Source organism: Pseudomonas sp. FJ2-5-13 (assembly GCF_029201605.1).
GTDB classification, from domain to species: Bacteria; Pseudomonadota; Gammaproteobacteria; order Pseudomonadales; family Pseudomonadaceae; genus Aquipseudomonas; species Aquipseudomonas lactis.
This window is the reverse complement of sequence record NZ_CP104045.1, coordinates 2,355,665-2,413,335: the sequence shown is the minus strand read 5'-3', so window position 1 is coordinate 2,413,335 and position 57,671 is coordinate 2,355,665. Positions and strand designations below refer to the sequence as shown.

Annotated in this window: 27 protein-coding genes and 1 pseudogene (2 of these 28 running past the window's edge); 10 read left to right on the top strand and 18 right to left on the bottom strand. The window is 64.1% G+C overall.

The genetic code is table 11. From position 1 onward, the window contains the following. The 3 genes from N2A98_RS10725 to N2A98_RS10715 all read right to left on the bottom strand — a co-directional run. Positions 1-7,626, bottom strand: the 5' portion of a protein-coding gene (locus N2A98_RS10725; protein ID WP_275623395.1) for a non-ribosomal peptide synthetase. It extends 3,702 nt beyond the left edge of the window; only the first 7,626 of its 11,328 coding nucleotides appear in the window; its start codon is at positions 7,624-7,626; the stop codon falls past the left edge of the window. Continuing rightward, positions 7,623-20,546 (bottom strand): non-ribosomal peptide synthetase, encoded by a 12,924-nt coding sequence (locus tag N2A98_RS10720; protein WP_275623394.1) that lies wholly within the window; start codon positions 20,544-20,546, stop codon positions 7,623-7,625. Before N2A98_RS10720 ends, N2A98_RS10725 begins: the two co-directional genes overlap by 4 nt. 254 nt (positions 20,547-20,800) lie before the next feature. After that, positions 20,801-32,188, bottom strand: coding sequence for an autotransporter-associated beta strand repeat-containing protein (locus tag N2A98_RS10715; RefSeq protein WP_275623393.1), 11,388 nt, complete (start codon positions 32,186-32,188; stop codon positions 20,801-20,803). A 296-nt stretch (positions 32,189-32,484) separates the two neighbouring features. Between N2A98_RS10715 and N2A98_RS27175 the strand changes: the two are divergent. From N2A98_RS27175 to N2A98_RS10705, 3 genes and pseudogenes are all read left to right on the top strand, one after another. Then, positions 32,485-32,574 (top strand): annotated as a pseudogene (locus tag N2A98_RS27175) (outer membrane lipoprotein carrier protein LolA); the annotation flags it as partial. Between the two features lie 26 nt (positions 32,575-32,600). After that, positions 32,601-34,412 carry a monovalent cation:proton antiporter-2 (CPA2) family protein gene (locus tag N2A98_RS10710; RefSeq protein WP_275623603.1) on the top strand — a complete coding sequence of 604 codons (1,812 nt, stop codon included), beginning with the start codon at positions 32,601-32,603 and terminating at the stop codon, positions 34,410-34,412. A 72-nt stretch (positions 34,413-34,484) separates the two neighbouring features. Beyond that, entirely contained in the window at positions 34,485-35,039 is a 555-nt protein-coding gene (locus N2A98_RS10705) for a hypothetical protein (RefSeq protein ID WP_014718107.1), read from the top strand. A gap of 560 nt (positions 35,040-35,599) precedes the next feature. Here N2A98_RS10705 and N2A98_RS10700 read toward each other — a convergent pair. The 6 genes from N2A98_RS10700 to N2A98_RS10675 form a co-directional block, all read right to left on the bottom strand. Further along, positions 35,600-36,316 carry a dienelactone hydrolase family protein gene (locus N2A98_RS10700; RefSeq protein WP_044268384.1) on the bottom strand — a complete coding sequence of 239 codons (717 nt, stop codon included), beginning with the start codon at positions 36,314-36,316 and terminating at the stop codon, positions 35,600-35,602. Between the two features lie 10 nt (positions 36,317-36,326). Then, positions 36,327-37,082, bottom strand: a complete 756-nt coding sequence (gene cobF, locus N2A98_RS10695; RefSeq protein ID WP_044268387.1) for a precorrin-6A synthase (deacetylating) — start codon at positions 37,080-37,082, stop codon at positions 36,327-36,329. A gap of 45 nt (positions 37,083-37,127) precedes the next feature. Further along, complete coding sequence (locus N2A98_RS10690) at positions 37,128-37,682, bottom strand: histidine phosphatase family protein (RefSeq protein WP_044268391.1); 555 nt, start codon at positions 37,680-37,682, stop codon at positions 37,128-37,130. A 151-nt stretch (positions 37,683-37,833) separates the two neighbouring features. After that, complete coding sequence (locus N2A98_RS10685) at positions 37,834-39,153, bottom strand: MFS transporter (RefSeq protein ID WP_078467662.1); 1,320 nt, start codon at positions 39,151-39,153, stop codon at positions 37,834-37,836. Between the two features lie 33 nt (positions 39,154-39,186). Then, positions 39,187-40,716: an AMP-binding protein gene (locus tag N2A98_RS10680; RefSeq protein WP_275623392.1), complete on the bottom strand. Its 1,530-nt coding sequence runs from the start codon at positions 40,714-40,716 to the stop codon at positions 39,187-39,189. A gap of 3 nt (positions 40,717-40,719) precedes the next feature. Then, on the bottom strand, positions 40,720-41,898 hold the full coding sequence (locus tag N2A98_RS10675) for an acetyl-CoA acetyltransferase (RefSeq protein ID WP_275623391.1): 1,179 nt from the start codon (positions 41,896-41,898) through the stop codon (positions 40,720-40,722). A gap of 130 nt (positions 41,899-42,028) precedes the next feature. Between N2A98_RS10675 and N2A98_RS10670 the strand changes: the two genes are divergently transcribed. The 4 genes from N2A98_RS10670 (at position 42,029) to N2A98_RS10655 (ending at position 46,633) form a co-directional block, all read left to right on the top strand. Next, complete coding sequence (locus N2A98_RS10670) at positions 42,029-42,601, top strand: LuxR C-terminal-related transcriptional regulator (RefSeq protein ID WP_003190613.1); 573 nt, start codon at positions 42,029-42,031, stop codon at positions 42,599-42,601. Between the two features lie 835 nt (positions 42,602-43,436). Next, positions 43,437-44,333, top strand: coding sequence for a glyoxalase (locus N2A98_RS10665; RefSeq protein WP_275623390.1), 897 nt, complete (start codon positions 43,437-43,439; stop codon positions 44,331-44,333). Beyond that, the gene (locus N2A98_RS10660; protein WP_275623389.1) at positions 44,330-45,721 is read left to right on the top strand and encodes an alginate export family protein; all 1,392 of its coding nucleotides are present in this window, start codon (positions 44,330-44,332) and stop codon (positions 45,719-45,721) included. The genes N2A98_RS10665 and N2A98_RS10660 overlap by 4 nt, the downstream gene beginning before the upstream one ends. A 93-nt stretch (positions 45,722-45,814) precedes the next feature. After that, positions 45,815-46,633 (top strand): alpha/beta hydrolase, encoded by an 819-nt coding sequence (locus N2A98_RS10655; protein ID WP_275623388.1) that lies wholly within the window; start codon positions 45,815-45,817, stop codon positions 46,631-46,633. Between the two features lie 149 nt (positions 46,634-46,782). Here the strand turns inward: N2A98_RS10655 and N2A98_RS10650 are convergent, their stop codons facing one another. Beyond that, on the bottom strand, positions 46,783-47,169 hold the full coding sequence (locus N2A98_RS10650; protein ID WP_047710623.1) for a DoxX family protein: 387 nt from the start codon (positions 47,167-47,169) through the stop codon (positions 46,783-46,785). Between the two features lie 183 nt (positions 47,170-47,352). On the opposite strand from N2A98_RS10650, the gene N2A98_RS10645 reads away from it, so the two are divergent. Continuing rightward, positions 47,353-48,351, top strand: coding sequence for an NAD(P)H-quinone oxidoreductase (locus tag N2A98_RS10645; RefSeq protein ID WP_275623387.1), 999 nt, complete (start codon positions 47,353-47,355; stop codon positions 48,349-48,351). Positions 48,352-48,475: 124 nt separating this feature from the next. Here N2A98_RS10645 and N2A98_RS10640 read toward each other — a convergent pair whose 3' ends face one another. The 3 genes from N2A98_RS10640 to N2A98_RS10630 all read right to left on the bottom strand — a co-directional run bounded on the left by N2A98_RS10640 (position 48,476) and on the right by N2A98_RS10630 (position 50,985). Further along, positions 48,476-49,603 (bottom strand): alkene reductase, encoded by a 1,128-nt coding sequence (locus N2A98_RS10640; RefSeq protein WP_275623386.1) that lies wholly within the window; start codon positions 49,601-49,603, stop codon positions 48,476-48,478. Between the two features lie 78 nt (positions 49,604-49,681). Beyond that, positions 49,682-50,359 (bottom strand): type 1 glutamine amidotransferase domain-containing protein, encoded by a 678-nt coding sequence (locus N2A98_RS10635; RefSeq protein WP_044272312.1) that lies wholly within the window; start codon positions 50,357-50,359, stop codon positions 49,682-49,684. Continuing rightward, complete coding sequence (locus N2A98_RS10630) at positions 50,356-50,985, bottom strand: TetR/AcrR family transcriptional regulator (protein ID WP_044272315.1); 630 nt, start codon at positions 50,983-50,985, stop codon at positions 50,356-50,358. Before N2A98_RS10630 ends, N2A98_RS10635 begins: the two co-directional genes overlap by 4 nt. 173 nt (positions 50,986-51,158) lie before the next feature. Between N2A98_RS10630 and N2A98_RS10625 the strand changes: the two genes are divergently transcribed. Next, positions 51,159-52,097 (top strand): GlxA family transcriptional regulator, encoded by a 939-nt coding sequence (locus N2A98_RS10625; protein ID WP_044272318.1) that lies wholly within the window; start codon positions 51,159-51,161, stop codon positions 52,095-52,097. A gap of 697 nt (positions 52,098-52,794) precedes the next feature. On the opposite strand, the gene N2A98_RS10620 is transcribed toward N2A98_RS10625, so the two are convergent. Further along, positions 52,795-53,433 carry a GNAT family N-acetyltransferase gene (locus N2A98_RS10620; RefSeq protein ID WP_069559022.1) on the bottom strand — a complete coding sequence of 213 codons (639 nt, stop codon included), beginning with the start codon at positions 53,431-53,433 and terminating at the stop codon, positions 52,795-52,797. A 48-nt stretch (positions 53,434-53,481) separates the two neighbouring features. On the opposite strand from N2A98_RS10620, the gene N2A98_RS10615 reads away from it, so the two are divergent. Then, positions 53,482-54,354, top strand: coding sequence for an undecaprenyl-diphosphate phosphatase (locus N2A98_RS10615; protein WP_044272323.1), 873 nt, complete (start codon positions 53,482-53,484; stop codon positions 54,352-54,354). Positions 54,355-54,460: 106 nt separating this feature from the next. Here the strand turns inward: N2A98_RS10615 and N2A98_RS10610 are convergent, their stop codons facing one another. The 4 genes in view from N2A98_RS10610 to N2A98_RS10595 are tightly spaced (at most 50 nt apart) and all read right to left on the bottom strand, a layout consistent with a single transcriptional unit that may run on beyond the window. Next, positions 54,461-55,414, bottom strand: a complete 954-nt coding sequence (locus tag N2A98_RS10610) for a Dyp-type peroxidase (RefSeq protein ID WP_153475401.1) — start codon at positions 55,412-55,414, stop codon at positions 54,461-54,463. Positions 55,415-55,464: 50 nt separating this feature from the next. Next, on the bottom strand, positions 55,465-56,283 hold the full coding sequence (locus N2A98_RS10605) for a sugar phosphate isomerase/epimerase (RefSeq protein ID WP_275623385.1): 819 nt from the start codon (positions 56,281-56,283) through the stop codon (positions 55,465-55,467). 2 nt (positions 56,284-56,285) lie between these two features. Continuing rightward, positions 56,286-57,485: an FAD-dependent oxidoreductase gene (locus N2A98_RS10600; protein WP_275623384.1), complete on the bottom strand. Its 1,200-nt coding sequence runs from the start codon at positions 57,483-57,485 to the stop codon at positions 56,286-56,288. Then, positions 57,482-57,671 carry the 3' portion of a MocE family 2Fe-2S type ferredoxin gene (locus N2A98_RS10595; RefSeq protein WP_044272333.1) on the bottom strand. It continues 137 nt past the right edge of the window, so only the last 190 of its 327 coding nucleotides appear in the window; the start codon falls outside the window, past its right edge; it ends in the stop codon at positions 57,482-57,484. The genes N2A98_RS10600 and N2A98_RS10595 overlap by 4 nt, the downstream gene beginning before the upstream one ends.

Genomic DNA, 57,671 nt, shown 5'->3' with positions numbered 1-57,671 from the left:
CTGCCACGCCTCGGCCACACCCCCGGCCTGGGGTGCGCTGTGGCGATAGTTGAACAGCACGCTGAACAACGGCGTGGCCATCGGTACGCCGCTGCAACGCTGGGCCAGCGCCAAGGGCGCGTGTTCATGGCTGAGCAGTTGGGTCAGGCGCCCATGGGTGGCACGCAGCGCGGTCAGTACCGAGTGTTCACCCAGGACGACTCGCAGCGGCAAGGTATTGATAAATACGCCCATGGCGCGCTCGGCGCCTTCGCCACCTTGCAGGCGGCCGAGCATCACCGTGCCGAACACCACCTGTTCACGGGCGCAGACCGTGCCCAGCACATGGGCCCAGGCCAGGTGCATAAGGCTGGCGGCGCTGACGCCGGCTTGACGCGCCTGAGTGCGCAGGCGCCGACTCAACCCCAGGTCGAGACTCACCTTCACTCGCTCATCGGTGCCCAGGTGCGGTAAGTCAGTGGGTTCGTCGACCCCAGCGAGCATCTCGCGAAAAAACGTCTCGTGGTCCTCAGCGCCCAGACGGGTCTGGGCCACGTAGTTGCGGTACGGGACGGGCGCGGCCAAGGTGTCTTGCGCGCCCAACAGGAAGGCCTGCATGTCGTGTTGCAGGATGTCCAGGGCGATGTGGTCCATCACCAGATGGTGAAACAGCAACGTCGCCACTACCCGTTGTGGTTCCTCGGCATACACCAGGCGCATCAGGGGTGCCTGGCCGAGGTCCAGGCGTGGCAGCAACGGGCCGCTTTCAACCCGTAATGAGGCGGTCCGCCACACCACTTGCACCGGTTCCTCCAGCCCGTCCCAATGGAAGGATGAGCGCAGGATGTCATGGCGCTGGATCACCGCCTGCAAGGCATGGGCGAAGGCGTCCAGGCGCAGGCGGCTGTCGAAGGCAAACTGCGCCTGCAACACATAGGCGTCGTCACCTTGCACGGCGCGATGCTGATACAGGATGCCGGCCTGCAAGGGTGCCAGCGGGTAGATCTCCTGCACATTCGCCGCGCCGCCGGGGATGCTGGCGACGATGCGCTCGATGGCAGCGGGTTCCAGGGTGATCAGCGCAAGCATGTCCGGCGTGATCCGGGTGCAATCGGGCGCAATGCGATTGGCCGGCACCGCCACTTCACGCCCACCACCCAAAGCCGCAGCCAGGGCGGACAAGGTCGGTTGGCCAAACAGCACTTTCACATCCGCCGACAAGCCCAGGCGGCGCATGCGCCCGATCAGGCTGACCGCCAGCAAGGAATGGCCACCCAATTCAAAGAAATTGTCATGCCGGCCCACGCGCTCCACGTTGAGCAATTCGGCCCACAGCGCGGCCAGGGTGATTTCCGTGTCCCCCACGGGCGCTTCATAGTCGCGCACGCTCAATGCGTCCAGGCCCGGCGCCGGCAACGCCTTGCGGTCGAGCTTGCCGTTGGGGCTCAGCGGCAGCGCCTGAAGGTGCATAAAGCTCGTCGGCAGCATGAATTCCGGCAGATGTTGCAGCAGATGGGCGCGCAGGCTTTCGACCTCGCTCGGCCCCCCGGTGTAATAGGCAATCAGGCGCTGCTCGCGGGCGATCACGGCAGCTTCCTGCACCGCCGGATGCTCGCTCAGGCGCGCCTGGATTTCCCCCAGTTCGATGCGCAGGCCACGAATCTTCACCTGGTCATCATTGCGCCCCAGGTATTCGAGCGTGCCGTCGGGCAAGTAGCGGCCCACGTCACCGGTGCGGTACATGCGCCCCGGGGTGAACGGGTCGTCGAGGAAGCGTTCGGCGGTCAGCTCAGGGCGGTTGAGGTAACCCCGTGCCACCTGCACGCCCGCGATGAACAATTCACCGACCACCCCCAACGGCACCGGCTGTAGCTGCCCGTCCAGTACATACAGGCGCGTGTTGGCAATCGGCTTGCCAATGGGGGTGTTATCCGGCACTACGGCACCCGCGCAGTCCCACGCGGTGACATCCACCGCCGCTTCGGTGGGGCCATACAGGTTGTACAAGCCAACCTCCGGCAATTGCTGTTTGAAGCGCCGCACCAGGCTGCCCGGCAGGGCTTCGCCGCTGCACATCACCCGCACCAGCCCGGCGGCCTGGCTGACATCGCCGTGAGCCAGGAACACGTCGAGCATCGACGGCACAAAGTGCAGCGTTGTGACCCGCTCGGCCTCGATCACCTGGCACAGGTAGTCAGGGTCCTTATGCCCGCCAGGGCGGGCCATGACCAGCCGCGCGCCGGTGCACAGCGGCCAGAAGAACTCCCACACCGACACGTCGAAGCTGAACGGGGTTTTCTGCAAGACCGTATCGCTGGCCGTCAGCCCGTATTCGTCCTGCATCCACAGCAGGCGGTTGACCACCCCAGAGTGTTCGTTGATCACACCCTTGGGCTGGCCGGTGGAACCGGAGGTGTAGATCACATAGGCCGCCACGCTGGCCGCCTGCGGGTTATGGGTGGGCTGGTGCTGCCAGGTGGGTGAATCGAGGTTGACCACCGGCACCTCGCCCAACAACCCGAGGGTGCTGGCCTGGGCCAGCACTACCGTCGGCGCGCTGTCGTGCAGCATGTAGGCGATGCGTTCCAGCGGGTAGGCCGGGTCCAGCGGCACATAGGCGGCGCCGGCCTTGAGGATCGCGTACAGGCCAATGACCATGTCCAGGCCACGCTCCACGCAGATCGCCACCCGCGCCTGGGGCTGCACACCCAGGGCTTGCAGGTGATGGGCCAATTGGTTGGCACGCGTGTTCAGTTCGGTATAGCTCAGTTGCTGCTCGCCCGCCTTCAAGGCAATGGCATGGGGCGTGCGCAGCACCTGGGCTTCAAACAGGCCGTGCAGGGTCTGGTCGAGGTTGTACTCAATGGCAGTGGCGTTGAAATCCACCAACAGTTGCCGACGTTCGCGCGCGTCCACCAGAGGCACCTGCGCCAGCACCGCCTGGTCGTTATCGACCATGGCCTGCAACACGCGGGTGAAATAGCCGACGTAGCGCTGCATCGTCGACTCGTCAAACAGCGCCACGGCATATTCCAGCGCACCGAGGATGCTGCCCTGCACTTCCCCCAGGTTCAACGACAGGTCGAACTTGGCGAAATGGCTGTGCTCGACAATGCTCTCCAGAGCCAGGTCGCCCAGGGCCAGGGTCGGCGCGCTGCTGTCCTGCCAGCTCAGCAGGGTCTGGAACAGCGGGCTGTGGGCCAGGCTGCGCGGCGGCCGGGTAATTTCCACCACCTGTTCGAAGGGCAAGTCCTGATGGGCCTGGGCCTCCAGCGTCAGCGCCTTGACCCGCGCCAGCAACGCCTCGGTGCTCAGCTCGCCCGAGGTGTCGATACGCAGCGCCAGGGTGTTGACGAACAGGCCAATCAGCCCCTCGACTTCGGTGCGCATGCGGTTGGCCACCGGCGTGCCGATCACCAACTCGGGCTGCCCGGACAGGCGCGCCAACAGCGACGCCCAGGCACTCATCAAGGTCATGTACAAGGTGGTGCCATGGCGTTGGCTCAAGGCCTTGAGCCCGGCGGTGAGGCGTTCATCCAGGCGCACTTCGACACTGCTGCCAGCGTAGTCCTGCTGCGCCGGGCGCGGGCGGTCGGTGGGCAAGGTCAGCAACGCTGGCGCACCGGCCAACGCCTGCTGCCAGAAGCTGCTTTGGCGTTGCAGCACCTCGCCGCTCAACCACAGGCGTTGCCACACGGCAAAGTCGGCGTACTGGATCGGCAAGGGCGGCAGCGGGTCGGCGTGGCCGTGGCTGAACGCCTGGTACAGCGCCATCAGCTCGCGGGTCAGCACGCCCATGGACCAGCCGTCGGAGACGATATGGTGCAGGGTCAGCAACAGCACATGGTGATCATCGGCCATCACCACCAGGCGCCCGCGCAGCAACGGGCCGCGTTCAAGGTCGAAGGGTGCCGAGGCTTCGCCGTGGATCAGCGCGTCCAGGGCCTGTTGCGGCTGCGGGTGGCGACGCAGGTCCTGCACTTGTAGCGCCAACACCTCTTCGGCCGGCACGACCAGCACCTGGGCCTGGTCACCCTGCTGGGCGAAGCGGCTGCGCAGGGTGTCATGCCGCGCCACAATGCGCGCCAGGGCCCGTTGCAGCGCCTGTACATGCAACTGCCCGCGCAACCGCAGGCCGATGGGAATGTTGTAGGCGGTGTTGGCCCCTTCCATCAACGCCAGGAACCACAGGCGTTGCTGGGCGAAGGACAGCGGCACGTCGTCATCACGGTTGGCCGGCAAGATATCCGGCAAGGTGCTGCGACCGGCCTGGGCCAGCACCTCGGCGACCGCCGCCAGTTCGGCGTTGGCAAACAGGTCGCCCAGCGCCAATTCGACGCCCAGCCGCTGGCGCACCTGGGACACCATGCGCATGGCCAGCAGCGAATGCCCGCCCAGCTCAAAGAAATGGTCATAACGCCCCACGCGCGGCACCTGCAACACCTCAGCCCAGATCTGCGCCAGCACGGTTTCGATTTCGCCCTGGGGCACGGCGTACTCGCGGGTAAATACCGCGGCCATGTCCGGCGCTGGCAGAGCCTTGCGGTCGAGCTTGCCATTGGCGGTCAGTGGCAGTGCGTCGAGCTTCATGAACGCGACGGGCACCATGTAGTCCGGCAGATGTGCCACCAGGTGGGCGCGGATCTCGACCAGCGTCAGCGGGTCCAGTTGCGGGTTTTCAGTGAAGTAGGCCACCAGCCGCTCTTCACGCACCACCGCCACTGCTTCCAGGATGCCGGGCAATTGGTTGAGCTGGGTCTCGATTTCGCCCAGTTCGATGCGCACGCCTCGGATTTTCACCTGGTCATCGTTGCGCCCCAGGTAGTCGAGCGTGCCGTCCGGCAACCAGCGCACCAGGTCGCCGGTGCGGTACATGCGCCCTGCATTGAACGGGTCGCGCAGAAAACGCTCGGCGGTCAGCTCCGGACGGTTCAGGTAACCGCGTGCCACGCCCTTGCCGCCCACGTACAACTCCCCCGCCACCCCCAGCGGCACCGGGCGCTGGTGTGGGTCGAGCACGTAGACCTTGGCATTGGCGATGGGCTTGCCGATATGCAACGGCTGGCCCGCCTCGACCTTGCCGGAAGTGGCCACCACCGTGGCTTCGGTGGGCCCGTAGTTGTTGATCAGCTCAAAGCGCTGCGCCCGCCCGAACTGGCGTAGGCGATCGCCACCGACCAGCAAGGTGCGCAAGGTCGGGTGCTCGATGTTCTGGCTGAAGGCGTATTCCGCCACCGGCGTCGGCAGAAAGCTCACGTCCAAAGGCTGCGCGCACCACCAGGCCAGCAGTGCGTCGATATCTTCACTGCCCTCATGGGCCGGTGGCAGGTGCAAGGTGGCGCCCACACACAGCGCCGGCCACACTTCCCAGGCCATCGCGTCAAAGCCGAAACCGGCAACACTGGCGGTATGCCGCCCGGCGCGCAGGTCGAAGGCGCTGCAATGCCAGTCCACCAGGTTGGCGACAGTGTGATGTTCCACCATCACCCCTTTGGGCAAACCGGTGGAGCCGGAGGTGTAGATCACATAGGCCAGGTGCGTCGGGCCGACGGCGATTGTGGGGTTGCTCGCCGAATGGTGCTGCCAGGTGAAGCGGTCCAGATTGATCACCGGCACTTCCAGGGCCGGCAGGCGCTCCAGCAATGCGTGCTGGGTGAGTACCGCCACTGGCGCGCTGTCACTGAGCAAATAGTTCAGACGCTCAGCCGGGTGGGACGGGTCCACCGGCACATAACCGGCACCGGCCTTGAGAATCGCCAGCAACCCGGCCAGGGTATCGAGGCCGCGCCGCGCCACAATCGCCACGCGGTCGTCGGGCTTGACCCCCAGTGCCAACAGATGATGGGCCAGCAGGTTGGCTTGCTGGTTCAGTTCGGCATAGGTCAGTTGCCGGCCCTGATGCACCGCGGCGATGGCGTACGGCGTGAGCGCGGCCTGGGCTTCGACCCTGCCGTGCAGGGTGGTGCCTTGGGGGAAGACGGTCTGGGTGGTGTTGAACTGTTCCAGTAACAAACGCTGTTCGGCAGCGGGCACCACCGACAGTTGGTCAAGCGCGGTATGGGGGGCCTGTTCCAGTGCGCTCACCAGGTTTTCCAGCGCGGTGTGCAGGTAGGCGCAGACGCGTTGAGGGTCGACCAGGGTGCTGGCCAGCAAACTCAGGCCGAAGCCCTCGCCCAGGTCGTCCACGCTCAGGGTCAGCGGGTAGTTGGTGCGTTCCTCGGCGCGCAGTGCGGTGATGCCGTGCCACGCCGACACGGCCTCGGCGCTGGCGGCGGACGCGCTGTGGCGATAGTTGAGCAGCGCGCTGAACAGCGGCGTCGGCGCGAGCACGCCACTGCAACGCTGGGCCAGGGCCAACGCCGCGTGTTCATGGCGCAGCAACGTGGTCAGGCGTGCGTGGGTGGCCTTGACGGCGGTGCGCACGTCCTGGGCGTCCACGTCCACGCGAAACGGCAAGGTATTGATGAAAATGCCCAGGGCGCGGTCGGTGGCATGGCTGCCCTGCATGCGCCCCATCAACACAGTGCCGAACACCACCTGGGCTTTGCCGGCCAACACCCCCAGCACCTGGGCCCAACCCAGGTGAAACAGGCTGGCGGCGCTCACGCCCAGTTGGCGTGCCTGTCCGCGCAAACGCTGGGCCAGTGCCGGCGCCAACGGCAGGCTGACTTCAGCGATGGCGCGCGCATCGCCTTGCACATCCTGCAAACCGAACGGCAAGGTGGGCTCGCTGATATCGCCGAGCATCCGCCGGAAGAAACTTTCATGTTCTTGTTCACTGATGCCCAGCCGCGCCTGCGCCACATAGTTGCGAAACGACACGGCCTGGCCGAGGGCCGCGCCTTGGCCCAACAGGCACGCCTGCATTTCGTGGCACACCACGTCCAGGGCGCTGTGGTCGAGCGCCATGTGATGGAACAACAGGGTGGCGACGATGCGCTGGTTGGCCGGGTCTTCAGCGCGCACCAGGCGCAGCAACGGCGCCTGGGTGACGTCGAGGCGGTAGTGGCGGGCATCAAACAGGTCATGCAGTTGCGTGGCGATATCGCCGTCGCCCGGGTCCAGCATCAAGGCTTGCACCGGCAGGCGTGCCTGGCGCCACACCACTTGCGAGGGTTGCGTCAGGCCATCCCAGACCACCCCGGTACGCAGGATGTCGTGACGGTCCATCACCCGTTGCAGCGCCTGGGCAAACGCATCGAAACGCGCCAGGTTGTCAAAGGCGAACTGCGACTGCATCACATAGGGGTCACCCTGCTCGGCACTGACATGGTGGAACAGAATGCCTTCCTGCAACGGCGCCAGTGGGTAGATGTCCTGGATATTCGCCACGCCGCCCTGCACCGTGGCGACAATGCGCTCGATCTCGTCCTGGTTCAGGGTCGACAGGGTCAGCATTTCAGGAGTGATGCGCTCGGCATTGGCCGGGATACCATTGGCCGGCACCTGCACCTCACCGGCCTTGGTCGCGGCGTATTCACCGGCCTTGATCAGTTCGATCAGCGCCGGCTTGTGCTCACGCAAGGCGGCCAATATCGCCGGGTCGCTCAAGGCGTGCTTGTTGCCGTTCACCGACAACTGCTCGCCCTTGAGCGCCAGTTGCACATCCTTGGTTTTCAGGGTTGCCAGCAGCTCGAGGATGTTCACAGGACGATCTCCATTCGTTCGGTCATTGCGGCGTAGCCGGCCAGGGTCGGTTGTTCGAACAAGCCCCGCACATCGGCTTCCATGCCTTCCTGGCGCAGGCGCCCGATCAAGCTCACGGCCAGCAGCGAGTGCCCGCCCAGTTCAAAGAAGTTGTCGTGGCGCCCTACCCGCTCCACCTTGAGCAGCTCGGCCCAGAGCTGGGCCAGGAGGATTTCGATGTCGCCTTCGGGCGCCGCGTATTCACGTACCTGCAAGGCGTCCATACCCGGTGCAGGCAGAGCCTTGCGGTCGAGCTTGCCGTTGGGGCTCAGGGGCCAGGCGTCCAGGCGCATGAACAGCGCCGGCACCATAAAGTCCGGCAGGTGCTGCAACAGCTGGGCGCGCAGGCCGTCGATGTCGGTGGGTGCGCCGGTGTAATACGCGACCAGGCGCTGGTCCCGGGCGACGACCACGGCGTCCTTGACCGCCGGATGCTCGATCAAGCGCGCCTGGATTTCTCCCAGCTCGATGCGCAGGCCACGGATCTTGACCTGATCGTCGTTGCGGCCCAGGTACTCAAGCGTGCCGTCGGGCAAGTAGCGGCCCAAGTCGCCGGTGCGGTACATGCGCCCCGGGGTGAACGGGTCGTCGAGGAAGCGTTCGGCGGTCAGCTCAGGGCGGTTCAGGTAACCCCGCGCCACTTGCACGCCCGCGATGAACAGCTCACCGACCACGCCCAACGGCACCGGCTGCAACTGCCCGTCCAGAACATACAGGCGAGTATTGGCAATCGGCTTGCCGATCGGGGTGTTGTCCGGCACCTCAGGGCGGGCGCAGTTCCAGGCCGTCACGTCCACTGCCGCTTCGGTGGGGCCGTACAGGTTGTATAAACCAATCCCCGGCAACTGCTGCTTGAAACGCCGCACCAGGCTGCCCGGCAAGGCCTCGCCGCTGCACATCACCCGCACCAACCCCGCCGCCTGGCTGACATCGCCGTGGGCCAGGAACACATCGAGCATCGACGGCACAAAGTGCAGGGTCGTGATCTGCTCCGCGGCGATCACCTCACACAGGTACGCCGGGTCTTTGTGCCCTTCAGGGCGCGCCATCACCAGGCGTGCGCCGGTGAACAGCGGCCAGAAGAACTCCCACACCGACACATCGAAGCTGAACGGAGTTTTCTGCAACACCGCATCGTGGGCCTTGAGGCCATAGGCGTCCTGCATCCACAACAGGCGGTTGACCACCCCGGCATGTTCGTTGATCACGCCCTTGGGCTGGCCGGTGGAACCGGAGGTGTAGATCACATAGGCCGCGTGCCGGGCAATGAGGCCCGGTACTGGCGGGTTGGTGATGGGTTGGTGCTGCCAGGTGCTGTGGTCGAGGTCGATCACCACCGCGTCACCCAGCAAGGCGCGGGTGGCGCTTTGGGCCAGCACCACCACCGGCGCGCTGTCGTGCAGCATGTAGGCAATGCGCTCTGGCGGGTACGCCGGGTCCAGCGGCACATACGCACCGCCGGCCTTGAGGATGGCGAACAGGCCGATGACCATGTCCAGGCCGCGCTCGACGCAGATGCCCACCCGCGCATCCGGACGCACGCCGCTGGCACGCAGGTGATGGGCCAGGCGGTTGGCGCGCTCATTGAGTTGCTGGTAGCTCAAGCTGTGCTCGCCGGCATTCACCGCCACGGCCTGCGGAGTACGTACAACCTGGGCTTCAAACATGCCGTGCAGGGTCTGGTCGAGGTTGTAGTTCACCTCGGTAGCGTTGAACTGCACCAGTAGCTGTTGCCGCTCTTGCAGCCCCAGCACCGGCAGGCGATTGAGCGCCTGGTGCGGCGCCTGCTCAAGAGCCTCGACCAGCCCGCTCAACGCGTTATGCATATAGCCGCACACCCGTTGTGCATCCACCTGGGCCAGGGCGGTGAACGCGTAGCCGTCGCCCAGGTCATCCACGTTCAAGGTCAGCGGGTAATTGGTGCGCCCGTCATTGACCAGGGTCTGCATGCCTTCCCAGGCCAACTGCGCATCCGCCGAGCGGGTGGCGGCGCCGCGATGGCGATAGTTGAGCATCGAGCTGAACAACGGCGCCGGGGCCGCGACACCGCTGCAACGCTGGGCCAAGGCCAGGGAGGCGTGTTCATGGCCGAGCAATTCGGTCAGCCGCGCATGGGTGGCGCGCACGGCGGCGCGGGCGCCCTGGTCGTCGATATCCAGGCGCAGCGGCAAGGTGTTGATAAACACGCCCAGGGCGCGGTCGGCGCCCTCGCCGCCCTGCAAACGGCCCACCAGCACCGTACCGAACACCACCGTATGGCGCGCCGATACCGCGGCCAGCACCTGCGCCCAGGCCAGGTGGAACAGGCTGGCAGCGCTGACCCCCAGCAACCGCGCCTGGCTGCGCAGGCGGCGGTTGAGCGGGCTGTCCAGTTGCAGGGTATGTTCGTCGATGGCATTGCCGTCGCCACGCACGTCCTGCCAGCCGAACGGCAGCGTTGGCTCGTCGACATCGCCCAGCATCTGGCGGAAGAACTGCTCATGCGCCTGTTCGCTGACACCCAGGCGCGCCTGGGCCACATAGTTGCGATACGGCATCGGCGCGGCGGTGGGCGCGGCGTGGCCCAACAGGTGGCCCTGCATTTCGCGCAACACCACGTCGAAGGCGGTGTGGTCCAACACGATATGGTGATAGAGCAGCACCGCCACCACGCGCTGGTTGACCGGGTCCTGGGCATACATCAGGCGGATCAACGGCGCCTGGCTGATTTCCAGGCGATAACGCCGCGCATCAAAGCGCTCGTGCAGGCCGGCGAGTACGTCGCCTTGCAGGTGCAGTTCCTGTACGCACAACTGCGCCTGGCGCCACACCACTTGCAGCGGTTGTGCCAGGCCCTCCCACACCACCCCGGTGCGCAGGATGTCGTGGCGGTCGATCACCTGTTGCAGGGCGCACACAAAGGCGTGCAGGCGCTCGATGCTGTCAAACGCCAGATGCGATTGCAGCAGGTAAGGATCGCCCTTCGCCGCCGTGAGGTAGTGATAGAAAATCCCTTCCTGCAACGGCGCCAGCGGGTAAATGTCCTGCACGTTGGCAGCGCCTCCCGGCACCTGAGCCACCACCTGGTCGATGGCCGACTGGTCGAGGCTCACCAGGGCCAGCATGTCCGGGGTGATGCGTTGGCAATCGGCACTGATGCGATTGGCCGGCACCTGCACTTCGCGGCCACTGCCGACAGCGGCAGCCAGCGCGGCCAGGGTTGGCTGGCTGAACAGCACGCGCACATCCGCGCTGAGGCCGGCCTGGCGCATGCGCTCGATCAGGCTGACGGCCAGCAAGGAATGGCCGCCCAGTTCGAAGAAGTGGTCATGGCGACCCACCTGCTCCACCTGCAACACCTCGGCCCACAGCCGCGCCAGGGTGGTTTCGACGTCACCTTTGGGGGCTTGGTATTCACGGCTGAGCAAGGCGCACTGGTCTGGCTCTGGCAATGCCTTGCGGTCCAGTTTGCCATTGGCGGTCAGGGGCAACTGGTCAAGCCGCATGTAGGCGACCGGTACCAGCGCCTCGGGCAGTTGGGCTTGCAGGTGCGCACGCAAGGTCTCGATCTGCAACGGGCGCTGTTCGGTGAACCAAGCCAGCAGGCGGCCTTCGCGCACCAGCACCACGGCCTCACGAATACCGTCCAGTGCCGCCAGGCGGCTTTCGATTTCACCCAGTTCCACCCGCACGCCGCGCAGTTTTACCTGGTCGTCGTTACGGCCCAGGTATTCAAGGTTGCCATCGGGCAGCCAACGCACCAGGTCACCGGTGCGGTACATGCGCCCTGGGTTGAACGGGTCTTGCAGAAAGCGTTCGACCGTCAGCTCGGCACGGTTGAGGTAGCCCCGCGCCACGCCGCTGCCGCCTACATAGAGTTCACCGGCCACGCCCACCGGTACCGGCCGCAGGTGCGCGTCCAGCACATAGCTGGTGGCATTGGCGATGGGCCGGCCGATATGCAACACCTGCCCGGCCCGCACGCGTCCGGAGGTAGCAACCACCGTGGCTTCGGTGGGGCCGTAGTTGTTGATCACGGCAAAGCGCCGCTCTTGGGTGAACTGGCGCAAGCGGTCACCGCCGATCAGCAGGATGCGCAAGGTGGGGTGCTGCTGGGGCAGGCTGAAGGCGTATTCGGCCACCGGCGTCGGCAGGAAGCTCACGTCCAACGGCTGCGCCAGCCACCAGGCCAACAGTTCATCGACGTTTTCGTTGCCCATCTCGGCGGGCGGCAGGTGCAGGGTCGCGCCGACGCACAGGGCTGGCCAGACCTCCCAGGCCATGGCATCAAAGCCCATGCCGGCCACGCTGCTGGTGTGGCTCACCGCCGTCAGGCCAAAGGCCTCACAGTGCCAATGCACCAAGTTTTCCACGGTGCGGTGTTCCACCATCACGCCCTTGGGCTGGCCGGTGGAACCGGAGGTGTAGATCACATACGCCAGGTGCGCGGGCGTCAGGGTGGGCAGTTGCGGATTGCTCACAGAGTGGCGCTGCCAGGCGGGGTCATGCAGATCGACCAGGGCAACCGAACCGAGCAGCTCCTGGGTACTGGTCTCGGCCAGCACCGCCACGGGCGCGCTGTCTTGCAGCAAGTAGGCGATACGCTCGGCGGGGTACGCCGGGTCGATCGGCACATAGCCCGCGCCAGCCTTGAGAATGCCCAACAGCCCCACCAGCATCTGCGGGCCGCGACGGCAGCACAGCGCCACGCGGTCGTCGGCTTGCACGCCGAGTTCCAGCAAGTGATGAGCCAACTGGTTGGCGCGTTGATTGAGCTGCTGATACGTCAGCGCCTCACTGCCTTGCTGCACGGCAATGCGATGGGGTTGGCGCTCGGCCTGCACTTCAAACGCACCGTGCAGGGTCTGGCCATGGGGGAAGTCGTGGGCGGTGGCGTTGAACTCGCGCAGTACCGTGTCGCGCTCTGCGGCGGGCAGAATCGGTAACTGGCGCAGCGCACTGTTGGGCGCCGTCTCCAGGGTGACAATCAGTTGCTCAACGGCACTGAGTATGTAGTCGCACAGGCGTTGCGCGCCAATCTGCGGCACGGCCAGCACGCTCAGGCCAAAGCCTGCGCCCAGGTCATCCACGCTCAGGGTCAACGGGTAGTTGCTGCGTTCTTCGCCGCCCAGTAGCTGCACGCCTTCCCAGATGCCGTGGCCGTCGCGGGCCATTTCCCCTGGGTTGCTGTGGCGGTAATTGAGCAAGGCGCTGAACAGCGGCGTGCTGGTCGGCACGCCGCTGCAACGCTGGGCCAGGGCCAGTGACGCATGCTCATGCCCGAGCAAGGCGCTCAAGCGTGCATGGGTGGCTTTGACCGCCTGCGTCGTACCGGCTGCAACGTCGACCCGCAGCGGCAAGGTGTTGATAAACATCCCCAGCGCACGGTCTGCGCCCTCGCCGGCTTGCAGTCGGCCCATCAGCACCGTACCGAACACCACCTCGTCGCGGCCCGAGACCAGGCCCAACACCTGGGCCCAGGCCAGGTGCATCAGGCTGGCGGCGCTGACCCCCAGTTGGCGCGCCTGCTGGCGTACGCGCCGGGCCAGGCCTGCCTCCAGGTGCACCTCGGCTTCTTCGATGGCACGGCCATCGCCCTGCACATCCTGCAGGCCAAACGGCAAGGTCGGCTCGTCGACCTCGGCGAGCATGTCGCGGAAAAACTGCTCATGCTGCGCCACACTGACGCCCAGCCGCGCCTGGGCCACATAGTTGCGAAACGGCGCGGCAGCGGGCAAGTCCTGGGCCTGGTTGAACATGAAGGCACGCATTTCCTGGCCGACCACTTCCATGGCGGTGTGGTCCAGCGCCAGGTGGTGGAACAGCAGGATCGCCGCGACCCGGTGGTGCGCCGGGTCCTGGGCATAGACCATGCGCAGCAACGGCGCCTGGGTAATGTCCAGGCGGTAGTGACGCGCATCGAAACGCCCATGCAGTTGCGCCATCACATCGCCGCCGGCCGGGTCGAGCATCACCTCCTGCACCACCAGCTTGGCATCGCGCCACACCACTTGCACCGGGCTGTCGAGCCCTTCCCACACCACAGCGGTACGCAAAATATCGTGGCGCGCCACCACCTGTTGCAGCGCGCCCATAAAGGCGTGCAGGCGCTCGGCGGTGTCAAAGGCCATGCGCGATTGCAGCAGGTACGGGTCGCCCTGCTCGGCGCTGATGTGGTGGTAGAGAATGCCTTCCTGTAGCGGCGCCAGCGGGTAGATATCCTGGATATTCGCCGCACCACCCGGCACGCTGGCGACAATGCGCGCTATGACCTCTGGGGTCAGTTGCACCAGGCTCAGCATCGCCGGCGTGATCTGTGTACAGCCGGCGGGGATGCCATTGGCGGGCACCACGATTTCTCTGCCACTGCCCACGGCGGCCGCCAGCGCGGCCAGGCTTGGCTGGCTGAACAACACGCGCACATCGGCGCTCAGGCCCACTTGGCGCATGCGTTCGATCAGGCTGACCGCCAGCAACGAATGCCCGCCCAATTCGAAGAAATGATCATGGCGCCCCACGCGTTCAAGCTTGAGCACGTCCTGCCAGATCTGCGCCAGCAGGCTTTCCACCTCGCCTTGCGGGGCTTCGTAGCCACGGCTGATCAAGGCGGCCTGGTCGGGTGCCGGCAATGCCTTGCGGTCCAGCTTGCCGTTGTTGGTCAACGGCAGGCTGGCCAGCGGCATATAGGCCGACGGCAGCATGTAGTCCGGCAGTTGGCCTTGCAGGTGCGCGTGTACCTGGTCAATGCCCAGGTCTGCGCCGGCCCAGGTAAAATAGGCCACCAGGCGCTTGTCCCCCGGCACGTCTTCACGGGCGAGCACGGCAACCTCCTGGATACCCGCACAACTGGCCAGGCGTGCCTCGATCTCGCCCAGTTCGATACGGAAACCGCGGATTTTGACTTGGTCGTCATTGCGCCCCAGGCACTCCAGCAGGCCATCCTCCGACCAGCGCCCGAGGTCGCCAGTGCGATACATCAGTGCCCCAGGCTGATCGACAAAGGGGTTGCCCACGAACTTCTCGGCGGTCAACTGCGCACGGTTCAAGTAGCCCTTGGCGACGCCCTCCCCGCCAATACAGATTTCACCGGTGATACCCAGCGGCACCGGCTGCAACTGTGCATCCAGCACATAGATCTGCGTGTTGGAAATGGGCCGCCCTACCGGCACGCTGTCGGCGTCAACGGCCAGCGCGCGCACTTCATAGGTGGCGGCGTAGGTGGTGGTTTCCGTAGGCCCATAGCAATGCACCAGACGCAACGCCGGAGCCTGCGCCAACAGACTGCGGAAGGCCGCCGGGTCGGCACGTTCGCCGCCGCACAGCAAAATGCGCAGGCCGGCCAGGGCCTGTGGAATCAGTTGCACATACTGGTTGAACAGCGCGGTGGTGACGAACAACACCGTGGCGCCCTTGAGTTCAGCGCCAAACGCCAGCGGGTCGAGCAAGGTGGCGTGGTCGATCACTTGGACCTGGCCGCCGTTGAGCAGCGCGCCCCACACATCCATGGTGCTGGCGTCGAACGCCGGGTTGGAGGCAAACGCGATGCGGTCTTGGGGGTTGAAGTCGGCGTAGCCGTTATTGATCACCAGCCGGCTGATGCCGCGATGGGTCACCAACACGCCTTTGGGCGTACCGGTGGAGCCGGAGGTGTACATGATGTACGCCACGCTGTCCGAGCTCTGGGCCACAGCGGGGTTGGTCGCAGGCATTACGTCCAGGTTCAGCTCGGTGAGGTTGTCCAGCACCTGGCGGGCGCCGCTGTCCTGCACCATGAAGGCTTGGCGTTCAGGCGGCGCGTTGACGTCCAGCGGCACGTAGACCGCCGCGCACTTGAGTACCGCCAATTGGCTGACGATCAGGTCGACGGAGCGCGGCAGCGCCAGGGCGACCGGCTCACCCGGCTGCACGCCCTGGTTAAGTAAATGATGGGCGAGCCGGTTGGCATGGCGGTTAAGGTCGCGGTAGCTCAGGGCGCGTTCGCCATGCACCACCGCCGTGGCTTCCGGCCGGGCCAGCACCTGGGCTTCGAACAGTTGGGCGACGCTGAGGTGCGACGGGTATTCACGGGCGCTGGCATTGAAGTCCTGCAGCAGTTTGCGCCGCTCCGCCGGCGGCACGATCGACACGCTGTGCAACGCGGTGGTCGGCGCCTGTTGCAGCGCAGTCACCAGGTGGCGCAGTGCGGTGAGCATGTAGTTGCCCACCCGTTGCACATCCAGTTCGGCCACGCCTTGCACGGTCAAGCGCATGCCCGTGCCGAGGTCATCGACGTTGAGCACCAGTGGGTAGTTGCTGCGTTCTTCGGAGCTGAGAATCTCGATACCGGAGGCGGCAAAGGGGTTGTCCCCCGGGGCTTCATCGGCGGCGCTGTGCCGGTAATTGAGCAAGGTGCTGAACAACGGCAGCGAGCCCGGCACACCGCTGCAACGCTGGGCCAGGGACAACGAGGCATGTTCGTGCCCGAGCAGTTGCGCCAGGCGCGCATGGGTGGCGCGCACGCCGGCCTGTACGCCGACGCTGCCGAGGCTGACCCGCAGCGGCAAGGTGTTGATGAACATCCCCAGCGCCCGGTCCGCACCCTCGCCGCCCTGCATACGCCCCAGCAACACGGTGCCGAATACCACCTCCTGCTGGCCGGACACCTGGCCCAGCACCTGGGCCCAGGCCAGGTGCACCAGGCTGGCAGTGCTCACGCCCAGTTGCCGCGCCTGTTCGCGCAAGCCCAGGTTGAGCGCCGGCTCCAGCGGCAGGCGCGCTTCATGAATGCCGCTGCCGTCGCCATTCACGTCTTGCAAACCGAAGGCCAGGGTCGGCTCATCGATGTCGCCCAGCATCTGGCTGAAGAAGGCTTCGTGCTGGGCCTGGGTCACACCGAGGCGGGCCTGGGCCACGTAGTTGCGGTACTGCACCGCGTCAGGCAATTGCGCACTGTGACCATGCAGGCTGGCAGTCATTTCTTCGACCAGCACCTGCAGGGCGGTGTGGTCGAGAAGGATATGGTGCAGCAGCAAAATGCCGACCACGCCGTGGCTGTCCTGCGCATACGCCAGGCGCATCAGCGAGGCGCGTGACAGGTCTAGGCGATAGTGGCGTGGGTCGAAACGCTGTTGCAGGTGCGCCAGTGCCTCGCCGCCCAGCGTATCCAGGCGTTCGACCACCAAGGGCGCCTGGCGTAACACCACTTGCACCGGCTCCTCCAGGCCCTCCCAGAGGATGGCGGTGCGCAGGATGTCGTTGCGTTCGATCACCGTGTGCAGCGCGTTGACGAAGCCGTCGACGGCGCCCTGGTCGTGAAAGCGCAACTGCACCTGCAACACGTAGGGGTCGCCCTCGGTGGTCGCCAGGTGGTGGTAGAGAATGCCGGCCTGCAACGGCGCCAGGCCATAAATGTCCTGCACGTTGGCAACGCCACCGGGCACGGCCTCAAGGATATGGTCGATTGCAGTCTGATCCAGTTCGACCAGGGGCAGCATGTCCGGGGTGATGGCCTGAGTGTCTGCTTGAATGGGATTGGCCGGCACCTGCACGCTCTGCTGGCCGCCCACCGCCGCAGCGAGCGCCGCCAAGGTCGGTTGGCCGAACAGCACGCGCACATCGGCGCTGAGGTCGACCTGGCGCATGCGTTCGATCAGTTTGACCGCCAGCAGCGAATGGCCGCCGAGTTCGAAGAAATTGTCCTCACGACCGACACGGTCGACGTGGAGCAGGTCTTGCCAGAGCCTGGCGAGGGTGGTTTCCAACGCCCCCTGGGGCGCCGCATACGCGCGCCGGGCCACGGCGTCGGCGTCAGGTGCGGGCAAGGCCTTGCGGTCGAGTTTGCCGTTGGTGGTCAGCGGCAGCGTGTCCAGGCGCACGAAGGCGCTGGGCACCATGTGTTCGGCCAGGCTGCGCTGCAGATGGTCACGCAGGGCGGCTACGTTGAGTTCGCTATCGCTGATCACATAGGCCACCAGGCGCTTGTCGCCCGGCTGATCTTCACGGGCGATCACCACCGCATCGCGCACGCCGCTGGCCGTGGCCAGGTGCGCCTGGATTTCACCCAGTTCGATACGGAAACCACGGATCTTGACCTGGTCATCGTTACGCCCCAGGTACTCGACACTGCCATCGGCCAGCAGGCGGCCGAGGTCGCCGGTCTTGTACATGCGCAAACCGGTGGCCGGGTCGGCGAGGAAGCGTTCGGCATTCAGCGCCTCGCGGTTGAGGTAACCACGCGCCACCCCGGCACCGCCCACGTACAACTCGCCCACCACACCCAGGGGCAGCGGCTCACGGCGTGCATCCAGCACGTACAACTGCAAATCGGGAATGCGCACGCCAATCGGGCTCACACCGACCAAGTGCGCGTCGGCCGCTTCCAGCGCACGGTAGGTCACATGCACGGTGGTCTCAGTGATGCCATACATGTTCACCAGTTGCGTACCGGCATTCACCGCCCGTGCGTACCACGGCTTGAGCATGCCCAGCTCCAGGGCTTCGCCGCCGAAAATCACCTGGCGCAGGGAATGGGACTGGGCGCTGTTGCCCTGGGCCGCGATCAACTGGCGGAACGCGCTCGGCGTCTGGTTGAGAATACTCACCTGGGCATCGCACAACAGCGCGTAGCACTCATCCGGCGAGCGGCTGACCAGTTGCGGCACGATCAGCAACTGGCCGCCGTGCATCAGCGCGCCCCAGATTTCCCACACGGAAAAGTCGAACGCAAAGGAATGGAACAACGCCCACACATCGTGCGAGTTGAAGCCGAACCAGTGGTGGGTAGCGCTGAACAGGCGCGCGACCTGGCGATGCTCGATCATCACGCCCTTGGGCTGGCCGGTGGAGCCGGAGGTGTAGATCACATAGGCCAGGTTGGCCGGGCTCAGGTGCAGCCGGGGGTTGCTGATGGGCAACGGGCCCAGGTGGTCGAGGTCGATCTGGGCCAGCGCACCGACCCGCTGCGCCGTGTTGGCCTGCACCAGCACCGCCACCGGTTGGCTGTCGGCCAGGGTGTAGGCGATGCGTTCCTGGGGATAGGCCGGGTCGATGGGCACATAGCCCGCGCCGGCCTTGAGGATGCCGAGCAGGCCGATGATCATCTGCGGGCCGCGCTCCACGCAGATCGCCACGCGCGCGTCGGGGCGCACGCCGTGGGCCAGCAGCGCGTGGGCGACCTGGTTGGCGCGTTCGTTGAGTTGGCGGTACGTCAGGGCGTGTTGTTCGAAGCGCAACGCAATGGCATCGGGCTGGGCGGCGGCGTGGGTTTCGACGTGCTGGTGAATCAACTGGGTGTCGGCGTAGTGCGTGGGGCAGTCGTTCAAGGTGTGCAACAAGTGATGGCGTTCAGCGTCAGGCAGGATGTTCAGGCCGCAGAGCGGCATATCCGGTCGTTGTTCGAGGGCGTCGGCCAGGCTTTCCAGCGCGGTGTGCAGGTAGCTCGCTACCCGCTGCGCGCCAATGGAGGCATCGACCATCACGGTCAGCGCGAAGTCTTCACCCAGGTCATCGACGTTCACCGTCAGCGGGTAGTTGGTGCGCTCCTCGGCGCCCAATACCCGGATGCCGTCGGCCACTTCAATCACCGCCGCCATATCGGTGGCGGCGCTGTGACGGTAGTTGAGTATCGCGCTGAACAGCGGCGTAGGCGCCGCCACGCCGCTGCACCGTTGTGCCAGCGCCAGGGACGCATGTTCGTGGTCGAGCAAGCGCGTGAGGCGCTCATGGGTGACCTTGACCGCAGCGCGCACGCCCTGCTCGCCCACATCCACCCGCAGTGGCAAGGTGTTGATGAACATGCCCAAGGCCCGCTCACCGCCCTCGCCTGCGCCCATGCGCCCGAGCATCACGGTGCCGAATACCACCGCCTCCCGCCCGCAAACTGCGCCCAGCACCCGCGCCAAGGCCAGATGCATCAGGCTCGCCACACTCACCCCCAGCGGGCGCGCCATGCTGCGCAGGCGGCGGCTCAGAGCGCTGTCGACGGGAATGCGCACTTCGTCGATCCCCTGGCCATCACCCTGCACATCCTGCAGGCCGAACGGCAGCGTCGGTTCATCGATATCCGCCAGCATGTCGCGGAAGAACGCCTCATGAGCCTGCTCGCTGACGCCATGGCGCACCTGGGCGATATAGCTGCGAAACGCTACCGGTGCAGAGGCCTGGGCTTGCTGCCCGGCCAAGTACAGCTGGATTTCATGCCGCACGCCGTCCAGGGCGGTGTGATCGAGGATGGTGTGGTGGAACAGCAACATCGCCACCACCCGCTGGTTGGCCGGGTCGTCAGCGAACACCAGGCGCAGCAGCGGCGCCTGGCCCAGGTCCATGCGATAAGCGCGGGCATCATAGCGAGCGAGCAATTGAGCCAGGCGGTCAGCACCGTCCAGCTGCGCCTCTTCGCAGGCCAGCACAGCCTTGCGCCACACCACTTGCAGCGGTTCGTCCAGGCGCTCCCAGACCATCGAAGTGCGCAGGATGTCGTGGCGGTCGATGACCCATTGCAACGCCTCGGCAAAAGCCTCAAGACGTGCGCGGCTGTCGAACACGAACTGCGCGTGCAGCACGTAAGGGTCACCCTGGTGCGCCGACAGATGGTGATAAAGCATGCCTTCCTGGAGCGGCGCCAGCGGGTAGATATCCTGCACATTCGCCGCACCGCCTGGGACCGCCGCGACGATGCGGTCGATGGCCGGCTGGTCGAGGTTGACCAGCGCCAGCATGTCCGGGGTGATGCGGTAGGCCGGGCTCAGCCAGTCACCGCCATGTTCGGCGACCAACTGCAGGAGTTGGGGTTTGTGCGCAATCAATTGATCCCAGAGCGCGTCGTCCAACGCTTGGTCATCGCCCAGAACGATCAGATCGTCTTCTTCCGTTTGCAGACGGATCGCGTGGGTGGAGATCGCTGCCAGTAAGTCGCTGAACTGCATGGGGAACCTGCCTGATAATTCACGGTTGACGAGAATGTCCGTATTCAGTTTTGCCGCTTGGATCGGCAGTACCGCGCGCCTGTAAAAAATGCGGGCGCAGCCGTAGGCCTGGAGGGGCTTCCGGCAGGCTTGAAAATTAAGGGATCTATGGGCTGGGGGGTGACATGGGAAGCGGGGACAAGAGGAATAGCACGGCTCCTACATGGGGCAAAAAAAACCGCCCTTGCGGGCGGTTCAAAAAAACTCGGCCTTGATCAGAAACCGAGGGAGAAACTTACCGTCACTGCGTGGTCCTTGTCGTTGCGCGAGAGCTGGCCCGAATAGCCCAGGCCCAGTCTGCCGTTCTGGCTGATCTGGTAGTCCAGGCCCGCTTCCACCACCGCGCTGTCTTTGGCAATCGGCACGCCCTGGGTGCTGAACGAGCCACCGCCATTGATAAAGCTCAGGTCGGCGTCGGGCTTGGTGTCACCGAAGGCATGGCGCCAGCCGATGCTGCCCCGTGGGGTGATTTTCGAGCCGTTGCCCAGGGTGATGGTCTGGCCAATGCGCACGCCCAAGGTCGAGTAGGTGATGTCCTGGTCGGCATCGCCGCGCAGGGCTGCCGAGCCGCCTTTCTCCTTAATGGTGTCACTGTCGTAGTTGACGTAGGCCAGGCCGGCGAACGGTTCCAGGGCCACGGTAGGGGTTTGAATGGTGTAGCCGACTTCACCGAACACTTGTGCACTGCGTGCCTTGTAGTCGGCTTTGAGGCGTTGGCCCTCGCCACCGACGGCCACGTTGCGCTTGCTTTCGATGTCATGCCAGCTGTACGCCACGCCCATGCGTGCGGCGAAGGCTTCTTGCTGGTAGGCGGTGTAGGCCATCAGGTGGTAGCTGTCCACATCGGCGCTGGAATTGCGGCGCTTGGCGTCCAGGTCGCTGCGGGTGTAGCCGGCGGCCACGCCCACGCGCCAGGCGTCGTCCACTTGCTTGTCGGTACCGAGCAGGAAGCCGCTGAGGTTGCGGTCCAGCTTGGCGCTGTTGCTGTCACCGCCCATATGGCCCCAGGTGCCGAGCACGCGCATCCAACCGACCATCTCGCCGTGGCAACCGGCGCTGCTCAGGTGGTTCTCGCTGGGTGCCAGGGCATTGCGCGGGTCGTCCTCGCGGTAGCAACCCGGTTGGCGCAGGCGCTCGTTGACGGCGTCACGCACGTAACGCGAGTCTTCAAGCATGGCGCTGGCGGTGCTGGCGTGGATTTCACCGGACAAGCTGTCGAAGGCCGCACGTGCCGCCGCTGCATCACCGTTAAGCAGTGCATTTTGCACCGCTGCGCCACCGACTGCGGTGCCTGTGCCCAACGCCGCCGCCACGCCGCGTTGGTTACCGGTGGCCGCCACGCTGGCATAGCTGACGTCGTTGCGGCTGACCGCCAGGGCCACTTGGGTTGGGCTGTAGTTCAACGCGGTAGTCAGGAACGCCAGGTTCTCCAGGTTGGTGGTGGCAAAGGTGCCGTTGACCGCGCCGGCTGTCAGCAAGGTGTAGGTGGTGGCACCGGCATAGGGTGCCAGGTTGACCACATTCAAGGTGCCGCCCAGGTTGGCGGTGCCGCCCACGGCCAGGGAGCCGGTGGTGGATGGGGTGATCACCAGGTTCAGCGCACCGGTGCTGGCGTTGGTGAAGTTGCCGGCCACGGTCAGCTTGCCGCCGTCGGGTGTCACCGAGCCGTTGTTGGCCAGCGAACCGACACTGCCGTTACCGGTCAGCCCTGCACCGTTGGCCACGGTGACCTGGCCGCCAAGTACCGCGCCTGGGTTGGCCGCGTTACCCACTTGCAACACGCCCTCTTCCACTGCCACGGTGCCGCTGAATGGCTGGTTGCCGGTCAGCAACAGCGCGCCTGCGCCTTGCTTGATCAGCGCACCGGTGCCGCTCAAGGTGCCGCTGAACTGGCCATTGGTGCGCTGGGTAAACAACAACCGCGCGTTGTTGAGGATCCTGCCACGCAGGCTGGTGGTGGTGCCCGCCAGCGTACCGCCACTGACGGTGGTGCCGCCGGTGTAGGTATTGGCGCCGGTCAGCAGCAAGGTGCCGGCATCCAGCTTGTTGATGCCGCCGGTTCCCACCAGCGGTGCATCAATCTGAGCGGTCACGCCGGAATTGACCCGCACCGGCGCCAGGCTGCCATCCGCCGCATTGGTGGGGCTCAAGCTGCCGCCTTCGCCGGCGACCAGCGTGTAGCCGGCGTCCAGCACTTGCAGGCCAGTGAAGCCTTGGTTGCCGACCACGGTCACGGTGCCGCCCTGCCCGCCAAATACGGCGAACTGGTTGGTGGACGCCTGCCCTTGGGTGCCGGTGGGATCGGTCCAGTTGGTGCCTGGGCCCCAGGTACCGCTGCCGCCGGTGATGCTGCCATCGGGGTTTGTGGTGCCGCCGTTCCAGAACTGGATCTGCCCTGGGGCGGTTTGCACCACCAGGTTGAGCTGGTTGGCCAGCGCCGTTTGCAGGCTCAGGTTGCCCAGCGCCACCGGCAAGGTGCCAAAGGTGAGGCCGTTATCGGTCAAGCTGCCGCCGTAGCGGAACAGCTGGTACACACCGACACCGAAGCCGCCCGTGTCGCTGACGTTGAGCGTGCCGTCCAGGGTCAGGTTGCCCGCCACGTTCACCGCTGTACTGGAGGCACCCGGCGCACCGAGGGCGAAGTCCAGGGTGGTGCCCGACGACAAGGCCAGCGAACCCACCGACAGTGGTGTCGCGGCACCGGCCTGGAGCACCGAGCCGTCAGCCATGTTCACCGCACCGCCCAGGGTACCGCTGCCGCCGAGGGTCGCGCCGCTAGCGACTTGCACCACGGCGCTATTCAAGGTGCCGTTGACCAGCAGGCTGCCGGTGTTGACGTTGGTGTTGCCAGTAAAGGTGTTGTTGCCGCTGAGCAGCAACGCGCCGGTACCGGTTTTGTTCAACACGCCGGTACCGGTGAGGTTGCCGGTGTAGGTGCCGTCGATGGCTTGCTCAAAGGTCAACGCCGCGTTGTTGGCGATAGCGCCTTGCAGGCTGGTGGTGTTGCCCGTGGTGCTGCCGCCGTTGAGCGTGGTGCCGCCGCTGTAGGTGTTGGCAGCGGTCAGCAACAAGGCGCCGCTGCCATTTTTCACCAGGCTGCCGCTGCCGCTGACCACGCCGTTGAGGGCCAGGTCGTGGCTGCCGGCCAGGGTCAGCGGGCCACCGAGGTTGAGGGCATTGGCCAGTTGCAGGTCGGTGCCGCCATCCAGTTGCGCCGCGCCGCCCACCGTTAAAGCGCCACTGCCCAGGGCAGCATTATTGCCGAGGATCAATTGACCGGCGTTCAGGCCCGTGCCGCCGCTGTAACTGTTGACGCCATTGAGCGTCAACGCTGCCGCACCGTTTTTCACCAGGCTGCCGCTGCCGCTGATGCCACCATTGAGGGTCAGCGCGTTGCTGCCACCCATCGTCAACGCACCGTTGAGCACGGCCGCATTGGCCAGGCTGACCGCCGCGTTGCTGTCCAGGGTGGTGCCGCCGGCCGCCGTCAGGGCGCCTGTGCCCAGGGCACTGTTATTGCCCACCACCAGGGTGCCGCCGTTCAGCGCGGTACCGCCGGTGTAGCCATTGCTGCCGTTGAGTACCAGGGTGCCGCTGTCGAGCTTGGCCAGGGTGCCGGCGCCGTTGAGGGTCACGCCCAGGGTGGCGGTGGCGTTCGGGTCGACGCGCACCGCGGTGTTGCCGGTGCCGCCATTGACCAGGTTGAGCACGCCCGCCGTGCCGGCGCCCAGGGTGTAGCCGTCGGTGACGAACTGCATGCCGGTGATGTTCTGCGTGCCGTCCACCGTCACGTTGCCTGCCGCGCCTTGGAACACCGCAAAGCTGTTGACCCAGCCCTGGTTGAGGGTGCCGTCGACATTGGTCCAGTTGGTATTGCCGGCGTTCCAGGTGCCGTTGCCGCCGTCAATCGCACCGTTGCCGATCAGGCTGTTGCCATCCCAGAACTGCACGGTGGTGTTGGGCGCGGTCACCAGCAGGTTGACCTTGTTGGTGATCGCGGTCTGCACTTGCAGGTCGCCCGGCACCACGCTGCCTGGCAGTGTGCCAAGAGCCAGGCCGTTATCGGTCAAGGCTCCGGTGTAGTTGATAAGGTTGTAGACGCCGCTGCCAAAGCCGCCGATATCGGTGACATTGAGGTTGCCGTCCAGGGTCAGATTGCCGCCGACATTCAGCAGGCCTGTGCCGCCACCCAGCACCGGAGTGCCGAGACCGACATCCAGGTTCGAGTTGCCCCCCAGCACCAACGAGCCCACCGACAGCGTGCTGCCGGAGGCCAGGCCGATGTGCCCACCGTCGGCCACGGTCACCGCGCCGGCCAATGAACCGCTGCCGGCCAGGGTCGCGCCGCTGTTGACTGCCACCGTGCCGCTGGCCAGTGAGCCTGTGACATTCAAGGTGCCGCCGTTGACGGTGGCCGCGCCGCTGAGGGCATTGGTGCCGCTCAGGTTGAGCACCCCGCTGCCGTTTTTATCCAGGTTGCCGGCACCGTTGAGCGCACCGCCAAAGCTGTTATCCAGGTTGCTGCCACCCACCGCCAGCGTAGCGCCACCAGCCACCTGCACCGTGCCGTTGCCGGCCAGGCTGTTGAGGTTGGCATCGCCACCCAGGTTGAGGCTCGCGCCGCTGCCGACAGTGACGCCGGAGGTGGTGCCCAGCGCACCATTACCCGTCGTGGTCACGCTGCCCGCCGCCACGGTCAGTGGGCCGCTGAAGCTGTTGTTGCCGGTGAGCAGCAGGTCCGCCGCGCCATTTTTGATCAGCGCTGCATTGCCAGCGAGTACACCGGCGAGGGTCAGGTTGTTGCTGCCAGCGACAGTGAGGTCGCCATTAAGATTGACCGCATTGGCCAGCACCAGCGGCGTGCTGTTGGCCAGGGTCGCCGCAGCGCCGACGGTCAACGCGCCCGAGCCCAGGGCTGTGGTGCTGCCGAGGGTCAGCGTGCCGGCATTGAGCGCCGTGCCGCCGCTGTAGGTGTTGGCGCCGTTGAGGGTCAGGTTGGCGCCACCGGCCTTGGTCAACGAACCCGTGCCGTCCACCACACCGTTGAGGCTCAGGTCGTTGCTACCGCCGACCGTGAGCGCTGCATTCAGGCTGGTGTTATTGGCCAGGGCCAACGCCGTGTTGGTGTCCAGGGTGGTTGCCCCATTGACCGCCAAGGCACCGCTGCCCAGGGCCGACGCATTGCCCAGGGTCAAGGAGCCGGCATTCAATTGCGTGCCGCCCAGGTAGGCGTTGGCACCGTTGAGCGTCAGGTTGCCCGCGCCGGTTTTGGTCAGCCCACCGCTACCGCTGACCAGGCCGTTCAAGCTCAGGTCGGCGGTGCCCAGAATGCCCAGGTTGCCGGCCAGATTGACCGTGTTGGCCAGGGCGACCGCTGTGCTGCTGTCGAGGGTGGTGCCAGCGGCCGCGTTCAGAGCGCCACTGCCCAGGGCCGTGTTGGAGGCCAGGATCAGGCCGCCTGCGTTGAGTGCGGTTGGGCCGGCATAGGTGTTGTTGCCACTGAGGGTCAGGTTGGCGATGCCATTCTTGATCAGGCTGCCCGTACCCGCCACGGTGCCGGCCAGGGTCAAGGCATTGCTGCCGCCGAGGGTGAGGCTGCCGTTGACGTTGAGTGCATTGGCGAGGCTGACCGCGGTGTTGCTGTCCAGGGTGGTGCCGTTGGCGGTGGTCAAGAGGCCGCTGCCCAGGGCACTGTTATTGCCGACCACCAGCGTGCCGCCATCGAGGGCGGTGCCGCCGGTGTAGCTGTTGGCACCGTTAAGCACCAGGGTGCCGGTGTCGAGCTTGGCCAGGGTGCCGCCGCCGTTAAGCGCCACGCCCAGGGTGGCGGTGACGCCAGGATCGACACGTACGGCGGTGTTGCCACCCACGCCATTGAACAGGGTCAAGGCGCCCGCTGTGCCACCCGCCAGGGTGTAGCCATCGGTGACGAACTGCAAACCGGTGACGGCTTGCGCGCCGTCAACCGTGACGGTGCCCGCCGTGCCTTGGAACACGGCAAAGCTGTTAGGCGTCCAGGCGGTATTGAATGCACCGTTGACGCCGGTCCATTGGTTGCCGCCTGCACTCCAGGTGCCGCTGCCGCCTTCGATGGTGCCATTGCCGGTGGTTTGGCTGCCGTCCCAGAACTGCACATTGGTGCTGCCGTTGACCAGCAGGTTGATCTGGTTGCCGATCGCAGTTTGCAGGTCCAGGTCGCTGGCCGGGATGTTCACCGGCAGGCTGCCCAGCAGCAGGCCGTTGTTGGTCAGGCCACCGGTGTAGTCGATCAGGCGGTAGATGCCCGCACCGAAGCCGCCGATATCCGTGACGTTCAACGTGCCGTCCAGGGTCAGGTTGCCGTTGACCTGCACCAGCGCCGTGCCGCCAGTGGCGGGCGCGCCGAGGCCTGCATCCAGGTTGGAGTTGGCATTGAGCAGCAGCGAACCGGTGGTGAGGGTCGCGCCGGAATTGACGGCCAGGTGGCCGCCGTCGGCGATGGTCACGTTGCCCAACAAAGTACCGGTACCACCGAGGGTGGCACCACTGCCCACCGCCACATTGGCGCTGGCCAGGGAACCATTGACGAGCAAGCTGCCGGCGTTGACCTGGGCATCCCCGGTCACCACGCTGAGGCCGCCGAGGGTCAAGGCGCCCGTGCCGTCTTTGGCCAGGTTGCCGAGGCCTGCCACGACGCCGTTGAAGGTGCTGTCCAGATTATTGTTGCCCACGCTCAAGGTGCTGCCGGCCCCTACGGTTGCAAGCCCGGTACCCGTGAGGGCGCCCAGGCTGGCGCTGCCGCCCAGGTTGAGGGAAGTACCGCTCGCCAGGTTGACCCCAGCGCCGACACCCAGTGCACCATTGCCCACCGTGGTGAGGCTGCCCGATTGCACATCGAACAGGCCGTTGAAGGTGTTAGTGCCGGTCAGGCTCACATCCGCCGTGCCGGTTTTGACCAGGCTACCGCTGCCGGCGAGCACGCCGGCCAGGGTCAGGTTGTTGTTGAGACCGCCCACGGTCAGGCCAGCATTGAGGTTGACCGCATTGGCCAATACCAGCGGTGTGCTGTTGGCCAGAGTAGCTGCACCGTTTACGTTCAAGGCGCCGGTACCCAGGGCCGCTGCCGTGCCCAGGGTCAGCGTACCGGCGTTGAGCGTGGTGCCGCCTTGGAAGGTGTTGACGCCATTGAGGGTCAGGTTGGCCGCGCCGTCTTTGCTCAGGCCAGCCGTGCCGGTAATCAGGCCACCCAGGGTCAGGTCGTTGCTATTGGCAACGGCAAGGTTGGCGTCAAGCACGAGGCCATTGCCCACTGTCAGCGCGGCCGTGTTATCCAGGGTCGCCGCGCCGCCCACGGTAAGGTTGCCCAAACCAAGGGCGGTGGCGCTGCCCAAGGTCAGCGTACCGGCGTTCAGGGTGGTGCCACCCAGGTAGGCGTTGGCGCCGCTGAGGATCAGATTGGCCGTGCCCTCCTTGGTCAGGCTGCCCGCACCGTTGATTGCGCCGCCGAGGGTCAGGTCAGCGCTGCCGCCGATGCCCAGGTTGCCCGCCAGGTTGATCGCGTTAGTGGTGGTGACCGCCGTGCTGGCGTCCAAGGTGGTACCGCCTGCGGCGTTCAATACGCCCGCGCCCAGCGCCGTATTGCTGGCCAGGATCAGCCCGCCTGCGTTCAAGGCCACAGGGCCCAGGAAGGTGTTGGTGCCGCCGAGTGTCAGGCCTGCCGCGCCATTCTTGACCAGGCCACCGATGCCGCTGATGGCGCCGTTGAGCGCCAATGCGTTGCTGCCACCGACCGTCAGGGTGCCGCTGAGTACCGCATCATTGCCCAGGGTCACCGGGGCATTGCTATCCAGTGTGGTGCCCGCCGCAGCGGTCAGCGTGCCAGTGCCCAGCGCGGTGTTGCTGCCGACCACCAACGTGCCGCCATTGAGCAAGGTGCCGCCGGTGTAGCTGTTGGCGCCATTGAGCACCAGCGTGCCGGTATCGAGTTTGTTCAGAACGCCCGCACCGGTGATATCGACGCCGAGGGTGGCAGTCGCCAGTGGGTCGACGCGCACGGCGAAGTTGCCGCTGCCGGTGCTCAACTGCCCACCGGTGCCATTGACCAGGTTGTAGCCATCGGTGACGAATTGCATGCCAGTGATGGTTTGTACGCCATTCACACTGACGGTGCCCGCCGCGCCTTGGAACACCGCAAAGCCGCCGCCCCAGGTCTGGTTGGACAGGCCGTCGGCCGAGGTCCAGTTGGTGCCGCCCGCTGTCCAGGTGCCGTTGCCTCCGTCAACAGTGCCGTTGGCGATGGTGTTGCTGCCGTCCCAGAAACGAATATTCGGCGCCGCTACCACCAGGTTGACCTGGCTGCCCACGGAGGTTTGTACCAGCAGATCACCTAGGCCGAAGCCCAGCGGCACCGTGTTGACGTTCAACGCACCGGTCAAGCCGCCGGTGTAGTTGATCAAGCGATACACTCCCGCGCCGAAGCCACCGGCATCGCTCACATTGAGGTCGCCGGCCAGGTTCACGTTGCCACCGACATTCATCAGCGAGGTCAGCGACGGTGCGCCAAGAGCCACATCCAGACTGGCCCCGGCACTCATGTTCAGGCCGCCCGCCGACAAGGTCGTGCCACTGCCCAGCGCCAGGTGCCCGCCGCTATTGATATTCGCCGTACCCAATAGCGAGCCACTGCCGGTAAGGGTGCCGCCGCTATTCACGTCGACCAACGCGCTGCCCAGGGAACCCTCGACATCCAGGGTGCCCGCGTTGATCGCCGTGTTACCGGTGATGCCATTGATTCCGTTGAGCGTGAGGGTGCCGGTGCCGACCTTGATCAAGCCGCCAGCGCCGCTGAGATCACCGTCAAAGGTACTGCTGGTGCTGACGCCACCCACCGTGAGGTTCAAACCGCCGCCGACTGCCACGCCACCCGCACCGCTGAGACCGGCCAGACTGGAATCGACGCCCAGATTCAGCGCAGCGCCAGCGCTGACATCAACGCCAGAGGTGCTGCCCAAAGCACCGGTGCTGCCGGTGGTGACGCTGCCGGAGACAATATTCAATGGCCCGGTAAAGGTGTTGTTGCCGCTCAAGGTCAGGTCAGCCAAACCATTTTTGATCAGTGCACTGGCGCCGCTGATCACGCCGCTGAGGTTGAGGTCATTGTTACCCGCGAGCGTCAGGTCGCCATTCAAGGCAATCCCGTTGCCCAGGGTGAAGGTCGCGCTGGTATCCAGGGTTGCCGCACCGCCGACCGTCAAGGGGCCTGCGCCCGAGGAGCCTGCCGTGCCCAAGGTCAGCGTGCCGGCGTTGAGGCTGGTGCCACCGCTGAAGGTGTTGGTGCCGTTGAGGGTCAGGTTGGCCAGGCCATCCTTGATCAGCGCACCCGCGCCGCTGACTACACCGCCCAGGGTCAGCGCATTGGCGCCGCCGACGGTCAGCCCGGCGTTGAGGACAATGTTATTGCCCAGCGCCACCGCCGAGGTGCTGTTAAGGGTGGCGGCGCCGCCGACGGTCAAGTTGCCCAGGCCAAGCGCCGTGTTGCTGCCGACGGTCAAGCTGCCCGAATTCAGGGTAGTGCCACCCAGGAAGTTATTGCTGCCGCTGAGTGTCAGGCCGGCCGTGCCGTCTTTGGTCAGGCTGCCTGCACCGTTGACCGTGCCGCCCAGGGTCAGGTTGGCGCTGCCGCCGATTCCAAGGTTACCGGCCAGGTTGATCGCGTTAGTCAGCGTGGCAGTGGTGCTGGCGTCCAGGGTCGTGCCTGCGGCTGCATTCAACGTACCCGCACCCAAGGCATCGGTAGCGCCAATCACCAGCTTGCCGCTGTTGAGTGCCGTGTTGCCCAGGTAAGTGTTCGCTTGATTGAGGATCAGATCCGCCGGGCCGTTCTTGATCAACCCGCCAAGGCCCGCCACCACGCCGCCAAGGGTCAGCGCGTTGCTGCCGCCAAGGGTCAGGTTACCGCCCAGGTTGAGGTTATTGCCCAGGCTCACTGCTGCACTGGCATCCAACGTGGTACCCGCCGAGGCGTTCAACACACTGGTGCCGAGCGCAGTATTGGAGCCAACCACCAGCGAACCGGCGTTGAGGGCCGTGGCGCCGGTGTAAGTATTGTTGCCCGTAAGCGCCAGGCTCGATACGCCCTCCTTGATCAACCCGGAACCACCGCTGACAACCCCGCCAAGGGTCAGCGGGTTCACGCCGTCGACGGTCAGATTGGCGTTCAAGGTAATCGCATTGCTGGTTGTCAGCGCAGCATTGCTCTGCAAAGTACCCGCACCCGCCACGGTCAAGGCACCGGTACCTAGCGCTGCGGCATTGCCCAATGTAAGCGTGCCGGCGTTCAAGGTGGTACCACCCTGGAAGGTGTTGGCGCCGCTGAGGATCAATTCGCCCGTACCGACTTTGGTCAAGCCAGTGCTGCCCGAGATCAGGCCGTTCAAGGTCAGCCCGGTAGCAGCCCCCTGCACCGTCAGGCCACCGGTTCCGAGGGTCATCAGGTTAGCCAGTGTCAGGTTGTTAGTGGTGGCTTCGATAGCGCCGCCGTTGGACGTGAGCACACCGCTGCCGAATGTCGCGTTGTTATTGAATTGCGCCACGCCGCCATTGAGCGTGGTGCTACCGCTGACCAGCGGCCCTAGCAAGGTCCAGGTGCCGCTGTTGATGGCCAGGTTGTTGAAGTTGACATAGTTGGCGCTTGAGACCGTGCCGGTACCCGTACTGCCACCACCGACACCCGTCGTGTTTTCAAGGATCAGTGAGTTGCTGCCGCCTGCCCCGCCGTCCACCTGGCCGGTGGGCGCAAAGGTGAGGTTCACTCCGATCAGTCCGCCCAGGCTTACGCCAATGCCGCCGCCGTTGGTCACTTGCGACCCCGTGACTGCCGTAAAGGTGTTGGTACTGGCGGTCCCCATCGACACGCCGCCAGAGATGGTGCCGGTGTTGCGGAACGTGTTCCCTGTAGTGGAGCTCTCGAACGCCACGCGCCCGGTCAGGGTGCCATTATTCGTCATATTGACCTGGCCGCCACCCTGGACCGCCACCACCGGGGTATCGGAGGCGAACAGCGTCAGGCCGAGCAAAGAGGAAGAACCAATGACACCGTTGTTAACGATCGTGGTGGTGCCGCCTGCGCCGTTGGTGGCGTTCAGGGCCATGCCGTCCAGCGAGGCCAGGTTCAGCCCCAGCAACGCGCCAGTCCCGCGCATGATGCCGGTGGCGCTGTTGGTGATGTTCAACACGCTGGCTGCCGTGTTGCCGATCACCACACCACCGCTCAGCACCGAAACCAACCCGAGGAGTGCCGGGTCAATGGTGCCGGCGTTGTTCAACGTCGTGTTGTTGCCGGTCAGGGTCAGTGCTTTACCGCCCAACGTCGCATTGAGCTGCGCCCCCGCGTTGACGTTGACCGTCAGGCTGTTGACTGCACTGCTGAAGGTATTGAGAAACAGCGGCAATGACGGCACACCTGTACAGGTCACCGTCGCTCCAGCGGTGGGACTCGCCGGGCTACAGGCGGCGAACACATCCGGGCTCGCCAGCCCCATCACCAGCCCGGCCACTCCCAGGCGGATCGCAAGAGAAAGTGCAGAAATACGAGGTAAAGCGGCAGTCGCAAGTCTTCTATCCACGTTCTACTCCTTGTGGTCCAAGCCTTTCATCCGTGACTGCGTGCAAGCCTTGTTTCAACGATCCACACGCATCGAATTCGAAACACCTGACCGTGGTGACTACTGATCCAGTTTTTCGAAACGTTAGTAGACCTGCGCGAAAGCCATTGAATTAAATGGTATTAATACTTTCGTAAGACCGGCGTAAGAATGGGATGAGAGCCAACACCCATTGACTGTCGCGACAAAAATACAAGTTTCCAAATGTGAAAAAGCGCTCTAATAGCGCCCTATCCTCCCCCACCGTAGGAGCGAGCTTGCTCGCGAAAATCCTCAACGATGACGCGACAAACCAGACACAGCGCGGTGCCCTTGCGTTTTTCGCGAGCAAGCTCGCTCCTACCGTTGATCGATGCAAATGCTGGAGTTCGTGATGCCCCATGAAGGCAACCTGTTACAAGCAGCCGTGGTGTTCCTGTTCGCCGCCGTGCTGACCGTGCCCCTGGCCAAGCGCCTGCAATTGGGCGCGGTGCTGGGCTATCTGTTCGCCGGTGTGATCATCGGCCCGTCGGTACTTGGCCTGATCGGCAACCCGCAAAGCGTGGCGCAGTTTTCTGAACTGGGCGTGGTGCTGTTGCTGTTCATCATCGGCCTGGAGCTGTCACCCAAACGCTTATGGGTGATGCGCAAGGCAGTGTTCGGCGTCGGCCTGGCCCAGGTCCTGCTCACCGGCGTGGTGATGGGTGCGGTCGCGCTGTGGCTGTTTGGCCAGTCGTGGAACAGCGCCATCGTGCTGGGCCTGGGCCTGGCGTTGTCCTCCACGGCGTTTGGCCTGCAAAGCCTGGCCGAACGCAAGGAGCTCAACCAACCCCACGGGCGCCTGGCCTTTGCCATCCTGCTGTTCCAGGACATTGCCGCCATCCCGCTGATTGCGATGGTGCCGTTGCTGGCCGGCAGCGATCACCCGACCACCGAGGCTCAGGGCGTGCAACACGTGTTGCAGATCCTGGGCAGCATCGCCGTGGTGATCATCGGCGGGCGCTACCTGTTGCGCCCGGTGTTTCGCATCGTGGCCAAGACCGGCCTGCGCGAAGTGTCCACCGCCACCGCGCTGCTGGTGGTGATCGGCACCGCCTGGCTGATGGAATTGGTGGGCGTGTCCATGGCGCTGGGCACGTTCCTCGCCGGCCTGCTGCTGGCAGACTCGGAATACCGCCACGAACTGGAATCCCAGATCGAGCCGTTCAAAGGCTTGCTGCTGGGCCTGTTTTTCATCAGCGTGGGCATGGGCGCCAACCTCAGTTTGCTGCTCAGCACGCCGCTGGTGGTGATCGGCCTGACCCTGCTGCTGATCGGCTTGAAGCTGCCACTGCTGTACGCCGTTGGGCGGATGGTGGGCGACCTCAATCGCGAAAGCGCTTTACGCCTGGGCGTGGTGCTGGCGGCGGGGGGTGAATTTGCCTTCGTGGTGTTCAAGATCGGCCGCGACCAGGGCCTGTTCGAACCGCAGCTGTACGACGTGCTGGTGCTGACTATCACCCTGTCCATGGCCGTGACCCCGCTGCTGTTGCTGGTGTGCCCGAAGCTGTTCAAGCCCAAGGTCAAGCCGGTGGAAGTACCCGAGGAATACCGCGCCATCGAAAGCGATGCGCCCCGCGTGGTCATCGCCGGCATGGGCCGGATGGGCCAGATCGTGGCGCGTATCCTGCGCGCCCAGAACATCTCGTTTATCGCCCTCGATACCTCGGTGGAAACCATCGAGCTGACCCGCAGTTTTGGCGGCATGCCGGTGTTCTACGGCGACCCCCAACGCCCGGAAATCCTCCACGCGGCCAAAGTCGATCAAGCGGAATTCTTCGTCATCGCCATGGACGACCCGGAGATCAACATCAAGACCGCCGAGTTGGTGCGCAACCTCTACCCGCACATGAAGATCATCGCCCGTGCGCGCAACCGCCAGCACGTACACCGCTTGGTGGACCTGGACGCTTCACCGGTGCGCGAAACCTTCTACTCCAGCCTGGAAATGAGCCGCCGTACCCTGGTGGGCCTTGGTTTGAGCCAGGCCCAGGCCGATGCGCGCATCAACCGCTTCAAGACCCACGACCAGCAGGTACTCGCCGCCCAACACGCGGTGTACGACGACGCGGCCAAGGTCATGCAAACCGCCCAGGAAGCCCGTGCGGAACTGGCGCGCTTGTTTGAAATGGACAGGCTTGAGGAAGAATCTTCCGACAAAGCGTGACGGGACCGATGAACGAGATTGCGAATTTTCTGACAGAATACGCCGCAATTTCGTTCATCCCCGGAGTGCTTCATGGCCACGTTCACCAAGACCGCAATGCTGCTGGCCCTCGCGCTCACCGCCGGCAGCGTGTTCGCTGCTGCCAAGCCCACCACCCAGACCATCTCCACCTTGGGTGGCAAGTTCACCTTCAAACTGCCCAAGGCCTACAGCGCCGACACCCTGCCCTCCGGCACAGCGCAAGACGGCACCGCCGACACCCAAGGCACCCTGTACGCCAACTCAACGACGAAAAGTGTGGTGATCGTCGCCGAAACCGTGCGCAACGATGGGGCAACGATCCAGGATAACGACCCGCAGTTCCTCGACGGCGCCGTGGCCGATTTCGTCAAGGACCAGAGCGCTGCCCTGCCCGACTTCAAGAAACTGGGCGAGAAGAAACTCACCTACAAGGGCCTGGGCCTGCGCCAAGTGGACAGCAGCGCTACCCAAGGTGGTGGCAAGACCTTGAACTCCACATTCCTGGGGGGGTCGGGCAACCATTTGCTGGTGATCCAGGCGATTTCCCGGGCGGATGATGTGAAGGGGCATGCACAGTTGGTGAAGCAGATTACAGGCGGCAAGTAACCCACCTCCTCCCGCCAACACAAAACCCATGTGGGAGCGGGCTTGCCTGCGATGGCCATAGGTATCTACACAACTGTGCAGTCCGCCGCAGCCACCGGTAACCACGATGCGAAGCGAGCCGCTCTTGATCTTGATCTGCTTTTGATCTTAGGCGCCCCGTTAAACCACGCTGGCCGGAATTCGACAGGGATTTGGGGGGGTAAACCGGCAGGGATGCCGGTTTAGCCGCCCCGCGCCATGGATGGCGCGTGGCGGCGGCCCCCCAAATCACTGGCGGATTACGGGCACACCGAGCCCAAGCGAGGTGCCGAGTGGTGGGGCAAGAGCCCTTTTGGTTACTTTTGGGGCTCTTTTCCAAAAGTGACCCGCTGTCAGAGCGGAACCCTAAGCGGCCGTTACCGCAGCAATGGATATGTACACAATCCAACTGTGTCGCCTGTCAGGCCGCCTTCGCGAGCAAGCCCGCTCCCACAAGTTTGACAGCGGGGTGTCAGGTAGATAGCCGTAGGCTGGGAGGCCGCCATCGCAGGCAACCCAGCTCCCACATTTTTAACCGCATTTCACTTCAGGCTTTTCTCCAGCCACGCTTTCAAGTCCTGGATTTCCGCCGCGCTGATGGTGTGATTCATCCCCAGGTATCGATGAAACTCCGGCTTGAGCCCCAACCCCGCCAGCACCTCGTTCGCCCGTTTGGCAGAGTCAAAGGGCAACGCCTGATCCAAAGTGCCATGGCCAATAAAGATCGCCAGCTTGCCCATCGCCGCATCCGGTTTCAGCGCAGACCTGAGCACTGGTAGCACGCTGCCACTGAGCGCAGCGATACCGCGTACCAACTCGGGTTCACGCAAGGCCACCTCGTAAGACATGATCGCGCCCTGGCTGAACCCCACCAGGAACACCCGATCACTTTGGGTGTGGTACTTGGCGGTGGCCTTGAGCACAAAGTCCTTGATCAGCCGGGCGCTGCTGAACAGTTCATCGGTCTCGCCGTTGTACTCAGGCTCATCGGTCTTGGTGAACCAGCGATAACCCTGCGGCTCCACCGGCAGCGGCGCACGCACCGACAGGTAGGTCCAGGTAGACGGCAACGCGTCCTTGATGCCAAACAAATCTTCCTCGTTACTGCCAAAACCATGCAGGAAGATCACCAGCGGCTGGTTACGCGCATCGCCCTGGGTTTGTTCCAGGTAGGACAACGGCAAGTCGGTGTGCAAGCCGCTATCGGCATGAGCGGCGCCGGCCACCAGGGCCAAGGCGAAGGCAAGCTGTTTGAGCATCGGGTTTACCTCAGGGTTTGCGCAACAAATAGGTGTCCATGATCCAGCCGTTTTCCAGGCGCGCCGCCTTGCGTACCCGTTCGATCTCTTCTGCCACCTGCGCCACTTTGCCGCTGATCAGGATCTCGTCCGGCGTACCCAGGTAAGCGCCCCAGTAAATATCCAGGTCCTGATCCGCCACGCTGCGGTAGGAATCTTCGGCGTCGAGCATCACCACCAGAGTATCGGCATCACTCGCCTGCCCCGCTGCCAACCGGCGCCCGGTGGTGATTTCGATGGACTTGCCGATGCGGTTGAGCGGCACCTTATGCTGCGCCGCCAGGGCCTGCACGCTGGTGATGCCGGGGATCACTTCAAACTCGAAGACACAACGGCCACTGGCAAGAATCGCCTGCAAGATGCGAATGGTGCTGTCGTACAGCGCCGGGTCACCCCAGGCCAGAAACGCGCCCACTTCGCCGTCGGCCATTTCTTCGTTGATCATGCGCTCGAAGGTGTGCTGCTTATCGCGGTTGAGGTCTTGCACGGCGGTGGTGTAGTCGATTTCACCGCGCACACGCTCCGGGCAGTCGGCCTCGACAAAACGGTAGCCGGGTTGGGTGATGTAGGTGTCGCAGATTTCCCGGCGCAGGTCGATCAGCTTGTCCTTGCTCTGGCCCTTGTCCATCAGGAAGAACACGTCGGTACGGTTCAGCGCCTTCACGGCCTGCATCGTGATGTAGTCAGGGTTGCCGGCGCCAATGCCGATGATCAGGATGCGTTTCATGGGGTGCTCTCAGTGCGGGGCGTCGATTTTGCCATGTTCCGGGAATCAGGCGGAAGTTTCCAGGCGCAAGCGCCACACGCCGTTGAAGCGTAGCTCGGTGGCGGACAATGGCTCGACGTCGATCCGGTAGAACATCGAGACAGGCAACTGCATCGCGGACAGCATCGCCGCACGGATGACGAACGGGTGGGTCACAGCGATAACATGGCCGGGGTGGGTTTCAAGAGATTTGAGCCATTGGCCGACCCGCATGCACAACTGATCCACCGACTCGCCGCCGTGGGCTGCGCTGGTGCTGTCGGTGGCCCAGGTGTTCAAGGTTTCGCTGTCGAGTTGGCCGATGGCCTGGCCTTTCCATGCGCCAACATCAAGGTCGCGTAAGGCGGGATCGACCTGAGCGTTATCGCCGAACAAACCAGCGCTCTGGCGGGCTCTGGCTTCGGGGCCGCACAGCAGGCGTGCCTGTTGTTTGTAGCGTCCGGCCAGGGACAGGGCCGCGCTCTGCCAGTCTATCGTGACGGATTCGTCATCAGAGAAACGTCCCTGCTTTTGCAGGGGCGTGAGGGCGTGGCAGATCAGGGTCAAGCGGGTGGCCGGCATGGCGATTCTCTTGTAGGAGCGAGCTTGCTCGCGAAGAACGTCAACGATAACGCGTGTTGCCTGAGTAAACGCGGCGCCTTTGAGTTTTTCGCGAGCAAGCTCGCTCCTACAGGGAGTTGGGGCAAGTTCCGTTCCACAGGGTGTTCGTGAATCAGGCCAACGCAGTATTGGCGGGCACGACTGTCGAGTGACCGCTGGCGACAAAATCTTCCTTGCGCAACACCACCAACGCCAGCAACGACACCACCCCGGTCGCCACGTAGAAATACCACGGCGAGGTAATGTCTCCCGTCACCTTGATCAACCAGGTGGAAATCAACGGCGCACTGCCGCCAAACACCGCCACCGGCACGTTATAGGCTACCGCAATCCCGGTAGAACGGATGCGCGTGGGCAGCAGTTCACTCATCAGCGCATAGGTCGAGGACGCATACAGCCCGAACAAAATCGCCACCGCCATCAACGGCGCGAAGAAGGTCGCCGGGGTGGCGGTCGGGGCGGATTTGAACAGCCAGAACATCGCCAGGGTCGCCAGTGTGCCGATCACCATCAGGAACGGCTTGCGCCCGTATTTATCGGTAAAGGCCCCGCCAAACGGCATCACAAAAGCCGCCGAGAAACTGGCGACGAACACGTACAGCAAGGTGGTGCCGCTGTCGAACTTAAGGATCTTGGCCATGTAGGTCGAGGCGAAGGTCAGCACCAGGTAGAAGATCGAGCTGTGCAAGGTGATGATAAAGAACACCAGGGCAATTGCACGCTTCCACTGCCAGACCTCGCGCAGCGGCGCGCGGGAGGTTTGCCCGGCGCGTTGCAGGGCGAGGAACTCGGGGCTGTCTTCGAGCTTGAGGCGAATATACATGGAGATAAAGCCCAGGGGCGCGGCGATCAGGAACGGTACGCGCCAGGCCCATTCCTGCATGACCTCGGCGCCCAGTACCCAGGTCATGCCGTTGGCCACAGCGCCACCGAGCAGCAAGCCGAGCACGGCGGTGACCATCAGCCAGCAGGTGGCAAAACCGCGGCGACCGGGGCCGGCGTATTCGGAGATGAAGCTGGTGACGGTGCCGATTTCGCCGCCCGCCGAGAAGCCCTGCACGCAGCGCACCAGGATCAACAGGACGGGTGCGGCGATGCCCAGGCTGGCGTAGGTCGGCAACAGGCCCAGCATCACCGTGGAGCCGGTCATCATCACCAGCGCCATGATCAGGGTTTTGCGCCGGCCGATCTTGTCTGCCAGCGGGCCGAAGAACAGCCCACCCAAGGGGCGGATAAAGAAGCTCAGCGCAAACGCGGCAAAGCTGGCCAACAGGCTGGTGGTGGGGTCATCGGAGACGAAGAACGCCTGGCCGATATAGACCGCGAGAAAGCCATACACGCCGTAGTCGTACCACTCGATCAAGTGGCCGGAGGTGGCACCGAGAAACGCACGGCGGCGCTTGCGGACGGTGTCTTGTGCGGGATTGCCCATCGTTAGGACTCCTTGTCTGATTATCGATCCATGTTAAAGCGCGGCGATACTCGCGGTTTGCAGCCAATGCCGCAAGTCGGTCTTGAGAATCTTGCCGTAGCTGTTCTTGGGCAAGTCGCTGCGCCACACATATTTTTTCGGTTTTTTGAACGAGGCCATGCGCGCCAGGAACCATGCGGTGAGTTCGCCTTCGTCCAGCGGCTGGCCGCTGCGGGTCACCACGAAGGCCACCACCGACTCACCCCATTGCGCGTCCGGCTCGCCCACCACGCACACCTCAAACACTTCGGGATGCTGTGCAAGCACTTCCTCGACTTCACGGGGGTACACGTTGCTGCCGCCACTGATGATCACGTCCTTGGAGCGGTCCGTGAGGGTCAGGTAGCCGGCCGGGTCGAGGTAGCCGATATCGCCGGTCAGCAGCCAACCGTCCACCAGCGTCTGGCGCGTGGCCTGGGGGTTGCGCCAGTAGCCTTGCATCACCGTGGCGCCACGCACCGCGATTTCACCGCGCTGGCCGGTGGGCAGTGGCTGGTGCTCGGCATCGAGGATGCGAATCTCCACACAGGCTTGCGCATGGCCCACCGAGGCGGCCAGGGCAGCCCAGTCGGGACGCTGGCGCTCGGCGATCAAGGCGCGGGGCAAGACGCTGATGGTCATCGGGCTCTCGCCCTGGCCGTAGATCTGCACCAGGCGCGGGCCGAAGGTGTCGACCGCTTCGCGCAGGTCAGCCAGGTACATGGGCCCGCCGCCATAGACAATGGTCTTGATGCCAGCGCCGTGATAATCCTGGCGCCGCGCCTGCTCCACCATGCGCTTGACCATGGTCGGCGCGGCAAACAGCGACACATCGCCCATCTGCTCTGCCAGCCCGAACAGCTCGGCAGCATCGAAGCCATGGGAAGCCGGCACCACATGGCGGGCGCCGCAGCGCACATGGATGAAGTTGTACAGGCCGGCGCCGTGGGACATGGGCGCGGCATACAGCGCCGCATCGTCGGCACTCACCGCGTCGACATCCGTGGCGTAGCACAGCGACATGGCGATCAGGTTGCCGTGGGACAGCATCACGCCCTTGGAGCGCCCGGTGGTGCCCGAGGTGTAGAACAGCCAGGCGAGGTCGTGATCCTGACGGGGCACTGGCTGTTCCAGGGTCGGCCAACCATGGCTGGGCGGCAGCGGGTGGCCGTCCAGTTCGGTGCAACGCGCGGGCAAATCCCGCGATGAAAACACTTGGCCGCCGTCGGTAAAGATCAACCGCGCCTCGGCATTATCGGCAATCCACGCCGCTTCGCTGGGGTGCAGCTTGGCGTTGATCGGCACCGCCACCCCGCCCATCCACCAGATGGCGTAGAGCAGTTCCAGGTAGTCGCAGCTGTTTTTCATCAGCAGCGCCACGGCGTCCCCCGGCACCAGGCCATGCTGTTCCACCAACTGCGCGGCGCGTTGGCGAACGTGGGCGGCGAAGGTGGCGTAGTCGGCCACTAGCACGCTGCCGTCGAACAAAGCCGGGCGTTGCGGGGCCCGGCGCTGGGTGTCGTGCAGCCAGTTGGCAATGTTCATGGCTCAGCTCCGGCGTGCCTGCAGGACCGAGGCGTAGTTGGCCACCGCCATGCCGCCCATGTTGAACACCAGGCCGAACTCCGGGTTGGGCACCGCCAGGCCAATGGGCTCGCCGGTCAACTGCCGGAACGCCAGGGCATGCATGGACACCCCCGTGGCGCCAACGGGATGCCCCTTGGCCTTGAGCCCGCCGGAAAGGTTCACCGGCAAGCGCCCGCCGGCGCGCACCACGCCGCTGTCGAGCACGCGATGCCCTTCGCCCTTGGGCGCCAGGCCCATGGCTTCGTAGATCAGCAGCTCGGCAATGGTGAAGCAGTCGTGTACCTCGGCGAAACTCAGGTCAGCCAGGGTCACATTCGCCCCGCGCAGCGCTGCATGGATCGCGCGTTGCGGCCCTTCAAAGGCCAGGATGTCGCGCTGGGCGATGGGCAAGGTGTCGTTGACCTGAGTCATCGCGCGGATTTGCACCTCGCGACGAAACGCCCGCGCACGTTTGGGCGAGGCAAGGATAATCGCAGCGGCGCCGTCGCTGATCAGCGAGCAATCGGTCAGGCGCAGGGAGTCGGCCACGAACGGGTTGCTTTGGGACACGTTATTGCAGTGCTCGAAATTCATCTCCCGCTGCATCTGCGCCAGCGGGTTGGCCATGGCGTTGGAGTGGTTTTTGGTGGCGATGGCCGCCATCGAGCCCAGCGGGCAGTGGTAACGCTCAGCGTATTGGCGCGCAGCGCGGCCGAACAACTGCGGGAAACTCAGGCCGGCTTCGGCCGCGTCGTTCTGGTAACCGGCCCCGGCCAAGGCTTGGGTGACTGCGGCGGTGCTGGTGTGGGTCATCTTCTCGGCGCCCACCACCAGCACCAGCTCAGCACTGCCGGAGAGGATCGCATTGACCCCCGCCTGAATCGCCGCCGAGCCGGACGCACAGGCGTTTTCACAGCGGGTGGCGGGTTTGAAGCGCAGACCGGGGTCGGCTTGCAATAGCAATGAGGCGGCAAACCCGTCGGGCACCAGCCCCGAGTTGAAATGGCCGAGGAACAACGCATCGATTTGCGACGCGTCAATCTCGGCGTCGCGCAGGGCTTCCCGGGTCACCTGGACGATCAGGTCTTCCAGCGTCGTGCCTTCCAGGCGACCAAAGCGGGAGTGACCAGCGGCAACAATGGAGACGCAATCAGCAGGCATAATCAATTTCTTCTGTTCTTGATTCGGACTTTACTTACAATGACCCACCCCTGATCGTGCGCCAATTCGTGTAACTACTTACACGGGTAAGTAGCGCCCCAGGGCATTGAACAACGAGGCAGGATGCCCCATGACCGCGCTAGCCCAGCAATTCCCCGACCTCGAACGCCTGGCGTTCAAGCTGTCCCCTGCCCCGCAGATCGTCACCAGCGACCGTGTGATACTCGACTGCAACGACGCTTTCCTGAAGCTGTTCGGCTATACGCGCGACGCACTGGTTAACCAACTGACCCTGCTGATCTACCCGTCCCAGGCCGACTACCACGCCATCGGCAAGCGCAGCCATGATTGGCTGCTCGACAGCGACAACGGCTTTTATTCCGATGAACGCTTCATGCAGCACCACAACGGCGAAGTGTTCTGGGCCAAGTCCCACGGCTACACCCTCACGCCCAAAGACCCGTTCAAACTGATGATCTGGCACTTCGAACGCCTGGACCGCATGCACCAGGGCACCGGCGACCTCACGCCCCGTGAGCGGGAAATCGCCATGCACATCGTCAACGGCTTCAAATCCAAGGAAATCGCCCTGCGCCTGGCAATCTCCCACCGCACCGTTGAGGTGCATCGGGCGCGGCTGATGAAGAAACTCCAGGCCAAGACGGTGGTGGAATTGGTGTCGAAGATCATCATGGTGGCGTGACAGACAACGGCTATTTAACTGATGCGCCGCGATCCAAATATGTGGGCATCCCCAATTTCTGTAGGAGCGAGCTTGCTCGCGAAAAACGTCAACAATAACGCGTGTTTGCTGAATGAACGCGGCGCCTGTAAGTTTTTCGCGAGCAAGCTCGCTCCTACAAAAAAGCCTTAACTGACTGGCATTATGGCTTTCCTGCGAAAGCGGTAGTGCAGTAGATGCACAACTTGCAGGTTGCACACTCCACAGTAACCACGATGCGAAGCGAGCCGCTCTTGATCTTGATCTGCTTTTGATCTTAGGCGCCCCGTTAAACCACGCTGGCCGAACGCAGGCTTGAATTCGTGGGTAACCCGGCAGGACGCCGGGTTAGCCGTCCTGGGCCAAGGATGGCCCATGACGGCGGCCCACGGATTCAAGCCGGAGTGAGGGCACACCGAGCCTAAGCGAGGTGCCGAGTGGTGGGGCAAGAGCGTTTTGCTTACTTTTGCGCTTTTCAAAAGTGAGCCGCCGTCAGGGCGGAACCCTAAGTGGCCGTTACCGCAGCAATGGATATGTACATAATCCAACCGTGTCGCCTGTCAGGCCGCCTTCGCGAGCAAGCCCGCTCCCACAATTTGATCGTGGGGGTGTCAGGTAGATAGGTGTCGACTGTCAGGACGTCATCGCAGGCAAGCCAGCTCCCACAGGTTGATCTCGGGGGTGCCAGCTAGATCGGCGTCAGCTACCTGGGCCGCGTAGCTGAAACGTTCAACCGAGCACGTCCATACAATCCCCCACCACCCTGCCCCCCCTAACCTCACCGCTTTCAAACCCTCAGAAGCGCTGGAGAACGGGCATGGGTAACACAGCAACCAAGGTATCGCTGGCATTGACGCTGCTGGCAAGTGCGATGATGAACAGCGCGTTCGCCGCCACCCCAAGCGTGGCCGTGGCACCGCAGTACGACACCAGCCATGTGTATGTGGCACCGGCCGACGTGGACCGTTTTGCCCAGAGTTTCCTCGCCACCTTCGGCGGCAAAAGCACGCCCCAGGTCGTGGTCAACGTGCTGCCGGTGCCGAGCAGCACCACCTCGCAATTGCTCCAGACCCCGGCGGGCACCGTGTCGTTGTTCGGCTTTACCACCCCCGTCCCCCACCCCTTCGGCCAGGAACGCAACGGCTATCTGGTCAAGGACATGGACGTGGCCCTCAAGGCCGCGCGGGAAAATGGCGCCGACGTGATCGTCAGCGATTTCCCCGACCCCATCGGCCGTGACGCCGTGGTGCAATGGCCAGGCGGCGTGAACATGCAGCTGTACTGGCACACCAAGACCCCGGATTACGCCGCCTTCGAGACCGTGCCGGAAAACCGTGTGTATGTGTCCAACGACAGCGCCGAGCGGTTTATCAAGGCGTTCCTGGGTTTCTCCCACGGCAAGGTGTTGAGCGACGACAAGCACGCCCCAGGGGTTGATGTCGGCCAGGCCGGCGGCCACTACCGCCGGGTTGATATCGAATCGCCGTTCGGGCGCATGGCGGTGCTGGTCACCAACGGCCAACTGCCCTACCCGTTCGGCCACGACACCACCGGTTATCAGGTCACCGACCTGGCCGCCACCCTGGGCAAGGCCACTGGCTCTGGCGCCACAGTGCTGGTGCCGGCGTTCGACAGCAAAGGTCGGCGCAGTGCGTTGGTGGAGTTCCCAGGCGGTTATGTCGCAGAAATCCACCAACTCAGCGCGGCAAAATGATGCGTCACGCAGGCTGGAGCCTGGCTGTGTTGTGGCCGTTGCTTGCTGGCAGCGTGCAGGCCGACGACCAGCCGGTTCGCCCGGCGATCAAGGCCAACCGTTGGCAGGAAGACTGGTCGGTGCTCAAGGACCCGGCCTTGCGCACGCAACCGCTGGACAACCTCAAGTACATCCCGTTGTCCGCGGCCAACCCGTTCACCTACCTGTCGTTGGGCGCAACCTTGCGTGAACGCTTCGAGATGAACGACGCCAGCGGGTTCGGCGTGCGCGATGTACCGCGTGACCGCTACCTGATCCAGCGTTTTCAGGTGCACGCCGACTTGCACCTGAACGAACACTGGCGGCTGTTCACCCAGTTGGAAGACGTGCGGGCCTATGACAAGACTACGATTGGCGGTGCCGACCAGAACCGCGTCGACCTGCGCCTGGCCTTTGCCGAATACGTGAAGACCTTCAACGCCGGCACCTTCAAGGCTCGGGCTGGCCGCCAGGATTTCGCCTTCGACTTGCAGCGTTTCATCTCGTCACGGGACGGCCCGAATGTGCGGCAGTCCTTCGATGCGTTGTGGGCGGACTGGGAAACGCCGCAATGGCGTTTTATCGGGATCGCCAGCCAACCGGTGCAGTACCAGGATGGCCGGCATTTCGACGACAAGTCCAACAGCGATGCGCGCTTCCACATGCTGCGGGTCGAGCGGCTGGTGGGCGGCACCAATGAGCTGTCGGCCTATTACGGCGTGTACGAGCGCAGCGCCGCCCATTACCTGGATGCCGACGGCGAAGAGACCCGACAGTTATTGGACGCCCGCCTCGGTGGCGCAGCCCAGGGGTTCGACTGGGATGTCGAAGCCATGCTGCAACGCGGCTCGGTGGGCAGCAAGACGATTCGCGCCTGGGCCGGTGGCAGCCGCACCGGCTACACCTTTGACACGCTGGCCTGGAAGCCGCGTATCGGCCTGCAACTGGATATCGCCTCCGGTGACCGCAAGGCCCATGACGGCCGCGTCGGCACCTTCAACCCGCTGTTCCCCAATGGCTATTACTTTTCCCTGGCGGGTTATACCGGCTACAGCAACCTGATCCACGTCAAGCCGTCGATTACCGTCAAGCCCATCGCCAAGCTCAGCGTGCAAACCGCTGTCGGCCTGCTGTGGCGGCAGACCACCGCAGACGCCGTCTACACCCAGCCCAACCTGGCCGTGGCGGGCACGGCGGGCCAAGGTGAGCGCTGGACCGGCGCCTACGGGCAACTGCGCACCGACTACGCCTTTACGCCCAACCTCAGCGGTGCGGTCGAGGCGGTGCACTACGCGGTCGGCCAGACCCTGCGTGATGCCGGTGGGCACGACAGCAATTACCTGGGCATGGAGCTCAAGTTCAGTTGGTGAGACAAGCACACCCATACAAGCCTGGGCCCCGGTTTACGGCAATAGTGATACGGTTTTTTCACCGCCCTTTTTCAGCCCTGCAAGGAGTTTCAGATGAGCACATTCGTTGCCAAAGACGGTACACAGATCTACTTCAAGGACTGGGGCAGCGGTAAGCCCGTGCTGTTCAGCCATGGCTGGCCGCTGGATGCGGACATGTGGGAATACCAGATGGAATACCTGAGCAGCCGTGGCTTTCGCACCATTGCGTTCGACCGTCGTGGCTTTGGCCGCTCGGACCAGCCATGGACCGGTAACGACTACGACACCTTCGCTGACGATATCGCCCAGTTGATCGAACACCTGGACCTGCAGGACGTGACCCTGGTGGGCTTCTCCATGGGTGGCGGCGACGTGGCGCGCTACATCGCCCGCCACGGCAGTGCCCGCGTCGCCGGCCTGGTGTTGCTGGGCGCGGTCACGCCGATCTTCGGCCAGCAAGCCGATTACCCCCAAGGCGTGCCTGGCGAGGTGTTCGATGGCATCAAGGCCGGCCTGTTGAAGGATCGTGCGCAGTTCATCAGCGACTTCAACACGCCGTTCTTCGGTCTCAATAAAGGCCAGCACGTTTCAGAGGGCGTGCTCAGCCAGACCCTGCAGATCGCCATGCTCGCGTCGCTCAAATCCACCGTGGATTGCGTCACCGCGTTCTCGCAAACCGACTTCCGCCCGGACATGGCCAAAATCGACGTGCCGACCCTGGTGATCCATGGCGACGGCGACCAAATCGTGCCGTTCGAAACCACCGGCAAGGTGGCTGCTGAAATGATCAAGGGCGCGCAACTGAAGGTGTACAAGGATGCGCCTCACGGGTTTGCCGTGACCCACGCTCAACAGCTCAATGAAGACCTGTTGGCGTTCCTGAACCGCTGATACCACGATGCACTTGTAGGAGCGAGCTTGCTCGCGAAGAACGTCAACGATAACGCGTGCTTGCTGAATGAACGCGGCGCCTATGAGTTTTTCACGAGCAAGCTCGCTCCTACAGAAGGCAAAAGGCCGGGCGAGCCCGGCCTTTTTTTTCAGGCAAAGCGCTGGCTCAACACCAGCCGCCCCGGCCCTGCGATCAGCACGCTGGTGAAGATGATCAGCAGCAGCCAACCGAACTGCCCTTCGAACAGCGTCCATTCCGGGTGCACCACCAGCAACGCAATCACCAGCACCGCCAGGATCGGCAGACACGCCAGGCGCACCAGCACGCCCGCGATGATCAGCAACGGGCACAGCACCTCGGCGAAAATCGCTAGCAGCAAGGTGATAGACGCGCCCAGGTGAAACGGGTCTTCGATCAGCTTCAGTTGTTCGCTGTAGTGCAGCAACTTGGGCAACCCATGCACCCACAGCAGGAACAATGCCCCACTGGCCCGCAGAAACAACAGCCCGATGTCCTGATTTCTTGCTTGGTTCATATGCCACCTGTTTGCGTCGAAAATGACCGACAGTCAGTGTGTCCAACACCGCGTCGCCGCACTTGCAGGCTTGTGCTGAAATCCTGCGTTTGCATTGCCCGAAGAACCCGGCATGATCTTGCTGAACTGCCGACTCCGCGCTACGGTCCCAACCCATACGCTCATCGCTACAGGAACTTTTCCATGACGCTCCCCCAAGAAATGACCCTGATCGAAATCACCACCCCTGGCGGGCCCGAGGTCTTGCAGCCGCGCAGCGCCGAGGTACCGGTGGCCGGGCCAGGCGAGATTCTGATTCGCGTGCACGCCGCCGGGGTCAACCGCCCAGACGCCTTGCAACGCGCGGGCAAATACCCGATGAAGCCCGGCATGAGCCCGATCCCAGGCCTGGAAGTGGCCGGTGAAGTGGTGGCGCTGGGTGATGGCGTCACCGAGTACAGCCTGGGCGACAAGGTCTGCGCCCTGACCAATGGCGGCGGCTATGCGCAGTATTGCGCGGTGCCGGCCAGCCAGGCGCTGCCGATCCCCGCAGGCATGGACTGGATTCAGGCCGCTGCCGTGCCGGAAACGTTCTTTACGGTCTGGGCCAACCTGTTCGGTCTCGGCGGTGCCCGCAAAGGCCAGCGCGCCTTGATCCACGGCGGCACCAGCGGCATCGGCACCACCGCGTTGATGCTTTGCCAGGAGTTCGGCATCCAGGCATTCGCCACGGCGGGCAGCGCCGACAAATGCGCAGCGATTGCCAAGCTCGGCGCCGAGCCGATCAACTACCGCGAACAGGACTTTGCCGAGGTCATCGCCAAACAGACCGATGGCAAAGGCGTCAACGTGATCCTCGACATCATGGGCGCCTCGTACCTCAACAATAACCTCAAGGCCCTGGGCATGGACGGCCACCTGGTGATCCTCGGCTTCCTCGGTGGTGGCAAGGCCAACGACGTCGACCTGCTGACCATCCTCGGCAAACGAGCGGTGATCACCGGCTCGCTGCTGCGGGCCCGCACGCGGGAAGAAAAGGCCGAGATTGCCCAGCAACTGCGCGAACATGTGTGGCCGGTACTCAGTGCCGGGCGCTGCCTGCCGATTATCGACCAGGTCTACGCCTACACCGACGCCGCCCAGGCCCATGCGAGGATGGAAGGTGGGGACCATATCGGCAAGATTGTGTTGCGGGTGGAGTGAGGCATTTTTGATGTGCAGAGGGGTTGCAGATCCCTGTGGGAGCGGGCTTGCTCGCGAAAGCGGTGAGTCAGTCAATATAAATGTTTGCTGAGCCGACGCCTTCGCGAGCAAGCCCGCTCCCACACTAGTGTTGGGCATACACCGGATAATCCACATACCCCGCCTCTGTCCCGCCATACAAGCCTTCGGCCTTCAACGCATTCAATGGCCAGCCATTGAACAGCCGCTGGGGCAAGTCCGGGTTGGCGATGAAGGGCCGCCCGAAGGCAATCAAGTCTGCCAACCCGGCCTCTACCAAGCGTGCACCGCGCTCGGCGGTGTAGCGGCCGGCATAGATGATCCTGCCGCTGAAGGTGCGGCGTACGGCCTGGCGGAATGTTTCGGGCAGGTCGGGCGCATTGTCCCAATCGGCTTCGGCAATGGACACGTAGGCGATGCCCGACGCTTCCAGCACTTTGATCGCTTCGATATAGGTATGGTGCGGGTCTTCCTCCACCAGGCCGATGTAGACCCGGTCCTGGTCGGTACCACTGAACAGCGGCGAAAAGCGCACGCCCAAGCGCTCCGGCCCCACCACCTTGCACACCGCTTCGACGATCTCGCGCAGCAAGCGCAGGCGATTGTCCAGCGAGCCGCCGTACTCATCTTCACGAGTGTTGGAACTGGCCGAGATGAACTGGTTGACCAGGTAGCCGTTGGCCGCGTGGATTTCCACACCGTCGAACCCGGCGTCCAGGGCATTGCGTGCAGCCTGGGCGTAGTGCCCCACCAGCTCTTCGATTTCCAGCGTGGTCAAGGCACGGGGTACGGGGGGCTGTACCAGTTCACCCACTCCCGGCCCGGTCTCAATGAAGGCTTTGGCTTGCACCGCAGCCAGCGCAGACGGCCCCACCGGCGCACCACCGTCAGGTTGCAGCGCGTTATGGGACACCCGCCCCACGTGCCATAGCTGGGCAAAGATCACCCCACCCTCGGCATGCACCGCTGCGGTGACTTTGCGCCAACCCTGGATTTGCGCCGGTGTATGAATGCCCGGCGTCCACGCGTAGCCCTGGCCCCGGGGTTCGATCTGCGTACCCTCGCTGACCATGAACCCGGCACTGGCCCGCTGACGGTAATACTCGGCCATCAGGTCGGTGGCGATATTACCCGGCTGGGCGCTGCGCTGGCGGGTCAGGGGCGGCAGTACGACGCGGTTGTTCAAGCGGTGATGCCCCAGCTTGATCGGGGTGTTCAGGATGCAGTCAGGCACGGCGATATTCCAAATTCAGGACGAACGAAAACCGTGGCGACTCCTGGGAGTCGCCACCGTGTAGATCGGTTGATTAACTTAAGCGCAGAGTGTCAGCAGGGCCTTGGCCACTTCGCTGGAGCTGCCTGGGTTTTGCCCAGTCACCAGCAAGCCATCGACGAGGACGAAGGATTGCCAGTCAGCGCCCTTCTCATACTGGCCGCCCAGTTTTTTGAATTCATCTTCAATCAGAAACGGCACGACTTCAGTCAACTGCACGGCGGCCTCTTCCGAGTTGGAGAACCCGGTGACGCGGCGGCCCTTGATCAATGGCTCACCGTTAACCGCCTTGACGTGACGCAAGGCACCCGGTGCATGGCACACAAAGCCGATGGGCTTGCCGGCCCGCTCGAAGGCTTCGATCAGGGCGATGGACACCGGCGACTCCGCCAGGTCCCACAGCGGACCGTGGCCGCCTGGGTAGAACACCGTGTCGAAGTCGGCGGCGTTGACCGAGTCCAGCTTCACGGTGGTGGCCAAGGCTTGCTGCGCAGCCGAGTCTTTGGCGAAGCGCTCGGTCTGCTCGGTTTGCGCATCCGGTTCATCGCTTTTAGGGTCCAGCGGCGGCTGGCCGCCGGCCGGGGAAGCCAACACCACCTCGGCGCCAGCGTCCTTGAACGCGTAATAAGGTGCGGCGAATTCTTCGAGCCAGAAGCCGGTCTTGCGCCCGGTATCGCCAAGCTGGTCGTGAGAGGTCAGTACCATTAATACTTTCATTTTCCAGTGCCTCGATCGATGTGAATAACAGGGTTTTCAGGGCCGCCCAACAGCTGTTGGGTCAGCAGCAGCGCCTCAGCGAACGGCGCGGTGGTACGGGTGATCTTGCCCATGACGCTGGTTCCCAACCATAGCGCATACAAGCGCCTGGCCAGGCTTTCGGGGGCCTGCGCGAACCTGAGCGAGCCGTCTTCGACGCCGCGTTGCAGGGCCACGGCAAGCAAATCGATGGTGCGCGAAGTGCCGCGTTGCAGCGCCAGCCGCATGGGTTCTGACAGGTCGGAGACCTCAGCCCCAAGCTTCACGGCCAGGCATTTGCCGGCGTCGGTGCAGCCGGTGTGGTTGTCGATCCAGCCTTGCCAATAGCGCATCAGCTTGGCGTGGTGGGTTGAGCCCGGCTGATCTAACAGCTGCTGCATGCCCTCGACGTACTGGTCGAAATAGGTATCGAGTAACACCACGCCAAAGGCGTCTTTGGAGTTGAAGTAGTGATAAAACGAGCCCTTGGGTACTTGCGCGGCTTGCAGGATTTCGTTCAAGCCCACCGCCGAAAACCCCTTGGCGCCGACAATGGATTGCGCCCGTTCCAGAATCGCTTGCCGCGCACTGCTGCTTGCGTTGCTCATGCTTGCCCCTCTGCGATTAGACCAGTCGTCTAGTGCGTTGGGCTCATGTTAGGCAGCGCGGCATTGGCTCACAATGTCATATCCGCAAGGATTTCGGACATGCACCAAAGTCGGTTGCCGTTTGCCGGGCACACGCCGACAATCGCCTCTCCCCCGCCCCTTGGAGAGATGCAATGCACAGCGTTGCGCTGATGGTTTACCCGAATTTCCAGTCGTTGAGCCTCAGCCTGGGCTCGGTGTTCGAGTGTGCCAACCTGCTGCGCGGCGAGCCGGCCTATGAGTTTCACCTGGTGTCGGAAAGCGGTGGCGCGGTGATGACCTCCCAGGGCTTTTCGGTGAACACCAGCGCGCTGCGGCCGGAGGGCTATGACACGTTGATTGTCAGTGGCTACCTGGAGTTTCGCCTGCCGGAAGCCAACCTGCTGGAGCTGGTCAAGGCCGCGTCCGCGCAGTCGCGCCGGGTGGCGTCGTTATGCATGGGCATTTTTGTGCTGGCCGAGGCTGGGCTGCTGGCTGGCAAGCGCACCACCACTCACTGGATCCACGCACCCGCGTTTCGCAAGCGTTACCCGGATATCCGCCTGGAAGAAGACAAGTTGTTCATTGTCGACGGCCAGGTGTGGACCGGTGCGGGCATGAGCGCCGGGGTCGACCTGGCGCTGGCGATGGTGGAGGACGATCTGGGCAGCGACCTGGCCCGGCGTATTGCGCGCAAGCTGGTGATTGCCCAGCGTCGTGGCAGCGAGCAGTCGCAATTGTCGGCCTTGTTGGAGCTGGACCCCAAGTCCGACCGCGTGCAGCTGGCCCTGGCTTACGCTCGCGAGAATCTCACTCAGGATTTATCCGTGGAGGCCCTGGCCGACGTTGCCCGGTTAAGCCCGCGCCAGTTCAGCCGGGTGTTTCGCGAAGAAACCGGGCAGACCCCGGCCAAAGCTATCGAAGCCCTGCGGGTGGAAGCTGCGCGGGCGATGATGGAAACCAGCCGGCACCCGGTGGAGGTGGTGGCGCGCGAAACCGGGTTTGGTGATCGCGAGCGCATGCGCCAGGCGTTTCTCAGGGCGTTCGGGCAGCCGCCTCAGGCGATGCAGCAGGTGCTGTTCAACCCGGGTTAGGCCAGTGACGGCCTGACAGCCGGTGCCTATTTACCTGAAGTGCCATGATCCAACTGTGGGAGCAGGCTTGCCTGCGATGGCGGCCTGCCAGCCAACGCCTATCTACCTGACACCCCGCAATCCAAATGTGGGAGCGGGCTTGCTCGCGAAGGCGGCCTACCAGCCAACGCCTATCTACCTGACACCCCGCAATCCAAATGTGGGAGCGGGCTTGCTCGCGAAGGCGGCCTGCCAGCCAACGCCTATCTACCTGACACCCCGCAATCCAATTGTGGGAGCGGGCTTGCTCGCGAAGGCGGCCTGGCAGGCGACGCAGTTGAATTGGGTACATATCCATTGCTGCGGTAACGGCCACTTAGGGTTCCGCTCTGACAGCGGGTCACTTTTGGAAAAGAGCCCCAAAAGTAACCAAAAGGGCTCTTGCCCCACCACTCGGCACCTCGCCTAGGCTCGGTGTGCCCGAACACAGGCTTGAATCCGTGGGCCGCCGCCACGCGCCATCCATGGCGCGGGGCGGCTAACCCGGCGTCCTGCCGGGTTACCCACGAATTTAAGCCTGCGTTCGGCCAGCGTGGTTTAACGGGGCGCTTGAGATCAAGATCAAGAGCAGATCAAGAGCAGATCAAGAGCGGCTCGCTTCGCATCGTGGTTACGGTTGATCGCTGCAGCGTTGTTTAGATGGAGAAAGCCCCGCCCGTCAATGCAACGAAGCCCGGGTTATCAGGTAGTTCACCCACTGCGGTTCATCGTCCAGTTCAATGCTCTGCACCGGGCGCGGCAGGTTGTCCAGCACGGTGCGCCAGAATGCCTGGGACACTTCGTCCTGATCATAGAAACGCACCAACCAATTGCGCTCGCCGCTGCACAGCACCTGGCTGGCGATGGCGCGGCCGATGCCCTTGCGGCGGTAGCGCTTGAGGATGAACAGGTCGGCCAGTTCCAGGGCGTCGATGCCCGGTAGTTCGCTGCCTTCGATCAACAGGAAACCGGCGATGTAGCCGTCTACCAGCAGCAGGTTGGCGCTCCATTGCGGGTCGCTCCAGTAGCGGGCCAGGTGTTCGTCGTGGATGTAGAAACGCCCATCGGCCTCGACATCTTCCTGTTCCCAGTCCGAAGACTCGTAGGCGTAGTACTGGTAAAGATTGCGGATCAGTTCAGCTTCTTCGGGGCCGGTCTGGATCAATTCGACGGTGGTTTCAGGCATGGGGCTCTCGGTGGAAAAACGCAGGGCGCCATTGTTCACAAAAGTGCTGCCCACGCCAATGGCCTGGCGAATCCTTTCTATTGGCTGAACCGATTGCAAATAGCAGTTGCCTTGGCCGAAATCCTGAAACATTTAGAATAAACTTCGCCGGTTTCTCCCTATTGCTCAAGGACACGTATTTTGACCAACGTCTGTACCGCCGGCCTGGATGTGGGCTTTGCCTCCCTGGATTACCTGCAGATCTTCATCCTGGGCGTGATCCAGGGCATTACTGAATTGCTGCCGGTGTCGTCCACCGCCCATATGCGCGTGGTGCCCGCCCTGCTCGGCTGGCAAGACCCCGGCTCGGCGTTTTCTGCGGCCATGCAACTGGCGGCGTTGGCGGCGGTGGTCAGCTATTTCTGGCGCGATGTGCGTCAGGTCACCACCGGCAGCATCAGTGCGGTGCGCCGGGGCGACTACAATGACCGCTGGTTCAAGCTGGCCGTGGCGATTGTGCTGGCAACTGTTCCGATTGGCATTGCCGGGCTGGCGTTGTCGTCGACCTTGAATGCTTGCAACTCACCGTTGCGCGGGCTGATGGTGATCGGCATTTCCTGCGTGGTGATGGCGGTTTTGCTGGCCCTGGCTGAAGTACGCGCCCGCCATACCCGCGACGTAAGCCAGATGCGATTGCGCGATGCGCTGATCGTGGGGGTTGCGCAAATCGGCGCGTTGATTCCCGGCGTATCGCGTTCAGGCTCCACGTTGACCGCGGCGCTGTTCCTGAATTTCAAACGCGAAGAAGCGGCGCGGTTTTCCTTCCTGCTGGGTTTGCCGGCCATCGCCCTGGCCGGTTTGAAAGAGCTGTGGGTGCTGCTGCGCGCCGATCTGCCCGCCCACGCCTGGCCGCACTTGATGTTCGGGTTGGTGGTGGCCAGCGTCTCGGCGTTCTTTGCCATCTGGGGCCTGATGAAGTTCCTGGAGCGTTTCTCCACCTGGCCGTTCGTGATCTACCGCGCGCTGCTGGGGGTGTTTTTGATCGTGGCCGTCAGCACCGGCCTGCTTACCTGACCCTTGTAGGAGCGAGCTCGCTCGCGAAAAACGCCCAGGCGCCGCGCTCATCCAGAAAGCCCGCGTTATCGTTGACGTTTTTCGCGAGCAAGCTCGCTCCTACAGGTTATTGGCGGTCGGCCAGCGCTTCGAGCAAGTCGGCCGAGGGTACGAAGAACAGGCCGCCGGTCACGGCCGTGCTGAAGTCGAGCAAGCGGTCGTAATTGCCGGCCGGGCGGCCGACGAACATGTTTTCCAGCATCTGTTCCAGGGGCTGAGGCGAGCGTGCGTAGCCGATGAAATAAGTGCCGAATTCGCCCGCGCCTGGGCGGCCAAAGGGCATGTTGTCGCGCAGGATCTTCACTTCCTCACCGCTCTCGTCGGTGATGACGGTCAGCGCGCTGTGGGAATTGCTCGGCTTGGCGTCTTCGTCCAGTTCGATGTCCGACAATTTGGTGCGCCCGATCACCTTCTCTTGAGCCTCCACCGTCAAGCCATTCCACGCGGTCATGTTGTGCAGGTATTTCTGCACCAGCACATAGCTGCCACCTTCGAACTCAGGGTCTTCATCGCCCACCAGGGTGAAGGCCTCGGCCTTGCGCCCCACCGGGTTCTCGGTGCCGTCGACGAAACCGATGATGCTGCGCATATCGAAGTACCGAAAGCCGTGGACCTCATCCACCACTTGCACGCTATCACCCAGGGCCGTCATCAGTTGGGTCGCCAGCTCGAAACACAGGTCCATCTGCTCGGCACGGATATGCAGCAGGATGTCGCCTGGGGTCGACACCGCCTTGCGCCCTTGCACACCAAACTCGCGAAACGGATGCAAGGCCGCCGGGCGCGGCGCGCCGAACAGGCGGTCCCAGGCATCCGAGCCAAACCCGCAAACGCAGGTCAGGTTGCCCGAGGGCACGCGCTTGCCTACTGAGCGCACCAGGCCTGCGATGTCGGCGCACCAGGCCCGCACGTTTTCAACCGCATCGGGCGCCAGGGTGGCGACCATGAAGATCGCGCTGCTGGTGATTGGATGGCACACCGATTGCGGTTCGAGCGGGGGGCGGACGGGGCAGGTTTTCATGAAGGCGATCCACTGGCTAAGGTCGGTTTGAACCCCGGCAGGTTAGCAGATCATCCCTGACAACTGGCCCACACCTGGCGAATCAGCGCTTTGAGCTTCAAAGCCTCGGCCCAGCGATCGGTGAGCTCGCGACCATCCGCGCCAGTGATCGCATAAGGTGGCGGGCCCAGTTCGCAGGTGAAGGACAGGCTCTGGGGTGTCTCGGCGCGGGCCAGCCAGTCTTCGATCCCGTAGCGCCACCAACCGGTAAAGCGCTCGACCCAGGGCTGATGCTGGGGAAAATCCAGGCCCACCTGTACCTGTTCGCTGCTGGCGATGCGGCCATGAAAGCCCCAGCTGTGACGCAGGATCTTTTGGATCTGCTCATCGTCCACCTCGCTGCCAGACTCGGGCAATTCGCGCCCGACGACGTAGTGGGACAGGTCAGCGAGCAGTTTCAGATCGGGCATCTGTGCCAGCAGGTCGAGGGTGAACAACAGGTCGTTGGTGAGCCGATAGCGGTGGGTTTCCAGCAAAATCTGGAAGTCCACCTGTTCGGCCAGGCGTTGCCAGCCGTCGATCAGCCTGGCCGCCTCGGCCTGGGTACGCGGGCGCACGTCGGCTTGCAAGGTGAGATGGTGACAACCGTAGCGGCTGATCACCTCCAATGCCCTGGCCAGATCATCCACCGATTGCGGGAACAGCTGCCCTTCAATCTGCAAGCCCCTGGCCGTGGCCGCCGCGTGCAGGCGCTGCACCGATGCAGGTGCCCAGTAATGGTCGGTGATGCCGTCATAACCGGCGGCGGCGATGCGGTCCAATTGTGCTTCCAGGCTGCCGGGCTCGGTTTGCATGGCCCACATCGATTGGAATACTAAGAACTGGCGCATGGTCAGCCTCGCAGTAATGGCTTCAGGGAGACGTCAGGGTCGGCCAGGCTGGCCGGGTTGAGCGGGATATGGGCGGTGATCAAGCGCTCGCACAGCTTGATGTCCTTGGCTGCGCGGTTACCCATGGCCCAACCGCAGGCGCCTTGCAAACGGTGATGGTCGTCAAGGTAGAACAGCAGCAGGCTGCCTTCGGGCAATTGCCGACGAACCATCAGCGCAGTCATCACCCCGACGGTGTGCAAGCCCCACGCGTATTGATCGGACCAGAAACCCGGGATCGTCTCGAACGCCAGCTTGCGCCCCAGCAGGTTCAACGCCGCGAGACGGCCCTGGGCTTCGGCGTTGCGCCAGGTTTCCTGGCGCTGATAAAGGCCCGCCAGGCGAAACTCGCACACATCCCCCGCCGCGTAGATATCTGTCGCACTGGTGCGTAGGTACTCATCGACGCGAATGCCCTGCCCGACGTCCAAACCTGCCGCCGTGGCCAACTCGATGTTGGGCTGCATACCAATGCCGACCACCACCAGATCGCAGGGCAGCCGCTGCCCGTCGACCAGTTGCACGGCGTCGGCGTGGACACACTCCAGGGCGACGTTCACACGCACGTCCACGCCTTGCTCACGGTGCAATGCCAGCAACGCGTCACTGATCACCGGAGGCAACACCCGCCTCGCCAGCCGTGGCCCGGCTTCCAGCAACGTCACCTCGCAGCCCAGGCCCCGCGCGGTCGCCGCCACCTCCAAGCCGATAAAACCACCGCCAACCACTACCAACCTAGCGCCAGGGCGCAACCTATCGCGCAGGGCCAAGGCTTCATCGTGGGTGCGCAGGTAAAAGACATTCGCCTGCTCTTGGGGCAAACGCCGCGCCCGGCCTCCGGTGGCCAGCAGCAGGCCGGCATAGCTCAACCACTGGCCGTCGGCCAGTTGCAGCCGGTGGTGCTGTGGCTCCAGGCGGCTGACCGGGTTGGCGGCGATATGCTCGACCTCGAGCGCCGCCAACTGCCGGCTGTCGCACAGGCTGCATTGCGCCAGGTCGGTCGAGCCTTGCAGCAAACCCTTGGACAACGGTGGACGTTCGTAGGGCAGATGCGCTTCATCGCCAATCAGGATCAGGCGCCCGCTATAGCCTTCTTCACGCAAAGTCAGTGCCGCACGGCCACCCGCATGGCCGGCGCCGACGATGATCAGGGGGGCGTTCATCCTTCGGCCGTGACGGCGAGCAGCACCCGCCCCGCATCCACCCGCACCGGGTAGGTCTTGAGGTTGACACACACCGGCGCGCCCAGGGCCTTGCCAGAGCGGTAATCAAAGCGCCCGTTGTGCTTGGGGCATTCGATCACATGGTCCATCACCAGGCCGTCGGCCAGGTGGATTTTCTCGTGGGTG

Excerpts from the sequence above, each read along its gene's own strand:
- N2A98_RS10720 (WP_275623394.1), bottom strand. The coding sequence starts at position 20,546 with ATGCAGTTCAGCGACTTACTGGCAGCGATCTCCACCCACGCGATCCGT.
- N2A98_RS10710 (WP_275623603.1), top strand. The coding sequence starts at position 32,601 with ATGCCCCATGAAGGCAACCTGTTACAAGCAGCCGTGGTGTTCCTGTTC.
- N2A98_RS10705 (WP_014718107.1), top strand. The coding sequence starts at position 34,485 with ATGGCCACGTTCACCAAGACCGCAATGCTGCTGGCCCTCGCGCTCACC.
- N2A98_RS10700 (WP_044268384.1), bottom strand. The coding sequence starts at position 36,316 with ATGCTCAAACAGCTTGCCTTCGCCTTGGCCCTGGTGGCCGGCGCCGCT.
- cobF (WP_044268387.1), bottom strand. The coding sequence starts at position 37,082 with ATGAAACGCATCCTGATCATCGGCATTGGCGCCGGCAACCCTGACTAC.
- N2A98_RS10690 (WP_044268391.1), bottom strand. The coding sequence starts at position 37,682 with ATGCCGGCCACCCGCTTGACCCTGATCTGCCACGCCCTCACGCCCCTG.
- N2A98_RS10685 (WP_078467662.1), bottom strand. The coding sequence starts at position 39,153 with ATGGGCAATCCCGCACAAGACACCGTCCGCAAGCGCCGCCGTGCGTTT.
- N2A98_RS10680 (WP_275623392.1), bottom strand. The coding sequence starts at position 40,716 with ATGAACATTGCCAACTGGCTGCACGACACCCAGCGCCGGGCCCCGCAA.
- N2A98_RS10675 (WP_275623391.1), bottom strand. The coding sequence starts at position 41,898 with ATGCCTGCTGATTGCGTCTCCATTGTTGCCGCTGGTCACTCCCGCTTT.
- N2A98_RS10670 (WP_003190613.1), top strand. The coding sequence starts at position 42,029 with ATGACCGCGCTAGCCCAGCAATTCCCCGACCTCGAACGCCTGGCGTTC.
- N2A98_RS10665 (WP_275623390.1), top strand. The coding sequence starts at position 43,437 with ATGGGTAACACAGCAACCAAGGTATCGCTGGCATTGACGCTGCTGGCA.
- N2A98_RS10660 (WP_275623389.1), top strand. The coding sequence starts at position 44,330 with ATGATGCGTCACGCAGGCTGGAGCCTGGCTGTGTTGTGGCCGTTGCTT.
- N2A98_RS10655 (WP_275623388.1), top strand. The coding sequence starts at position 45,815 with ATGAGCACATTCGTTGCCAAAGACGGTACACAGATCTACTTCAAGGAC.
- N2A98_RS10650 (WP_047710623.1), bottom strand. The coding sequence starts at position 47,169 with ATGAACCAAGCAAGAAATCAGGACATCGGGCTGTTGTTTCTGCGGGCC.
- N2A98_RS10645 (WP_275623387.1), top strand. The coding sequence starts at position 47,353 with ATGACGCTCCCCCAAGAAATGACCCTGATCGAAATCACCACCCCTGGC.
- N2A98_RS10635 (WP_044272312.1), bottom strand. The coding sequence starts at position 50,359 with ATGAAAGTATTAATGGTACTGACCTCTCACGACCAGCTTGGCGATACC.
- N2A98_RS10630 (WP_044272315.1), bottom strand. The coding sequence starts at position 50,985 with ATGAGCAACGCAAGCAGCAGTGCGCGGCAAGCGATTCTGGAACGGGCG.
- N2A98_RS10625 (WP_044272318.1), top strand. The coding sequence starts at position 51,159 with ATGCACAGCGTTGCGCTGATGGTTTACCCGAATTTCCAGTCGTTGAGC.
- N2A98_RS10620 (WP_069559022.1), bottom strand. The coding sequence starts at position 53,433 with ATGTTTCAGGATTTCGGCCAAGGCAACTGCTATTTGCAATCGGTTCAG.
- N2A98_RS10610 (WP_153475401.1), bottom strand. The coding sequence starts at position 55,414 with ATGAAAACCTGCCCCGTCCGCCCCCCGCTCGAACCGCAATCGGTGTGC.
- N2A98_RS10605 (WP_275623385.1), bottom strand. The coding sequence starts at position 56,283 with ATGCGCCAGTTCTTAGTATTCCAATCGATGTGGGCCATGCAAACCGAG.
- N2A98_RS10600 (WP_275623384.1), bottom strand. The coding sequence starts at position 57,485 with ATGAACGCCCCCCTGATCATCGTCGGCGCCGGCCATGCGGGTGGCCGT.